The 44,894-nt window shown below is 60.9% G+C and carries 34 protein-coding genes, 1 tRNA gene and 1 pseudogene; 13 read left to right on the top strand and 23 right to left on the bottom strand.

Annotated features, from left to right (window positions below; genetic code table 11):
- Positions 1 to 138 precede the first annotated feature (138 nt).
- Positions 139 to 1,554 carry a GntR family transcriptional regulator MpaR gene (gene mapR, locus B2V21_RS13670; protein WP_286917126.1) on the bottom strand — a complete coding sequence of 472 codons (1,416 nt, stop codon included), beginning with the start codon at positions 1,552 to 1,554 and terminating at the stop codon, positions 139 to 141.
- A gap of 104 nt (positions 1,555 to 1,658) precedes the next feature.
- Entirely contained in the window at positions 1,659 to 1,823 is a 165-nt protein-coding gene (locus B2V21_RS13665; protein ID WP_177327955.1) for a hypothetical protein, read from the bottom strand.
- Between the two features lie 220 nt (positions 1,824 to 2,043).
- Here B2V21_RS13665 and B2V21_RS13660 point away from each other — a divergent pair, with 220 nt between their 5' ends.
- The 3 genes from B2V21_RS13660 (at position 2,044) to glgB (ending at position 9,729) form a co-directional block, all read left to right on the top strand.
- Complete coding sequence (locus tag B2V21_RS13660) at positions 2,044 to 4,071, top strand: alpha-1,4-glucan--maltose-1-phosphate maltosyltransferase (protein WP_286917125.1); 2,028 nt, start codon at positions 2,044 to 2,046, stop codon at positions 4,069 to 4,071.
- Positions 4,072 to 4,165: 94 nt separating this feature from the next.
- On the top strand, positions 4,166 to 7,489 hold the full coding sequence (treS, locus tag B2V21_RS13655; RefSeq protein WP_286917124.1) for a maltose alpha-D-glucosyltransferase: 3,324 nt from the start codon (positions 4,166 to 4,168) through the stop codon (positions 7,487 to 7,489).
- Positions 7,486 to 9,729 carry a 1,4-alpha-glucan branching protein GlgB gene (gene glgB, locus B2V21_RS13650; RefSeq protein ID WP_286917123.1) on the top strand — a complete coding sequence of 748 codons (2,244 nt, stop codon included), beginning with the start codon at positions 7,486 to 7,488 and terminating at the stop codon, positions 9,727 to 9,729. The genes treS and glgB overlap by 4 nt, the downstream gene beginning before the upstream one ends.
- Positions 9,730 to 9,827: 98 nt before the next feature.
- Here the strand turns inward: glgB and B2V21_RS13645 are convergent, their stop codons facing one another.
- Genes B2V21_RS13645 through glgX form a run of 4 tightly spaced genes read right to left on the bottom strand, consistent with a single transcriptional unit; the run spans position 9,828 to position 14,357 of the window.
- A complete protein-coding gene (locus B2V21_RS13645) occupies positions 9,828 to 10,436 on the bottom strand; it encodes a class I SAM-dependent methyltransferase (RefSeq protein ID WP_286917122.1) in 609 nt (202 codons plus the stop codon).
- Positions 10,433 to 11,191: a PIG-L deacetylase family protein gene (locus tag B2V21_RS13640; RefSeq protein WP_122742071.1), complete on the bottom strand. Its 759-nt coding sequence runs from the start codon at positions 11,189 to 11,191 to the stop codon at positions 10,433 to 10,435. Before B2V21_RS13640 ends, B2V21_RS13645 begins: the two co-directional genes overlap by 4 nt.
- Complete coding sequence (locus tag B2V21_RS13635; RefSeq protein ID WP_286917121.1) at positions 11,188 to 12,195, bottom strand: acyl-CoA dehydrogenase family protein; 1,008 nt, start codon at positions 12,193 to 12,195, stop codon at positions 11,188 to 11,190. The genes B2V21_RS13640 and B2V21_RS13635 overlap by 4 nt, the downstream gene beginning before the upstream one ends.
- Positions 12,192 to 14,357 carry a glycogen debranching protein GlgX gene (gene glgX / locus B2V21_RS13630; protein ID WP_286917120.1) on the bottom strand — a complete coding sequence of 722 codons (2,166 nt, stop codon included), beginning with the start codon at positions 14,355 to 14,357 and terminating at the stop codon, positions 12,192 to 12,194. Before glgX ends, B2V21_RS13635 begins: the two co-directional genes overlap by 4 nt.
- A gap of 231 nt (positions 14,358 to 14,588) precedes the next feature.
- On the opposite strand from glgX, the gene B2V21_RS13625 reads away from it, so the two are divergent.
- Complete coding sequence (locus B2V21_RS13625; protein ID WP_049859879.1) at positions 14,589 to 15,029, top strand: response regulator; 441 nt, start codon at positions 14,589 to 14,591, stop codon at positions 15,027 to 15,029.
- A complete protein-coding gene (locus tag B2V21_RS13620; protein ID WP_049859878.1) occupies positions 15,022 to 16,029 on the top strand; it encodes a sensor histidine kinase in 1,008 nt (335 codons plus the stop codon). The genes B2V21_RS13625 and B2V21_RS13620 overlap by 8 nt, the downstream gene beginning before the upstream one ends.
- Positions 16,030 to 16,064: 35 nt before the next feature.
- Here B2V21_RS13620 and B2V21_RS13615 read toward each other — a convergent pair whose 3' ends face one another.
- From B2V21_RS13615 to B2V21_RS13600, 4 genes are all read right to left on the bottom strand, one after another.
- Entirely contained in the window at positions 16,065 to 18,419 is a 2,355-nt protein-coding gene (locus tag B2V21_RS13615; RefSeq protein ID WP_286917119.1) for a DUF4214 domain-containing protein, read from the bottom strand.
- Positions 18,420 to 18,786: 367 nt separating this feature from the next.
- Positions 18,787 to 19,944: an FAD-dependent urate hydroxylase HpxO gene (hpxO, locus tag B2V21_RS13610; protein ID WP_286917118.1), complete on the bottom strand. Its 1,158-nt coding sequence runs from the start codon at positions 19,942 to 19,944 to the stop codon at positions 18,787 to 18,789.
- A 169-nt stretch (positions 19,945 to 20,113) separates the two neighbouring features.
- Positions 20,114 to 21,832, bottom strand: a complete 1,719-nt coding sequence (gene poxB, locus B2V21_RS13605) for a ubiquinone-dependent pyruvate dehydrogenase (protein WP_286917117.1) — start codon at positions 21,830 to 21,832, stop codon at positions 20,114 to 20,116.
- Positions 21,833 to 22,065: 233 nt separating this feature from the next.
- Entirely contained in the window at positions 22,066 to 22,476 is a 411-nt protein-coding gene (locus tag B2V21_RS13600) for a DUF3597 domain-containing protein (RefSeq protein ID WP_056842230.1), read from the bottom strand.
- Positions 22,477 to 22,728: 252 nt separating this feature from the next.
- On the opposite strand from B2V21_RS13600, the gene B2V21_RS13595 reads away from it, so the two are divergent.
- Positions 22,729 to 23,097, top strand: a complete 369-nt coding sequence (locus tag B2V21_RS13595) for a histone-like nucleoid-structuring protein, MvaT/MvaU family (RefSeq protein ID WP_049859873.1) — start codon at positions 22,729 to 22,731, stop codon at positions 23,095 to 23,097.
- An 85-nt stretch (positions 23,098 to 23,182) separates the two neighbouring features.
- Positions 23,183 to 23,509, top strand: a complete 327-nt coding sequence (locus B2V21_RS13590; protein ID WP_049859872.1) for a hypothetical protein — start codon at positions 23,183 to 23,185, stop codon at positions 23,507 to 23,509.
- Between the two features lie 55 nt (positions 23,510 to 23,564).
- Here B2V21_RS13590 and B2V21_RS13585 read toward each other — a convergent pair whose 3' ends face one another.
- From B2V21_RS13585 to B2V21_RS13570, 4 genes are all read right to left on the bottom strand, one after another.
- Entirely contained in the window at positions 23,565 to 25,796 is a 2,232-nt protein-coding gene (locus tag B2V21_RS13585; protein ID WP_286917116.1) for a xanthine dehydrogenase family protein molybdopterin-binding subunit, read from the bottom strand.
- On the bottom strand, positions 25,793 to 26,788 hold the full coding sequence (locus B2V21_RS13580) for an FAD binding domain-containing protein (protein WP_056842227.1): 996 nt from the start codon (positions 26,786 to 26,788) through the stop codon (positions 25,793 to 25,795). Before B2V21_RS13580 ends, B2V21_RS13585 begins: the two co-directional genes overlap by 4 nt.
- The gene (locus tag B2V21_RS13575; protein WP_236690495.1) at positions 26,788 to 27,363 is read right to left on the bottom strand and encodes a (2Fe-2S)-binding protein; all 576 of its coding nucleotides are present in this window, start codon (positions 27,361 to 27,363) and stop codon (positions 26,788 to 26,790) included. Before B2V21_RS13575 ends, B2V21_RS13580 begins: the two co-directional genes overlap by 1 nt.
- A 387-nt stretch (positions 27,364 to 27,750) precedes the next feature.
- Positions 27,751 to 28,680, bottom strand: coding sequence for an AraC family transcriptional regulator (locus B2V21_RS13570; RefSeq protein ID WP_286917115.1), 930 nt, complete (start codon positions 28,678 to 28,680; stop codon positions 27,751 to 27,753).
- Positions 28,681 to 28,907: 227 nt separating this feature from the next.
- Here B2V21_RS13570 and B2V21_RS13565 point away from each other — a divergent pair, with 227 nt between their 5' ends.
- Positions 28,908 to 30,056: an MFS transporter gene (locus tag B2V21_RS13565; RefSeq protein ID WP_286917114.1), complete on the top strand. Its 1,149-nt coding sequence runs from the start codon at positions 28,908 to 28,910 to the stop codon at positions 30,054 to 30,056.
- Here the strand turns inward: B2V21_RS13565 and B2V21_RS13560 are convergent.
- Positions 30,034 to 30,939, bottom strand: a complete 906-nt coding sequence (locus tag B2V21_RS13560) for a LysR family transcriptional regulator (protein WP_122743413.1) — start codon at positions 30,937 to 30,939, stop codon at positions 30,034 to 30,036. The two genes, B2V21_RS13565 and B2V21_RS13560, sit on opposite strands and share 23 nt — an antisense overlap.
- 99 nt (positions 30,940 to 31,038) lie before the next feature.
- Between B2V21_RS13560 and B2V21_RS13555 the strand changes: the two genes are divergently transcribed.
- Both B2V21_RS13555 and dctA read left to right on the top strand, forming a co-directional pair.
- Complete coding sequence (locus B2V21_RS13555) at positions 31,039 to 32,208, top strand: mandelate racemase/muconate lactonizing enzyme family protein (protein ID WP_049859865.1); 1,170 nt, start codon at positions 31,039 to 31,041, stop codon at positions 32,206 to 32,208.
- A 102-nt stretch (positions 32,209 to 32,310) separates the two neighbouring features.
- Entirely contained in the window at positions 32,311 to 33,618 is a 1,308-nt protein-coding gene (gene dctA / locus B2V21_RS13550; protein WP_056842223.1) for a C4-dicarboxylate transporter DctA, read from the top strand.
- 152 nt (positions 33,619 to 33,770) lie between these two features.
- On the opposite strand, the gene B2V21_RS13545 is transcribed toward dctA, so the two are convergent.
- Positions 33,771 to 33,847: transfer RNA gene (locus tag B2V21_RS13545), tRNA-Arg, on the bottom strand.
- Between the two features lie 299 nt (positions 33,848 to 34,146).
- Between B2V21_RS13545 and B2V21_RS13540 the strand changes: the two genes are divergently transcribed.
- The 3 genes from B2V21_RS13540 (at position 34,147) to B2V21_RS13535 (ending at position 35,280) form a co-directional block, all read left to right on the top strand.
- The gene (locus B2V21_RS13540; protein ID WP_282348561.1) at positions 34,147 to 34,374 is read left to right on the top strand and encodes a hypothetical protein; all 228 of its coding nucleotides are present in this window, start codon (positions 34,147 to 34,149) and stop codon (positions 34,372 to 34,374) included.
- 10 nt (positions 34,375 to 34,384) lie between these two features.
- A complete protein-coding gene (locus tag B2V21_RS21500; protein ID WP_056842221.1) occupies positions 34,385 to 34,570 on the top strand; it encodes a PA3371 family protein in 186 nt (61 codons plus the stop codon).
- Between the two features lie 383 nt (positions 34,571 to 34,953).
- Positions 34,954 to 35,280: an Arc family DNA-binding protein gene (locus tag B2V21_RS13535; RefSeq protein ID WP_043190613.1), complete on the top strand. Its 327-nt coding sequence runs from the start codon at positions 34,954 to 34,956 to the stop codon at positions 35,278 to 35,280.
- A 58-nt stretch (positions 35,281 to 35,338) separates the two neighbouring features.
- On the opposite strand, the gene brnQ is transcribed toward B2V21_RS13535, so the two are convergent.
- From brnQ to B2V21_RS13500, 7 genes and pseudogenes are all read right to left on the bottom strand, one after another.
- Positions 35,339 to 36,652 (bottom strand): branched-chain amino acid transport system II carrier protein, encoded by a 1,314-nt coding sequence (gene brnQ, locus B2V21_RS13530; RefSeq protein WP_286917113.1) that lies wholly within the window; start codon positions 36,650 to 36,652, stop codon positions 35,339 to 35,341.
- A 272-nt stretch (positions 36,653 to 36,924) separates the two neighbouring features.
- Complete coding sequence (gene mqo / locus B2V21_RS13525) at positions 36,925 to 38,577, bottom strand: malate dehydrogenase (quinone) (RefSeq protein ID WP_049859860.1); 1,653 nt, start codon at positions 38,575 to 38,577, stop codon at positions 36,925 to 36,927.
- 518 nt (positions 38,578 to 39,095) lie between these two features.
- A complete protein-coding gene (gene sucD / locus B2V21_RS13520) occupies positions 39,096 to 39,977 on the bottom strand; it encodes a succinate--CoA ligase subunit alpha (RefSeq protein WP_049859859.1) in 882 nt (293 codons plus the stop codon).
- Positions 39,977 to 41,143 carry an ADP-forming succinate--CoA ligase subunit beta gene (gene sucC, locus B2V21_RS13515; RefSeq protein WP_049859858.1) on the bottom strand — a complete coding sequence of 389 codons (1,167 nt, stop codon included), beginning with the start codon at positions 41,141 to 41,143 and terminating at the stop codon, positions 39,977 to 39,979. Before sucC ends, sucD begins: the two co-directional genes overlap by 1 nt.
- Before the next feature lie 177 nt (positions 41,144 to 41,320).
- On the bottom strand, positions 41,321 to 42,754 hold the full coding sequence (gene lpdA / locus B2V21_RS13510) for a dihydrolipoyl dehydrogenase (RefSeq protein WP_049859857.1): 1,434 nt from the start codon (positions 42,752 to 42,754) through the stop codon (positions 41,321 to 41,323).
- A gap of 100 nt (positions 42,755 to 42,854) precedes the next feature.
- On the bottom strand, positions 42,855 to 44,090 hold the full coding sequence (gene odhB / locus B2V21_RS13505) for a 2-oxoglutarate dehydrogenase complex dihydrolipoyllysine-residue succinyltransferase (RefSeq protein WP_049859856.1): 1,236 nt from the start codon (positions 44,088 to 44,090) through the stop codon (positions 42,855 to 42,857).
- A 42-nt stretch (positions 44,091 to 44,132) separates the two neighbouring features.
- Positions 44,133 to 44,894: pseudogene (locus B2V21_RS13500) on the bottom strand (2-oxoglutarate dehydrogenase E1 component); the annotation flags it as partial.

Below are 44,894 nucleotides of genomic sequence, written 5' to 3'. Positions count from 1 at the left end.
GCGTCGGCAGGCGACGCCCAGAATAAGGCCAAATCGAGAATCAAGTTGCCCATCCCGAATCCCCGCGAAATGTGTAACCACGTTGTGCGCGCCCCCTGTAGCAGCGGTGCAAGCCGCGTCGGCGGACGCCGCCGTGGGTCAGGCCAACTCCCGGACCAGGTTGCCCAGGGTCTGCATGGCCGCCAATTGCACCTTGTCCATCGGCGTGCCGTAATTCAGCCGGATGCAGTTGCCGAAACGGCCACTGGCCGAAAAGATCGGCCCCGGTGCGATGCTGATGCCTTGCGCCAGCGCGAGACGGAACAACTGCAGAGAGTCGACCCGCGGCGGCAGCTCGAGCCAGAGAAAATAACCGCCGTCGGGGCGACTTACTCGCGTCTCTTCGGGAAAGTACCGCGCGATCGCCGCCATCATCGCGTGCTGCTGACTTTGCAGCGCATCGCGCAACCGATGCAGATGGCGATCGTAACCACCGTGCTGCAGATAATCGGCGATCGCCGCCTGACCCGGTACCGACGCGCAGATCGAAGTCATGATCTTCAACCGCTCGACCTTCTGCGCAAAGCGTCCGGCGGCCACCCAGCCGATGCGGTAGCCCGGTGCCAGGCTCTTGGCGAACGAACCGCAATGCAGCACCCAGCCGTCGCGGTCATAGGCCTTGGCAGGGCGTGGCGCGTGCTGGCCGAAGTAAAGCTCGGCGTACACGTCGTCCTCGATCAAGGGCACCTGGTGCTGGTGCAACAACTCCACCAATTGACGCTTGCGTGCCTCGGGCATGCTCGCGCCGACCGGGTTCTGGAACGTTGGCATGCACCAGCAGGCCTTGATCGGCAGGCGTTGCAGGGCATTGGCCAGGGCATCCACATCGAGCCCCTCGCGCGGATGAGTGGGGATCTCCACGGCCTTGAGCTTGAGGCGCTCCAGCACTTGCAGGCAGGCATAGAAGGCCGGTGCCTCGATGGCCACCATGTCGCCCGGCTCGGTCACCGCCTGCAGGCACAGGTTCAATGCTTCCAGCGCGCCGTTGGTGATTAGCAACTCTTCGACCGGCAGGGTCATCCCGGCGATGTTGTAGCGCAAGGCGATCTGCCGGCGCAGTTCCGGACTGCCGGGGGACAGATCGGTCACCGTTTCGCGTGGATGCATGGCACGGCTGGTGCTGGCCAGGGAGCGGGACAGACGCGGCAGGGGAAACAGCTCTGGGCTGGGGAATGCCGAGCCCAGGGCGACCGTGTTCGGATCCTTGATCGAATCGAGGATGGAGAACACCAGTTCGCTGACGTCGACATCGGTCGACTCCGCCAGTGTCTGCGTTTCCACATGGGGTTCTTGCAGAGCACGCTCGGCCAGCGCATTGACGAAGTAACCCGAGCGGGGCCGGGCGCGGATCAGGCCTCGGCGTTCGAGCAGGTAGTAAGCCTGGAACACCGTCGAAGGACTTACGCCCTGGGTCTGGCTGGCATGACGCACTGAAGGTACGCGCTCATCGGGCTTGAGCACGCCGGTGCGGATCAGCTCGGCAATGTGGGCGGCAAATTTCTCGTAGCGTTTCATTACCGGCCTGGTGGTCTTGGGCAGGGCTGCACTATGCCACCTGGACGGCCCCGCGCACAGCCGACAGACGTGACGGGCACCGTCTGCCTGCTGTCCGCGATGTTTCAGCCTTGCAGAGGCACAGGGTCGGCCGGTGGGTCGCCAACCGGTGTGGGTGGTACCGTGGGTAGCACGGGCACGCCCTCGGGTTCGTCGCTTGGCGACGACGGTGGCAGGTTCGGCTGGTCGATGTTGGGATCGGGGGTTCCGGGTGGAAGTGGAAGGCTCATGGCGCTACCTCTGCAAAGTGAAGGACAAGGAGGAAGAGTAGTGCCTGCGGTGGACACCACGGCGCATCATTTGGCTCCCTGGCGAGGACGCTGAAGCTGCAAAAGCATATGAACTTTCCCACCCGGCCCGGCTCCGAACCTAAGCGATTGAAAAACCCGATTCACTTCACCGCTTGCACAAGCACAACAGCGTCCAGGCGACGCACAGGAGCAAGGCTCGATGACGGCTGATCAGACTATCCCGACGGACCAGAACGCGACCGATGCACAGACGCCAGACCATGTGCTGAGCCTGTCCCAGGCGCTGCTGCTGCCACGGATCGTGATCGAAGACACTCAGCCTGCCATCGACGGTGGGCAGTTCGCCGTCAAGGCCATCGTTGGCCAGACTGTTACGGTCAGCACCAAGGTCTATGCCGATGGCCACGACAAACTGGCCGTGGTTCTGCGCTGGCACGAGGCCGGCTCCGACACCTGGCACAGCACTAGCATGCGCGAACTGGGCAACGACAGCTGGGAAGCGGAACTGGTCATCGACAGCGTCGGCACCTATGCCTACTGTATCGATGCCTGGATCGACCAGTTCGCCAGCTACCGTTACGAGCTGGAAAAGAAATTCGCTGCCGGCGTCACCATCGAGCTCGAACTGGAAGAAGGTCGCCTGCACCTCGAACAAGCCGCCGCGCGCAGCCAGGACACCCTGGCTCGCCAGTTGCGTCAGCTTCACGATGAACTGCAGGGGCTGGATCAGGACGCCAAGGTTGCGCTGCTGTTGCAGCGTGATACCCAGGCGCTGATGTCCCTGGCCGATCATCGTGCCTTCCTGTGCACCAGCATCGAATTCCCCCTGGACGTGGAACGGGAACTGGCGCAGTTCGCCAGTTGGTACGAGCTGTTCCCGCGTTCGATCACCGACGACAAGGCGCGCCACGGCACCTTCAACGACGTGCACAGCCGTCTGCCGATGATTCGCGACATGAACTTCGACGTGCTGTATTTCCCGCCGATCCATCCGATCGGCCGTGCGCACCGCAAGGGCCCCAACAACTCCCTGACTGCAGGCCCGGACGATCCCGGCAGCCCGTACGCCATCGGCAGCGCCGAAGGCGGACACGAGGCCATTCACCCGCAATTGGGTACCCGCGAAGACTTCCGCGCACTGGTGGCCGCTGCTGCCGAGCACGGGCTGGAAATCGCCCTGGATTTCGCCATCCAGTGCTCGCAGGATCACCTCTGGCTCAAGGAGCATCCGGGCTGGTTCAGCTGGCGCCCGGATGGCACCATCCGCTACGCGGAAAATCCGCCGAAGAAATATCAGGACATCGTCAACGTCGACTTCTACGCGGCTGATGCCGTACCAGGTCTGTGGACCGAGCTGCGCGATGTGGTCTGGGGTTGGGTCGAGGAGGGCGTGAAGATCTTCCGCGTCGACAATCCGCACACCAAACCGCTGCCGTTCTGGCAATGGCTGATTGCCGATATCCGCAGCAAGGACCCAAGCGTGATGTTTCTGGCCGAGGCATTCACCAAGCCTGCGATGATGGCGCGCCTGGGCAAGGTCGGGTATTCCCAGAGCTACACCTACTTCACCTGGCGCAACACCAAGCCTGAGCTGACCACCTATTTCAACCAGTTGAACCAGGCACCCTGGGCTCACTGCTACCGGCCGAACTTCTTCGTCAATACGCCGGACATCAACCCGTTTTTCCTGCATGACAGCGGCCGCGCCGGGTTCCTCATCCGCGCCGCGCTGGCGACCATGGGCTCGGGCCTGTGGGGCATGTACTCGGGTTTCGAACTGTGTGAATCGGCGCCAATCCCCGGCAAGGAAGAGTACCTGGACTCGGAGAAATACGAGATCCGACCACGGGATTACACCGCGCCGGGCAACATCATTGCCGAGATTGCCCAGCTCAACCGTATCCGTCGTCAGAACCCGGCGCTGCAAACACATCTGGGCGTCGAGTTCTTTCAATGCTACAACGACAACATCCTGTATTTCGGCAAGCGCACGGCCGACCGCAGCAACTATGTACTGGTCGCGGTCAGCCTGGATCCGCACAACGTTCAGGAAGCCCATTTCGAGCTGCCGTTGTGGGAGCTGGGGCTGGACGACAATGCATCCACCAATGGCGAAGACCTGATGACCGGGCACCGCTGGACGTGGCATGGCAAGACCCAGTTCATGCGGATCGACCCCGGCTACCAGCCGTTCGGTATCTGGAGGCTCACGCGCGTCGAGGTGTGAATACTCGTCTCGCGCTGCACCCTCGCTGTACGTTGCACTCCTGGCCACACGTTGCAATCAATGTTGCCTAGCCGCACAAGACAGGGAAACAACAATGGCGAAAAAGCCTCGGTCGCAAGCGTTCATCGATGACCCGCTCTGGTACAAGGACGCGGTTATCTATCAGGTCCACGTCAAGTCGTTCTTCGACTCCGACAACGATGGCATCGGTGACTTTCCGGGGTTGATCGCCAAACTCGATTACATTGCCGATCTGGGCGTCAACACCATCTGGCTGTTGCCGTTCTACCCCTCGCCGCGTCGCGACGATGGCTATGACATTGCCGAGTACAAGGCCGTGCACCCGGACTACGGCACCCTGGCCGACGCCCGTCGCTTCATCAACGAGGCGCACAAGCGTGGCTTGCGAGTGATCACCGAACTGGTGATCAACCACACCTCCGACCAGCACCCCTGGTTCCAGCGTGCGCGCAAGGCCAAGAAGGGCTCCAAGGCGCGTGATTTCTATGTGTGGTCCGACAGTGACGAGAAATACGACGGCACGCGGATCATCTTTCTGGACACCGAAAAGTCCAACTGGACCTGGGATCCGGTGGCCGGTCAGTACTTCTGGCACCGGTTCTATTCCCATCAGCCCGACCTGAATTTCGACAATCCGCAGGTGATGAAAGCGGTCATCGATGTGATGCGCTACTGGTTGGACATGGGCATCGACGGCCTGCGCCTGGATGCCATTCCGTACCTGATCGAGCGTGACGGCACCAACAACGAGAACCTGGCCGAGACCCATCAGGTGCTCAAACAGATTCGTGCCGAGATCGATGCCAACTACCCCGATCGCATGCTGTTGGCCGAAGCCAATCAGTGGCCGGAAGATACCCAGCTATATTTCGGCGAGGCGAAGGGCGACGACGGCGACGAATGCCACATGGCCTTCCACTTCCCGCTGATGCCGCGCATGTACATGGCGCTGGCCCAGGAAGACCGGTTCCCGGTCACCGACATCCTGCGTCAGACCCCGGCGATCCCGGCCAATTGCCAATGGGCGATCTTTCTGCGCAACCACGATGAACTGACCCTGGAAATGGTCACCGATCGTGAACGTGACTACCTGTGGAACTACTACGCCGCCGACAGCCGGGCGCGGATCAATCTCGGCATTCGTCGTCGCCTGGCGCCGCTGCTGGAACGGGACCGCCGCCGCGTCGAGCTGCTCAACAGCCTGCTGTTGTCCATGCCCGGTACACCGACCCTGTATTACGGTGACGAAATCGGCATGGGCGACAACATCTACCTGGGCGATCGTGACGGCGTGCGCACGCCGATGCAGTGGTCGATCGACCGTAACGGCGGCTTCTCCCGCGCCGACCCGGCCAGCCTGGTATTGCCGCCGATCATGGATCCGCTGTATGGCTACCAGTCGGTCAACGTCGAGACCCAGGCCAACGATCCGCACTCGCTGCTCAACTGGACCCGGCGCATGCTCGCCGTGCGCCGCCAGCAGAAGGCATTCGGTCGGGGCAGTCTGACCATGCTCACGCCGACCAACCGACGCATTCTGGCCTACGTGCGCGAATACACAGGTAGCGATGGCAAGACCGAGATCGTGTTGTGTGTCGCCAACGTCTCGCGTGCCGCCCAAGCGGCTGAATTGGATCTGTCCCAGTACGCCGGCATGGTGCCGGTGGAAATGCTCGGTGGCAGCGCCTTCCCACCCATCGGTCAGCTGAATTTTCTGCTGACCTTGCCACCCTACGGCTTCTATTGGTTCCTGCTGGCCAGCGAAACCCAGATGCCGAGTTGGCACGTCGAACCGGCCCAAAGCATGCCTGACTTCCAGACCCTGGTGTTGAAACAACGGATGGAGGAGTTGCTCGACGAGCCGTCGCGCAGCACTCTGGAACACACGTCATTGATGCAGTACCTGCCCAAGCGCCGCTGGTTCGGTGGCAAGGACGTTGCCATCGACAACCTGCGCATCGCCTACGGCGTGCGCTTCGGCACCGCGCAGAATCCCGTGCTGTTCAGCGAGCTGGAAGTCACAGCCGGTGGGCAGACCAGCCGCTACCAGTTCCCGTTCGGCTTCATCCCCGAAGACCACAGCGGTTCGCCGCTGCCGTTGCAACTGGCGCTGTCGCGGGTTCGACGCGGCCGTGAAGTCGGCTTGATCACCGATGCGTTCGTGCTGGAAAGCTTCATCCATTCGGTGATCGAAGGGCTGCAGGTGCAGAAGACATTGTCCAGCGCCGAAGGCGAGATCCGCTTCCAGGCCACCGACCATCTGGCTGGGTTGAAGCTGGACCAGAGCTCGGTCATCCGCTACCTGTCGGCCGAGCAGTCCAACAGTTCGGTGGTGGTCGGCGGCAGCCTGGTGTTGAAGATGATTCGTCGCGTGAGTGGCGGCATTCACCCCGAGCTTGAGATGGGCGCTTACCTGACCGCTGCCGGCTACGCCAATATTTCGCCTCTGATGGGCTCGGTCAGCCGTGTGGATGCCAGCGGCACCCCGCACCTGTTGATGATTGCCCAGGGCTATCTGAACAATCAGGGCGACGCCTGGGAGTGGACACAGAACAACCTCGAACGCGCCATTCGCGATGAAATGGCCTTCGCCCATGCCGAGCAGGGCCAGCGCTACGACGCCTTGGGTGAACTGGCCGACTTTGCCGCCATGTTGGGCCAACGCCTGGGCGAGATGCACCTGGCCCTGGCCGCACCCGGTGCGCAGGCTGATTTCCTGGCCCGCGTGAGCACCGAGAAAGACGCTCAGAGCTGGACCGCGAGTATTTCCAGCCAAGTCGAACGGGCGCTGAACCTGCTCGAACAGCGTCGCGCCGATTTCGCCGAGCAGGATCAGGCCTTGGTGGCCGAACTGTTGAGCGAGCGCGAGACGCTGCTGGCCCATGTGCAGCAACTCAGCCAGCAGGCCATCGGTGGCTTGATCATGCGTGTGCATGGCGACCTGCACTTGGGTCAGATGCTGGTAGTGCAGGGCGATGCCTACCTGATCGACTTCGAAGGCGAGCCGGCTCGGCCCCTCGAAGAGCGTCGAGCCAAATACAGCCCTTACAAAGACGTCGGTGGTGTGTTGCGCTCCTTCGACTACGCGGCGGCCATGGCCGTGCGCAATGTGCAGAGCACGGACGCCTCCGACGAGGCGGCGCTGGCACGTCAGCGCGTGGCCAAGCGTTACCTGGCAGAAGCCCGTCAAGCCTTCATCGGCGCCTATGACCTGGCGACCCAGGCCGTGCCCCATCAGTGGCAGAACCCTGAGGGTGCCCGCGCTGCACTGGATTTGTTCAGCCTTGAAAAGGCTGCCTACGAGATCGCTTATGAAGCGGAGAATCGCCCGAGCTGGTTGGCCGTGCCCTTGCACGGACTGTTCGGGCTCTTGAGTACGAGGGAGAATAAGCAATGAGTGCGCACAGCGAACAGGGCAAGCGTGATGTTGGCGCGTTGCCGGCAAAAGCCGATATCGAGGCGCTGATCCGTGCCGATCATTCCGATCCGTTCTCGGTTCTGGGTGCCCACAGCGACGGTGGTACGGGTAGCTATATTCGTGCCTATCTGCCGACCGCATTGAGCGTACAGGTACTGGCCAAGGACGGTGGTCATCCGTTGACCACGCTCGACCAGGGCGATGTCCCTGGCCTGTTCACCGGCCACATCGAGCAAAGCCAGCCGTACCTGCTGCGCGTGCAGTGGGCCGGTGGTGTGCAGGTTAGTGAAGATCCCTACAGCTACGGCAACTTGCTGGGCGACATGGATATCTATCTGTTTGCCGAGGGCAAGCACCGCAACCTGGGCAGCGTATTCGGTGCGCAGTTCATCGAGATCGACGGTGTCCAGGGCACCCGCTTTGCCGTCTGGGCACCCAACGCCAAGCGCGTTTCGGTGGTCGGTGACTTCAACGTCTGGGATGGCCGTCGCCATCCGATGCGTCAGCGCTTTCCATCCGGGGTCTGGGAACTGTTCATCCCGGCGCTGCAACCGGGCGAACCGTACAAGTACGAAATTCTCGGGCAGCACGGCATCCTGCCGTTGAAGGCCGACCCCATTGCGCTGTGCACCGAGCTGCCGCCGTCGACCGCTTCGCGAGTGGCCAAGCCGATGCAGTTTGCCTGGGACGACGACGCCTGGCTCGACGCTCGTGGCGAACGCCACGCCATCGGTGCGCCACAGTCGATCTACGAGCTGCACGCCGGTTCGTGGATGTGCGAACTCGATGAAGCGGGTGAAGTGGTCCGTCCCTACAACTGGCACGAATTGGCCGAGCGCCTGATCCCCTACGTGCAGAAGATGGGGTTCACCCACATCGAACTGCTGCCGATCATGGAGCATCCGTTCGGTGGTTCGTGGGGCTACCAGCCGCTGTCGCAGTTCGCGCCGTCGGCTCGCTATGGCACACCGGAAGACTTCGCGGCATTCGTCAATGCCTGCCACAAAGCCGAAATCGGCGTGATCCTCGACTGGGTACCTGCGCATTTCCCGACCGACGAACACGGTCTGGCACGCTTCGATGGCACGGCGCTGTACGAGTACGACAACCCGCTGGAAGGCTTCCACCAGGATTGGAATACGCTGATCTATAACCTGGGCCGCACTGAAGTCCACGGTTTCATGATCGCGTCCGCGGTGCATTGGCTCAAGCACTTCCACATCGACGGCCTGCGTGTGGATGCCGTGGCGTCGATGCTGTACCGCGACTATTCACGCAAGGCCGGTGAGTGGATTCCCAATCAGTACGGCGGTCGGGAAAACCTGGAAACCATCGCTTTCCTGCGTCACCTCAACGACGTGGTGAAACAGGAAGCACCGGGCGCCATGGTGATTGCAGAAGAATCCACGGCATGGCCGGGTGTTACCCAGCCGACTCAAGAGGGTGGCCTGGGCTTCGACTACAAGTGGAACATGGGCTGGATGCACGACACGCTCAACTATATCCAGAACGACCCGATCCACCGGCCGCATCATCACAGCCAACTGAGCTTTGGTCTGGTGTATGCCTACTCCGAGCACTTCGTGCTGCCGATTTCCCATGACGAAGTGGTGCACGGCAAGCATTCGCTGATCGACAAGATGCCGGGCGACCGCTGGCAGCAATTCGCCAATCTGCGGGCCTACCTGACGTTCATGTGGACCCACCCCGGCAAGAAGCTGTTGTTCATGGGCTGCGAATTCGGCCAGTGGCGCGAGTGGAACCACGACCATCAGTTGGACTGGTACCTCACGCAGTATTCGGAGCACTCGGGTGTGCAGCAGTTGGTCGCCGACTTGAATCGGTTGTATCGCGAGGTCCCGGCTCTGCACCAGCAGGACTGCCAGCCTGAAGGCTTTCAGTGGATCATCGGTGATGACGCCACCAACAGCGTGTTTGCCTGGCTGCGCTGGAGCGCTAGCGGCGAGCCGGTACTGGTGGTCGCCAACTTCACCCCGGTGCCACGCGAGAGCTACACCGTGGGCATACCGTTCGGCGGTGAGTGGGAAGAGCTGCTCAACAGCGATGCGGAGCAATACGCCGGTTCCAACTATGGCAATGGCGGCAAGGTGTTTGCCAGCGAGGAGGGCAGCCATGGCCAGCCGCACTCGATCACCCTCAATCTGCCACCGCTGGGCGTGCTGATCCTGCGTCCTACCCGAGCCGATATCCAGGGTTGATGCCAACGAAAAGGGGCTTCTTCAAGAAGCTCCTTTTTTTATCGGCTGCACACGCGGCCTGCTGCGCTATCAAACCTGCGCTAACAAGTCTGTGCTAATCAGCGCAACCCCTCGTGCTGTGCCACGGTGGTCGGTTCCAGACTCCACAGTTCCAGCAGAAAGTCGCCTTCCTTGTGCTCTATCAGCCGATGCATACCGAGTTCGGCCTGCAGCTGGGCGTGTACCTGCTCGGCCGTCTGCGGGGCGCCTTCGATGGTTGCCAGCCAGTGGCAGGCCACCAGTTGGCCGCCGGGTTTGAGTGAGCGCCGAACCCGTTCGATGACCTGGCTGAAGTCGGTGCGATTCAGGTAGTAACCCAATTCGTTGAGCACGATCAGGTCGAAGCGTTCGCTTGGCCAGTCGGCGGGCAGGGCTGCTTGCCTGGCGTGGGCATGATCCAGCTCGTGCAAGCGCGCCTGGGTCAGGCCGACCGCACGGGCGTTCATGTCGCAGCTGAGCAGGTAGTCGCAGCGGGTCGACAGGGCCAGGCTGGTTTCTCCGTTGGCGCAGCCTGGCTCGAAGATGGCGCCATAGTGCTCCTGCGGCAGGCAGGCCAGCAGCAGGGCACGCTTGCGTCGTTCGTACCAGCGATGGCGCATCGCCCAGGGGTCGTCATTGCCATCATAGAGCTTGTCGAAATACTGGTTGTCGACGCTGTCTGCACTCATAGAAAGACGACCTCGAACGGCTGCAGCAGCCGCTCCAATACATAGGGTGGAAGAACCGGTGCCAGACCGATCTGCGGGTCGCCTTCCAGCTGGCTGGCAAAGGCGTGGGCGGCGTGGCTCTTGCGCGCCACCATGTTTTTGTCCAGCGGCAGCTTGCGCGCGCGTTCCCAAGGAATCCGGTCATCTTCGGGCTTCGCCCAATGCCAGGTCCAGATCGGCAGCTCGTGGTGAACCGCTCCGACCGCTGCTGCGGCCGTCGCGCCCGCGCGGCCACTGGCCTCGTGGTCGGTGTGGCCATCGTTGCACCAGGTGCTGAACACGACATCGTTGGGCTTGAGATAGCGTTGGATGAAGTCCGTGAGCCGTTGTTCGTCACGGGCCACACCGCTGTCGGCAAAACCGCCGCGGATCCACTGCAGGCTGTGCAGGGGCAAGCCCAGTCTGCGCAGCGCCTCGTTGCTCTCCTGCGGGCGTACGGCGCTCAGGCGTTCGGCCGTCCAGGTCTGCGATCCGGGGTGACTGGCGCTGCCGTCGGTGACGGAGATGATCAGGATCGGCCGTTCCAACTGCGCCAGCAATTGCAGCAGCCCGCCGCAGCCGAGCACTTCGTCGTCGGGGTGCGGGGCGATGATCACCGCTCGTGAACCGGCAGGAACCAGGGTCTGGGCATCGATCAGCGGCAATTCGGCCAGATGCCTGGAGCTGCGCCAGGCCTGCAGGGGCGTACCCTGGCCTACGATAGGGTTCTCTTTCATAAACTCCAGGTCCGCGTCGTGGGGGCGCCAAGCAATTGGCCAAGCGCGGCCAGGTCGCGTTCGGCATGGCTCTGTCGCAGGTACACCGGCAGATCGGCGATCAACCGGGCGAAATGAGGATCCTTGCAATACGGGCCGGCACCCATGGCCCGGCCAACGTGACTGATGACGGTTTCTGCGGTCTCTTCGGCCACCGCACGGCACAGCCGCGCCGAATGCTCGAAAGGGCCGTCGGGCTGTTGATCGGCTGCATTGGCTGCTTGGCGCAACACGGCGATGCAAGCGCCCAGCGCACGATCCACCGCGCCCAGGTGAGCCAAGGCGTGGGGATCGGGACGGGCGTGACAATGCTGGGCCAGGTGGCGTGCCAGTTCACGGGCAGCACCGAACCAGCACGCGGCGATACCGATCCCGCCCAGCCAGAACCCCGGTCGGCTCAGGTAGCCCCCAGCCGGTCCGACATACCAGCCTTCGGCATTTTCCAGCAGGATTTCGACGCTGCCGGTGTTGGCCATGCCTACCGCATGCCAGCCGTCGTCGGTGACGCACAGGTTGGGCTGATCCATCGGCACGGCGACCAACTGCTGCTGGCCGTCGTCATCCCAGGCGGTCAGCAGGCCATGAGTGACGACGCCGGCGCCAGAGCACCAGGCCTTGCGGCCACTGAGCACCGCACGATCGCCCTCGCGCCGGACCATCACCCGGGCCTGGGGCGGCTCCGATGCCCAGGTGCCCCAGATCGAGCCTTCCGGCACAGACTGTGCGCGTAGCTCCTGCATGATTGCCAGGGCGTCGGTATGCCCCTCATACAGCTTGCACAAGCCCAGGTCATGCCCGGCCACGGCGGCCAGGCATTGCCAACGTTGCAACGTGTCGCCACCGGCCGGCAGCGGCAGGCTGTCCAGGCCCAGGCTGCACAGGCGTCGCATTTCCTTGCCCAGCGCTGCGGTGTCGGCGTAGCCCTGTGGTGGGCGGGTCAGCGCTTCGATCAGGGTCGGCTTCATTCTTCGAGGTCCCGGTGCAGTTCGAACATCAGCATCGAGCGACCGGTTACCAGGAATTCGCTGCCGAACTCCAGACGCTCATGCTCGCCCAGCTCCGGGCGGTTGGTGTCGATGCGACAGTTCCAGTACTCGCCTTCCGGCACTTGAGGCAGGATGAAATTGACCACGTCGTGGTGAGCGTTGACGATCAGCAGCAAGGTGGCATCGGCCCCCGGCTTGCGAATGCCGCTGGGCTGCGCACGGCCATCGAGCATCATGCCCAGGCAGCGGCCGTTGGGGTCTTCCCATTGCTCGGCGGTCATTTCGTTGCCCAACGGGTCCAGCCAGGTGACGTCCTTGACGCCGATCGCTTCGTTGTATTCACCCACCAGGAAGCGGTTGCGACGCAGGATCGGGTAGCTGTTGCGCAGCTTCACCAGGCGCTTGACGAAGCGCAGCAGGCCTTTGCCTTCCTCGTCCAGTTCCCAGTTGATCCAGCCGATCTCGCTGTCCTGGCAATAGGCATTGTTGTTGCCGCCCTGGGTCCGCGAAAACTCGTCGCCGGCGACGATCATCGGTGTGCCCTGGGAGAACAGCAGGGTGGTGAAGAAGTTGCGCATCTGGCGCAGGCGCAGCTCGACGATTTCCGGGTCATCGCTGGGGCCTTCGACGCCGTGGTTCCAGGAGACGTTGTTGCTAGTGCCGTCCTGGTTGTCTTCCTCGTTCTCTTCGTTGTGCTTGTCGTTGTACGACACCAGATCGCGAAGGGTGAAGCCGTCGTGGGCGGTGATGAAATTCACCGAAGAATACGGGCGGCGGCCACGCTGGTTGAACATGTCGCCGGAGCCGGTCATTCGTGCGGCGAAGTCCGCAAGCTGGCCGTCGTCGCCTTTCCAGAACGCCCGCACGGTGTCGCGGAAGCGATCGTTCCATTCGGCCCAGCCGGGGGCGAAACCGCCCACCTGGTAGCCGCCGGGGCCGCAGTCCCACGGTTCGGCGATGAGCTTGACCGTGCGCAGCACCGGGTCCTGACGACAGGCAACGAGGAAGCTGTGGCGTTCGGAGAAACCGTCGTGGTAGCGCCCCAGAATGGTCGCCAGGTCGAAGCGGAAGCCGTCGACGTGCATCTCCGACGCCCAGTAGCGCAGCGAGTCGGTGACCATCTGCAGCACGCAGGGGTGGCTCAGGTCCAGGGTGTTGCCGGTGCCCGAGTCATTGATGTAATAGCGCTTGTTCTCCGGCATCAGGCGGTAGTAGGAGGCGTTGTCGATACCGCGCATCGACAGGGTCGGGCCTTGCTCGTTGCCTTCGGCGGTGTGGTTGTAGACCACGTCGAGAATCACTTCCAGGCCGGCCTTGTGGAAGCGCGAGACCATGACCTTGAACTCGCCGATCGACGAACCCGCCATGTAGCGCGCATGGGGCGCAAAGAAGCCCAGGGTGTTGTAGCCCCAGAAGTTGTGCAGGCCCTTTTCCAGCAGATGATTGTCATCCAGGAAATAATGGACTGGCATCAGCTCTACCGACGTCACACCCAGGGAACGGATGTATTCCACTACATCGTTTTCGTGGAAGGCAGCGAAGGTGCCGCGCTCGGTTTCACGCACCGAAGGATGACGCATGGTGAAGCCGCGTACATGGGTTTCGTAGAAAATGGTCTTTTCCCACGGCACGTTCGGCTTGGCCGTACTGCCCCAGGTGAAGGCCGGGTCGATCACTCGGCAGCGTGGCATGAACGGCGCGCTGTCGCGCTCGTCGAACGAAAGATCGCCGTCTTCGTGGCCGACGATATAGCCGAACAGTGCATCGTCCCACTTCAGCTCGCCGGAAATCTGCTTGGCATAGGGGTCGATCAGCAGCTTGTTGGCATTGAAACGGTGGCCGTTTGCAGGGTCATACGGACCGTGCACACGGTAGCCATACAGAGTGCCCGGGCGCGCATCGGGCAGATAGCCGTGCCAGATCTCGTTGGTGAATTCAGGCAACGCGATACGTTCGATCTCTTCCACGCCATCGGCGTCGAACAGGCACAGCTCGACTTTGGTAGCGTTGGCCGAAAAAATTGCAAAGTTGACGCCCGACCCATCCCAGGTCGCGCCCAATGGGTACGGCAAGCCCTCGCTCACACGGCTGGCGGGACGTTCCTGGCTCGACGCACTGTCATTCATTGATTGATCAGACATGATCAAACACTCCGGAAATAGGTTGAGCCTGAGCTCTTGGGTAGACGACCAAAACGGTCTATTGATAGAAGCGCGCGCCGCGCAACAGTTCAGGATATTTTTCAGCCTTGCGTTGTGCCTTTGGCTGCAAGCCACGATCTGCGATTGAACGCACGGATGCCACAGTGCTCTTAGAACAAGCTTTGCAAGAAGGAAGAGCGCAAGCGCCCTTGAAGACAATGAGTTGACCCAATGCGTATCCTGTTGATAGAAGACGATCCAATTTTGGCGCTGTTGGCCGAGATAGCGCTGGAGGAAGATGGCCACGAGATCATCGGCCCCGCGTATGACGTGGCCGGAGCGCTGTTGCTGGCGCAGACCCATGGCATCGACATTGCATTCGTCGACATCAACCTGGACGGTCATGACGAGGGCGTAGGCTTGGCGCAGACGCTCTACGAACAGTTCAATATCCATTCGCTGTTCGTCAGTGGCCAGATCGACGTGGCCAAGGCCAACAGCGGCTACGCGCTCGGGCTGTTGTCCAAGCCCTACAGCCCCAATGACCTGTCACGCAGCGCCCACATCGTGCATGCGCTGGTTCAAGGTGAACTGCCCTTGAACCGACCGCTGCCAGTGCCCTTGAAGCTCTTTACCGAATCGCGCGGCCTATATGGAAAGAAACATGAGTGAACCCACGGATGTCTTGCGCCCTGGAACAGGATTGGGTGAAACCGAGTTCCGCGAGTTGGCCGACAACGCGCCGGTCCTGATCTGGCGTGCCGGTGTCGACAAGCAGTGCGACTGGTTCAACAAACCCTGGCTCGACTTCACCGGCAAGACGCAGAAGCAGCTCTGCGGATACGGCTGGAGCGACGACGTGCATCCCGACGATCTGGATCTTTGCACCCGCAATTATGAACAGGCGTTCGATGCCCGAGTGTCCTTCAGCACGCCTTACCGCCTACGCCGACACGACGGCTGCTACCGCTGGTTCCTCGACCACGGCGCACCGTTCTACCGCCAGGGCGAATTCGCCGGTTACTTCGGCAGCTGCACCGACATCACCGCACAGAAAGAACTCGAGGCCCATCAGGACGTGCTGGTCTCCGAGCTCAATCACCGGGTCAAGAACAACCTGCAACTGATCATCGCCTTCTTGCAGATGTCCAAGCTACGCGCCCAGGGCGACGAAGCGCGGCAACTGCTCGAATCGGCCATTGCGCGCATTCAGGGCGTTGGTACGGTGCAGGCCGAATTGTATCGCAGCGCTTCGGGCACCGTAGACCTGGCCCATTACCTGCCGCACTTGATCAGGGCGTCGATCGAAGCCGAAGGCAATGACCGCATCCATTTCAGTGTTGACGCCGACAGCGCCTATGCGCCTTTCAAACTGGCATCGGACCTGGGCCTGATCGTCAATGAACTGGTCGCCAATGCGATCCGCCACGGCAGCCAGCCCACCACGCAGATCCAGTTTTCACTCAAGCGCCTGCCCAGCGGCGAGCTGCAACTCAAGGTACGCGACCGTGGCCAGGGCTTCACCGCAACCCAGCTCAGCGATGCCGGGGCCGCGGCGCCCAAGCTCAGTGGCCAGGGCCTGATCGGCGCACTGGCCAAACGCTGCGGCGCAGTCCTGCACCGCAGCAACGCGGGCGGCGCCGTGGTGACGTTGACCTTGCCGCATCCCTAGCCTGCGCCGTTGACCTCGTCGTGGTGTTTAGTGCTTCAAGCCCAATCAGCATGACCGACCAGGTGGATGAATCCGGCATCGCCTTGTGTCAGTCCAGCAGACTCCTCGGAGTTGGCGATAGTGAATGCGACCTGTCCACGGCTCGTACCTGCGTCCAGCAAGTTGACCCAATGGGCGAGACCTCCAGCGTCGCTGCCTCTGTCGAGGACATTGTGATACAGCTTTTCGACAAAGGCTGCATTGCTGGCATTGGGCAGGCTTTGGGAGAATTCGGCAGATTGCACAAAACCATCCGCAACCTGGGCACCGGCTCCGCCTGAGGCGCTCTGGGAAAGCCAGGACTTCAGGCCTTCGATGTCGGGGGCACGACCCAGAATGGTATACAGACGACCAATGCTTGCCTGCGCCGAGTCGAGAACGAACAGTTCGCGATCTGTGAAATCGAGAACATTGAAGCCATTCAGGTCGAAGTGCGCAGCAGCTCCCGTCGCACGACTGACCGATAGGGTGTCGTTGTCGAGCGCGCTGATCGTGTAGGCCGATGCAGCGTCGTTGAAAATAAAGGTGTCGATACCGGCCTTGCCAGCCAGGTGCGAAACCGCATGACTGTCGAGGATGACCTCCTGCTCACTGATCTGATCATCACCCGCCGTGCCGGTGGCAACCCCCTTACCCACTGCCATATCCAGAGTGTTCCAGGCGTTATGAGCCACGATCCTGATGAACCCCGTCTCGCCCTCGGAGAGGTCATGGCTCTCGCGCGAATTCAGGAAGCCATCAGCGACCGTTGCTCGACTCACACCCGCCTGCAGCAGAGCGTTCCAGGACGACACACCTGATGCTTCACCTGTGCGATGCAATACAGTCTGATAGAGATCAAGGACAAAATCCTTGTCACCCAGCAAGCTGTAGCGCTGCATCGCTTCGGTGGAATTCAGAAAGGCATCGCGAATCTCTGCATCCGAAGTGCCCATCGCCTGCTGCGTCAGCCAGTGATTCAAACCCTGATAATCGGGCGTCCGACCGAACAGTGAGTAGAGCCTGGCAACGTCGGCCTGATCCTCGGTGAGCGCGATGTGATGTGTATCCATCCCGAAACTCAACGAAACAGTGGCGTCACTCTCGGTGTTGAAGGCGCCATACCGGCTGCGAAAAGCCATGAGCAGCTCGTCAAGATTGGCAGTGCGGTCGCTGAAAGCCAGCTTTTCGACGCTTGAAAGTGTGTCCACATCGAACGTTTGCGCATCATGAACGCTGAGGGTGCCATCACTCACGAGCGCGGCATCGTAGGTTGCGAAGTAGCGCGCGCCCGTTTGGCCATACACAGCGGTGTCGATGCCGTTGCCGCCGTTGAGGATATCCGAGCCCGACCCACCCACCAGCCGATCGTCGCCATCGCCGCCCTGCAACTGGTCGTTGCCTGCGCCCCCATCGAGAACGTTGTCACCGGCATTGCCAATCAGCGTATCCGCGCCTGCACCGGTGATGGCGCTCTCGATCACCGTACCGCGCGCGATGGCGACATTCGATAAACCGCCGTATACGCTGGAAAACGCTTCACTTCTCAAATCGATCGTCTGAGCCCCGCCATAGGCGCTGACATCGATTCTGTCGTTGCCGCCTGAATCGTAGATCGTGCCCACCAGGCCAGGCACGAAGACGGTTCCGGCCTTGATGTCAGCGTTGTTCAAACGGTAGGTATCGTCACCCGTGCGGGTAGCGGCGGTGCCGTACAGCGACTGGATGGCGACGATATCCGCCAGCATCGGCGTGACGACATAGCCGAAAGAGGCATTGGAATAGGTATTCTCGTCCTGACTGAAATAGGACATCACCGAGTATTTCCAGCTGTCCTCTTGATAGAAGGCATTGTTGGGAAAGGACGCGCTGCCGTTGTAGTTGCCCGCATGGCCCAACCCCAGCGCGTGACCGATTTCATGAATGTAGGTTTGCACATAATACCAACCGTAATTCACCCAATCGGAAGCGATGTTGACGCTGCTGTCCGAGATGATGCTCCCTGCATAATTGGAATTGGCGTACGCGCCGCTTTTGTTTTCGCTGAAATTGATCGCACCAGCAGCGGTGGTTTCCACAAACTTGAGGCCACTGACGTTGGTCCAGGTCTGCAGCGCATATTTGGCAACAGTCTGAGCGTTTGCGCTCAAACGGGTCAGGTTGACGGTGAGCGAGTCACCAGCGTGGACATTGAAATGATGCTGGGAGCCGCCGTAAACGTCGCGCCAAAAGCCATCGGTCAGGTAGTTGGCCTGCTGGTCCAGCGTCAGGTGCTCAAGTTTAGCCTGGCTGATGGCTGTGTGTTTACTTACCTCTTGGCCGATCACTCCTTGGGCCCAGAGTTGGGTGAGTGAATCGCACATCGAACACATGTAGAAACTCCGGGGCGAGGCAGGCCTTGCCAAGTCAATGACACAAGAATCAGGTATGAATGGGTGATGAGTTCAAGCCGCTGAGCACGCTCTGAAAGCAGGCGTCATGACCTTCACGCACGTCCGACCCGCCTTGGTCTTGACGAGGGTGCTGCTCTTCGGGAAGGCACGGCAAGGCGCGGTCGAAGACCTTCAACGCCTATTCCTGACGACGTTATCGGCATGTTGTCCGGCGACTGAAGCGATTTTTCCAGGAGTCGACCAAATACATCTGGGAGAAGCTTGGGAAAGCGCTCTGGCGGGTCAGGCGCTGTCAGCAGGTTGGACTGGGAGCTGTCACGCCCCCTTTTCTGTGAGTGCTGCGGCCCTACAACGGGCTGCCTTCATCGGTCTTGATCAGCCCGGCCAGAATGTCGCTGCCATCGCTCTCTGCAAGCTGTGCATACCATTCCCGGGTTTCGTCAGGCATTTCGCCGTGGATGATTGCCGCCCGTTTGCGCGCCTTGGTCACCAGGCTAGCCACCCGATCAGCTCGCGCCGACTCATAGGCTGCCAGCGCAGCCGTCGGCGTGCGTTCGCGTTCGATGCAGCGGGCGAGCACCCAGGCATCCTCCATGGCCTGGCAACCGCCCTGCCCTATGTTCGGCGTCATGGCATGGGCCGCATCGCCCAGCAGGGCGACCCGTGTACTGACCAGATGGGGTACTCGCGCGGTGTCGTGGATTTCCACACGGGCCACGGCTGCGGGGTCCAGGCGCTGCAAAAGACGCTGAACCGGCTCGGGCCATTGCGCGAAATGCTGCTCCAGTTCCGCGCGATAGTGCTCACGAACGTTCGGTGTGCCGGCTGGCAACGGCACGTCGAAGAAGAAATACAGTTCATCGTTGCCCATGGGCATCAATGACACCCGCTTGTGCTCACCCACGTACTGAACCCATTCATCGGCAGGCGCCAGGTCCGGCGACGCCTTGATCCGGCCGTTCCAGTTGACGTAGCCACAATAGCGTCGGGGAACCGGCTCCCCGGCAATGGTATCGCGCAGCAACGAATGGGTACCGTTGGCAGCGATCAACAGATCGGCCGTTACCGTTTCACCCGTCGACAACCTGACCTGCACGTCCGTCTCGTTTTCCTCATAGTCCACGCACGCCACGCCTAGCGTCACGTTCTGCATCCCGACCGCTTCCAGCAAAATGTTTTGCAAACGCGCCCTGGCGATGGGAAACGCCCGGCGTCGAGCGTAGGTGTACAAGGGCTGCAGGTCGAACCGCGTGAGCAAGTGGTCCTGATGATCGCTGTAGCTCATGCTCTGCATGTGCCCGCCAGCCTGCTCGATGGAGTCGCCCAGGCCAAGCGCATCCAGCACGCGGACACCGTTGGGCCAGATGGAAATCGCTGCGCCGACGGGGGCGAGTTCTGCCGCACGCTCGTAGAGGTGCACCTGATGGCCGGCCTGCTGCAAGGCTGCAGCTGCGGTCAAGCCGCCCATGCCGGCGCCGGCAATGACGATGTTCAAGGATTCCATGGTCTCTCCGCTGAGATCGGGTTTGCCAATCACCGTGCAAAAAGCTGACCAAGTGATCAGGAACCGTCAATAGCGTAAATCACGCCTGCCGGTGCAGCGAAGGCGGCCCATGATCGGCGTCAAACCAGTGCGGCATTGTTGAATGCGCACCGGTTTGTAGCATCGAGACTCAACGCAAAAGGTTGTTCTTTGCCAGGTTCACCAGCTCCTTGGCGCGCCCGTCAAGCACCGCGCGCATCATGAACAAGCCAAAGCCCTTGACGTTGGCCGCGGTGATTTCCGGCGGCATGATCAGCTCCTGACGTTCGCTGACCACGTCCACCAGCACCGGTCCATCGTGCTCGAACGCTTCGACCAGGGCCGCGCGCAGATCCTGCGGCTTCTCCACGCGAATACCCTTGATGCCCATGCCTTGGGCGAACGTGGCGAAGTTGGGGTTCTTCAGCTCGCAGCCAACGTCCACCAGACCACTGGCCTTCATTTCCATCTCAACGAAGCCCAAGGTGCCATTGTTGAGCACGATCACCTTCACCGGCAGGTTGGCCTGGCTCAGGGTCAGGAAGTCCCCCATCATCATGCTGAAGCCGCCATCCCCGGACATCGACACCACCTGACGCTGCGGGTAAGCCGCCTGCGCACCGATGGCCTGCAACATGGCATTGGCCATCGAACCGTGGTTGAACGAGCCGATCAGACGGCGCTTGCCGTTCATCTTCAGGTAGCGCGCGGCCCAGGCCGTGGGCGTACCCACGTCGCAGGTGAACACAGCGTCCTCGGCTGCCAGCTCACTGACCAGTCGGCTGACGTATTGCGGATGGATGATGGTGCTGTTCGGACCGCTCTCGGCGAGGTCGTCGAGGCCCTTGCGCGCGCTGTCGTAGTCCGCCAGCGCCTTGTTCAAGTGCATGGTGTCCGTGCGCTCCTCCAGCCGTGGCAACAGTTGCTGCACGGTGTGCTTGATATCACCGATCAAGCCGATGGCCAGCGGGCAACGGTTGCCCAAGGCTTCAGGCTGCAGGTCGATCTGAGCGATGCGCGAATGTTCGGGAAAGAACTGCCGATAAGGGAAGTTGGTACCCAGCATCAACAGGGTGTCGCACTCTTTCATGGCATTGAAGCCGGAGGCGAAGCCGATCAAACCAGTCATGCCCACATCGTAGGGGTTGTCGTACTCCAGATGTTCCTTGCCACGCAGCGCATGCACGATCGGCGCCTTGAGTTGCTTGGCCAGGGCGACGACTTCCCTGTGGGCGCCTGCGCAGCCAGCACCGCACAGCAGCGTCACGCGCTTGCCGCCGTTGAGAAACTGGGCGAGTTCATCGATCTGGGCGGGCTCGGGCACCACGACCGGCTTCGGTGGTGCGATCCACTGGCTCACCGTAGCTTCAAGTGGGCTCAATGCCACGTCACCCGGAATCACCACCACCGCCACACCGCGGCGACTGATCGCCACGCGCATGGCGCGCTCGAGAATCTGCGGCAATTGCTCGGCACGCGACACCAGCTCGACATAGTGGCTGCAGTCCTTGAACAGTGATTCCGGGTGGGTCGCCTGAAAGTAGTCGATACCGATTTCACTGCTGGGGATGTGCGCCGCGATGGCCAGCACCGGCACACCGCTGCGGTGGCAATCGAACAGGCCATTGATCAAGTGCAGGTTGCCCGGGCCACAGCTGCCGGCACACACCGCCAGTTCACCGGTAAGGTGAGCTTCGCCACCGGCAGCGAACGCACCGGCTTCTTCGTTGCGCATGTGTATCCAGTCCAATCCGCCCAGACGACGCATCGAATCGGTAAAACCATTCAATGAATCGCCGACGACGCCATAGACGCGCTTGACGCCGGCTTGCTTGAGAGTATTGACCATGAAATCGGCTGCGGTAGGCATTCGGCGCTCCTTCGAAATATAAGTTCAAGGATCTGAGTGCCGGGCTGCCGACGGTGTTCCAACCGATTTATTAACAAAAAGATAGGTTGGGGGTTCGCTGATGTCTAAGCGCAGACCTTTAAGCTCGGCTTCTAAAGGGCAGCCGCGCTGAGCGAGAGAGGTGTTCAAATGCAAGAAGGCCCGACGGATGCCGGGCCTTCTTAATAAGCGTTAGCGAAAGCTTGAACGAACTATCAGTTCAGCAATTCCGCTGGCACGGTGCCGCCGTTTTCGGCGAGCTTTTTCATCACAGCCGAATGCAACCAGGTGTTCATGGCCGCGGAGTCATCGGTCGAACCGGTGTAGTGCAATTCTTCGGCAAGTTCCTTGCGAGCGGTCAGACTGCTGTCCAGACCCAGCAGTTTCAGCAAATCGACGATCGAAGTTCGCCAGTTCAGCGTCTCGCCGTGATTGGCGGCCAGCGCTTCGAGTTTTTGAGCGACATCCACCTGGGTAATCGGCGCAGCCGAAGGCTGGTTGGTCACGGTGGTGGTTGGCGAGGCACCTGGCGCCGGGGCGGCAGGGGTTTGCGTAGAAGCGTCTGCGTCCGGAACCGCGTGCTTGCCGATACCCAGTTTCTCGAGGATGCTGCTAAAAAAGCTCATTTCGTATCTCCAGATTTCTTGGCTGCTGCCGTGGATTCGACAGCCTACTTAAGACCTGACCCCCCGGGTTGCCGAAAAGTTTTATCGAATCGGCGACATTCCCCACACTCACCCTCCTAGAGAGGTGAATTAAAGTGTTAAAACACGTTATTTAGTTGTGGCGTGAATGCGCGTACTGCGCCAGAATCCTTCCTCGATACCTTTACCGTTCTTATCCACGATCCATACCACGATCCATGCCTGGGGATACCAATGTCCAAACTTGCTGAATACCGTCAACTCGAACGTCATCTGGCCGAACAACTTGCCGCACTCGAAGCCATGAAAGGCGACAAGGGTCTGGAACAGGAAATCGAGTTCGAAACCAAGTTGCGTGCGTTGTTGGGCGAATACAATAAAAGCCTCAAGGACATCGTTTCCATTCTCGATCCGCAGCATGGCGGCAAATCGACCAAGGCCCCTGCCGCACCCGAGAAGGCAACCCGCAAGCCGCGCTCCTTGAAGACCTACAAAAACCCGCATTCGGGTGAAGTCGTCGAAACCAAGGGCGGCAATCACAAGACGCTGAAAGAATGGAAAGCCGAATACGGTTCCGACACCGTCGAAAGCTGGTTGAGCTAAGCACACCCACCGGCAAGCGGGACCACGCGGCCCGCTTGCCGGACTGCCCCTTCCCTTCCGATACCCTCCCTTCCGAAGATTGCCGATGTATCCCACCACGCCCGATGGACGCTATTTCGTAGTACGCGGTCGACTCTGGCGCTGCAGCAATCCTGCCCTTCCCGAAAACGTGCGCCAGCATTGGGTCAACGCGCTGATGGATGCCCGGCGAGCCGTCAAGGCTGCCAAACACGCCGAAGATCCCCAGGCGCTGAAACAGGCGCGTGCGCAGGTCGACGCTGCCAAGCAGGCCTTGGGCGAACGGGGCGAAGTGTGGTGGACCGACGGCAGCGCCGACATGAATCGACGCATGGCGCGCAACACCGTTTATGCAGATTGGTACGCGGGGCTGGATGAGGCATCGCTGAAGTAGCGCGCCACGGCAAGGCTGGACCGCGCCGAGACTACCCCGGCGCGGCATACAGCGATCAAACGCTGACGGTGGGTACGCCATCCATCAGCTTTTCCAGGGTGATCGGCAAGTTGCGCACCCGCTTGCCCGTGGCATGGTAGACCGCATTGGCCACCGCCGCCGCCAGCCCGGTCACACCAATCTCACCGACCCCACGTGCACCGTACTCGTTGAGGTTGTAGTCCGGGTAATCGAGCAGAATCACATCGATCTCCGGCTGGTCGGCATGCACCGGCACTACATATTCGGCATAGTTGTTGTTCACCGGCATGCCATTGCGCTCGTCGTAGTCGGTGGACTCGAACAACGCCATGCCGATGGCCATGACGATCGCCCCTTCGACCTGATTACGCGCGGTCTTGCCGTTGATGACCTTGCCGACGTCGATGGCGCTGACCACACGAGACACCCACAGGCGCGAGATGCCCGGATCCCAGCGAACCTCGACGAAATGCGCGCCGAACGAACTGAAAGCGTGCTTCTTGGTGTCGGCCATGCCGGTATGGGCCTCACCCTCGGCACTGGCGATCTTGAGCTTCTTCAGCACTTCGGCGAATTCCAGGCTGGTCGAGCCATCCTGCAGACGACCGTTGCTCACCGTGATCGCTTCCGCCTTGGCATTGGGCAGCCCACCCTCCTCGGAAGCGGCAAAGCTCTTGAGTTGGGTAAGCGCTGCACGGGTGGCCTCGGCCACAGCGGGCAGTGCGCTGGCCGTCATCCAGGAGCCGCCGGAGACCGGCGCGGGTGGGTAGGACGAATTACCCAGCTCCACCGTGATCCTGTCCAAAGGCAGACCGGTAATGTCGCTGACGCACTGGGCAAGCACCGTGTAGGTACCGGTGCCGATGTCCTGGCCACCGCAATACACCACGGCACGGCCGTCGGCCGTCAGCGAAACCCGTGCTTCGCAGGGCGTGCGGAAGGCATCCCAGTTGCACTGTGCCATGCCGTAGCCGACGATTTCATGGCCATCGCGCATGCTGCCGATACCGGGCTTGCGATTGGCCCAGCCAAAACGCTCCGCACCTTGAGCCAAGGCTTCGCGCAAATGGTTGCCCGACCAGGGCAGGTTTTCCTGCTCGTTCTGCTCGGCCCAGTTCAACTGACGGAACGCCAGCGGGTCCATCTTGCAGCGCTCGGCCAGCTCGTCGATGGCCGACTCCAGCGCAAACAGACCGGGTGCTGCACCCGGCGCACGCATCGAGGTCGGTGCCCCGCGGTTGACCTGGACCGTGCCGTGGGTGACCTCGACATTGGCACACGAATACAGGCTGGCGCTCATGCCCCCGCAGTTTTCGACGTACTGGTCGCCGATGCCGGTGGTGTTGAGCGATTCATGCCGCAGCGACACCAGCTTGCCCTTGCCATCGGCGGCCAGGCGCATACGCTGCCGGGTTTCCGGACGATGGCCTACGGTGGTAAACATCTGCGCCCGTGGAATCACCAGCTGCACGGGGCGGCCAACGACTTTGGCAGCGGCGCAGGCCGCGACCGAGTGTGGCCAGATCCACAGCTTGCCGCCGAACCCCGAACCAATGAACGGCGCGCGAACTTCGACGCGCTCGGTCGGCAGGCCGAAAATCTGTGCCAGCGTGTTGCGATGGACCACTACCGACTGGGTCGATTCGTACACCACCAACTTGCCGTTGTCCCACATGGCCACGGTGGCGTGCATCTCCATCGGGTTGTGGGTTTCCACCGGCGTCGTGTAGGTGGCGTCGACCGTCTGTGCACCACCTTCGAACGCACCGGCCGGATCGCCGCGCTTGTGACCCTGCCCACCATCGGCAGCCGCCTTGCGCTTCAGACCCTGCTCCAGATTGGCTGCGGCGGCACTTTCGCTGTAGCTGACCTTGACCTTGTAGGCCGCCTCACGGGCGTGCTCGAACGTGTCGGCCACCACCAGTGCCACGAACTGCCCGGCATAGCGCACCACGTTGTCTTCGAAAGGCAGCCGTTTTTCGTCGGTACGCGAGCCCGACAGCACGCCGGCCAGGGAAAACGGCACGGGCGAGGTATGGAACGCCTGGGGAAAATTGCCGTGGTGCAGTATTTCCAGCACGCCGGGCGAGCGCCGTGCAGCATCGATGTCCAGGGACTTGATCGAGCCACTGGCTACGGTGCTGTAGACACCGTAGGCGAAAACCATGCCCTTGGGCTGATGGTCGGCCGCATAGTGCGCGGCACCGGTGACCTTCAGGCGACCGTCGACGCGGCGTGGGGATGCCCCCATGATTGACTCGCTCATGCGATGGCTCCTGTGCCCAGTGTGGTGAGGTTGCGCACGATGGCCTGCTGCCCCAGCGGGATCTTGTAGGCATTGTGGGCATACGGCTTGGCGCCTTGCAGGGCAATGGCTGCGGCCTTGGCAAAATTCTCCGGGGTCGCCGCCGCGCCACGCAGCGCACGCTCGGCTTCGAGCGCACGCCACGGCTTGGTGCCGACGCCGCCCAAGGCAATGCGCGCCTCACGGATGACCTGACCGTCCATCACCAGGATCACCGCGCTGGAGGCCAGAGCGAACTGGTAGGAAGCCCGATCACGCAGCTTCAGGTAGGCAGATTTGCCGCCCGCCAGAGGCGCGTTCAACGTGACGTGCGTGATCAATTCGTCAGGCTGCAGGGCGTGTTCTTTCCAGGGCGTCGCGCCAGGCAGCAGATGGAAGTCCTGGAAGTCGATTTCCCGTTTGCCGTTGGGGCCCTGCACCTGAACGGTGGCGCCGATCGCCGCCATGGCCACGCACATGTCCGACGGGTGGGTGGCAATGCACTGATCGCTGGTGCCCAGTACGGCGTGCACGCTGCGGTTGTGCCCGCCGATGGCAGCGCAGCCGGATCCGGGTGTACGTTTGTTGCAGGCAGAAACGCCGTCACGGAAGTAGTTGCAGCGCACCCGCTGCATGACGTTGCCGGCCGTGGTGGCCTTGTTGCGCAGTTGCGTGGTGGCTCCCGACAGCAGCGCCTGGGACAACACCGCGTAGTCGCTCTTGATGCGCGGATGATTGGCCAACCCGGTATTGGTGACCATGGCCCCGATGCGGGTGCGACCGTCACTCAAGGTCTCGACCTGATCCAGCGCCAGGGCATGCACATCGATCACTCGATCGGGCTGCATGATGTCGATCTTGACCAGATCGAGCAGCGTCGTGCCACCGGCCAGAAACGCCGTGGCTTCATTGCGGGCATGGGTGGCAACGGCCTGTTCGGGGCTGGTTGCGCGGGTGTATTCCAAGGCTCTCATCAGCTGGCTCCCTGTACTTTGCCACGGGCATCCTGCACGGCGGCGAGGATGTTCTTGTACGCGCCACACCGGCAGATGTTGCCGCTCATGGCTTCGCGCACGCTGGCGTCATCGGCACCGATGTTCGGGTCCTTGATGATCGCCGCGGCCGTCATCATCTGGCCCGAGGTGCAGTAACCGCACTGAAACGCGTCGTGGGCCCAGAAGGCTTCCTGAATGGGATGCAACTGACCATTGCGCTCCAGCCCCTCGATGGTGGTGATTTCGTCACCCTGATGCATGGCCGCCAGAGACAGGCAGCTGTTCACTGGCTGGCCATTGATGTGCAAAGTGCAAGCGCCGCACTGGCCATGGTCACAGCCCTTCTTGGTGCCGGTCAGCTGCAGGCGATCGCGCAGCACATCCAGCAGCACGGCATTGCCAGGCACATTGAGCGTGTGCGGCTGGCCGTTGACCTTGAGCGTGATCCGCTGCTCGCCCTTGGCCAGCGGCTTTTCGCTGTCATCGATGGGCGCCAGCTGCGCGGCCTGGGCCCAGACCGGCGCGGTCGCAGCCGCCATGCCCGATATGCCCATGGTCCGCAGAAAGTTGCGGCGCGACGGCGTGGTCAGCTCCTTGAACAGCTCGCCGGAGCCTTCGGGATCTGAGGAAGTTTTTTCGGTCGGATCGGTCATGTAGCGGTCCTCATCTATTTTTTTATGTCACGAATCACGGTCTTGCTGTGCCTAGTGCAGACATCTGAAGGGCACCATTGGTTGATGTCGTACGTCAGGTCGGTTCGCGGTTTGGTTTCAAAGCGTGTCGCACGTCACGCGCCACCGATGGGACTGTGTAAATCAGAGGCTCGCGAACGCAATCAGCACAAAGACTTTCAGTATGCATTCGCCCACAACCAGGCCCTTGCCCAATCGAAGCGCGTTCTTGCCTATTCCAATGAAAGAATCCAATGAAAGAAAGCCGGCCTAGCCCTCGCCACGCAGGACAGCGATGTCACGCTTGGGCGGCGCGCCGAACAGACGCCGGTATTCGCGACTGAACTGTGATGGACTCTCATAGCCGACCTTGAACGCCGCGCTGGATACGTCCTGATGTTCATTGAGCATCAAACGCTTGGCTTCGTTGAGACGGAGCCATTTTTGATACTGCAACGGACTCATCAAGGTGAGCTGCCGGAAGTGGTGATGAAAGGTCGGAGTGCTCATCTGAACCTTTGCCGCCAACTCGTCGACACGCAGTGGCGACGTATAGTTGAGTTTCAACCAATCGATGGCCCTGCCGATTCGATACCCCTGCCCATCCACCGAAGTGATCTGCCTGAGCCTTCCGGTCTGATCGCTCTGCAGCAGGCGGTAGTGGATTTCACGCTGTATCAACGGCGCCAGTACCGCAATGGATTCCGGCTCATCGAGCAACGCCAGCAAACGTTCCAGCGAACCGAGCATCTGCACGGTCACCGACCCGATACCCACGCCCCTGACCCTGCCCCTGACCCGGTTCCGATCGCGGGCCGGAGGCAGATCGCTCAACGCGATCAGCTCGGCGAGCATGCGCACATCGAGCCTCAACGTCAGCCCCAGGCAGGGCTTGTCGCGGCTTGCGACGAGCACTTCAGAGTTGGCCGGCAGATCCAGAGACGTGATCAAGAACCTCGACGTGCTGTATTCGTAGCCCTCCCCGCCCACCCACAGACGCTTCTCGCCCTGCGCCACCAGGATGATGCTTGGCTCCACCATGCAGGTCACCGGCGGTGCGGGATGATCACGTCTGAAAAGCCCGAGGCCGGGAATGTCCGTGGGGTAATCACCTGGGCTGGCGATGCGCGAACCGATCATGCGGGCCAGTCTTTCTGGCGCCGATACCGGCTGGAAAACTGTGTCGACTGTGTGGGTCATATGCACCTCGGGCTCCTGCAGTGACTTTAACCCGCGCTTGACTGTCCGTGCTGCCTCGCCCTGAACACTCATCGAATCAGGCAAGTAATCCAGTGAAATGCGCTACAGACCGTCTCATGAGCACAGGAGAATGCACATCCCAACACTCATTGGAGAGGCAACATCGGATGGAAAGGTCTCCGAAACCTGTTATTCAGTCCCCCCAATCCTGGGGTGCCGTATTCGCCATGTCACTGGCTGCCTTCGTACTGGTCGCCTCGGAATTCATGCCCGTCAGCCTGCTCACCCCCATTGCCTCGGACCTGCACATTACCGAGGGCCAGGCGGGTCAGGGCATTTCCGTATCGGGCCTGTTTGCCCTGCTCACCAGCCTCTTGATCGCATCGGTCGCCGCTCGAGTGGACCGCAGACCACTGCTGGTTGCCCTCACCGTGCTGATGATCGTCTCCGGCGCCGTGGTGGCGTTCGCGCCCAACTATTGGGTATTCATGATCGGCCGGGCCGTGATCGGCGTCGCGATTGGCGGATTCTGGTCCTTGTCGGCAGCCACCGCCATGCGCCTGGTCCCACAAGAGCAGATCACTCGGGCCATGGCCATCGTCAACGGTGGCAACGCACTGGCGACCGTAGTCGCGGCCCCTTTGGGCAGCTTTCTGGGAGCCCTGATCGGCTGGCGCGGCGCGTTCCTGTCGCTGCTCCCCATCGCCGTCGTGGCCTGTGCATGGCTGCTGGCGAGCCTTCCCTCCATGAAACCGCAAGGCGGATCGAGCGGCAGCAATGTGTTCCCCTTGCTGAAAACTGCACCCGTCGCCTTGGGTATGCTCGCGATCAGCGTGTTTTTCATGGGCCAGTTCATGCTGTTCACCTACCTGCGCCCGTTTCTGGAGACGGTCACGCACGTCAGCGTTTCCACTCTCTCATTGATGCTTCTGGGACTGGGGGTGGCCGGGCTGGCCGGAACGTTCCTGATCGAGGCCTTCCTGAAGCATGGGCTGCACCGCACGCTGATCGTCATTCCCCTGCTGATGTCAGCGGTGGCCTTGGCGCTGGTTGCCTTCGGCAGTTCACCAACGGTGACCGCTGTACTGCTCGGTTTTTGGGGGCTGGTGGCGACGGCCGCACCGGTGGGCTGGTGGACCTGGCTTGCGAAGACACTGCCGGACGATGCCGATGCCGGCGGCGGCCTGATGGTGGCGATCATCCAGTTGGCCATCGCCTCTGGCGCCATCTTCGGAGGGCTGATCTTCGACGCAAGCGGCTACCGTGCAACCTTCGAGTCCAGCGCAGCGTTGCTGGCAATGGCCGCGATTCTGGCGGCGATTGCAGGACGCGCCATATCCCGTGCATCGGCTTTCAGCCGCGCGGCAACGGACTAGGCGCCAGATCACTGCCCGCCCTTGCCCAGAACGCTTCGGCCGACTGGCCCAGATGGCCTTTTGGCCGAGTCAAATGAATCTCCAGCGGTATGTCCCAATCTTCGTCGAGTGCCCTGACCAGGCGTCCTTCCTGAACTTCCTGCTCCGTCAGGCTCTTGGGTAGCCAGGCGACGCCTTTGCTTTCCAGCGCCATCGACATCAGCACGGCCGCGAGATGGCTGCTGAACAGAGGCTGCAGATGCAGGTAGTCCTCCTTGCCCCGAAGGCGGTGAGCAACGATCCGCCCCAGACCTGATTGATGGGTATAGGCCAGGTAAGGAAGTGCCGCCGGCGACGTACCGACATGAACGCCGGCACTGGCGAGCGGTACCAGAACATCCTCACCCACCTTCTTGCTGACGAACTGGTCGGGAGCCAGCAGCGGAGGGACGTCGGGGTGACGATGGCAGAGCAGAAACTGAACCTGGCCGTGTATCAGCATCTGCTCGCAGACGGCCATGCTGTCGGAATGAAGCTGCACCGCTTCGATCGGCGCACCGGTTTCGGAACTGCGCAGCCACTTGGGGAAAAACGTGAACGACAGCGAATGGGTCGCAGCGAACTTGAGTGACCGGGCCGACACGCCCGCCACTTCCTGAGCCTCGTTGCGCAGCCGGTAAAGGTGCCGGGCCGCCTCCTGGGCGCCGGGTAGAATCTTGCGCCCTGCCTCCGTCAACGTCGCGCCATGGGGCGTGCGCACGAGCAATTCCACACCCATCCAGTTTTCCAGCGAACGGACCCTGCGGCTGAAAGCCGGCTGGGTGATGTGACGTGCTTCGGCGGCGCGCACGAAGCTGCCGTATTCGGCAAGCGCCGAAAGATCTTCAAGCCAGACGAGTTCCACAGGCCATGCCTTCTGTGCATAGGGTTCGGCATTAATAGCATTGGGCGGGTGACTGCGCAAAGCATAACGTGAGGCCACAACCAACAAGAGGAACCCTCCATGCGCATCGTGGACATTCGTGAAAAGACCGTCTCCATTGCCTCCCCCATTGCCAACGCCTACATCGACTTCTCCAAGATGACCTGCTCGGTGGTGGCCGTGATCACGGACGTGATTCGCGATGGCAAGCCGGTGATCGGCTATGGCTTCAACTCCAATGGTCGTTACGGTCAGGGCGCGCTGATGCGTGACCGCTTCCTGGCACGCATCGCCGAAGCCGATCCCGACACCCTGATCGATTCGGCAAACGACAACCTCGATCCGTTCGCCATCTGGAAAACCCTGATGACCAACGAAAAGCCGGGCGGTCATGGCGAGCGCTCGGTCGCCGTCGGCACCCTGGACATGGCGGTGTGGGATGCGGTCGCCAAGATCGAAGGCAAGCCGCTGTATCGCCTGCTGGCGGACCGCTACCGCAAAGGCGTCGCGGACGACAAGGTCTGGGTCTACGCGGCGGGTGGTTATTACTATCCCGGCAAGGACCAGACCAAGCTCAAGGCCGAGATGCAAAGCTACCTGGACCGCGGCTACGACGTCGTCAAGATGAAGATCGGTGCCGTACCGCTGGATGAAGACATCCGCCGTATCGAAGCCGTTCTCGAGGTGGTAGGCGATGGCCGTCGACTGGCCGTGGATGCCAACGGCCGCTTCGATTTGCAGACCGGCATCGCCTATGCCGAAGCGATCAAGCAGTACAACCTGTTCTGGTATGAGGAAGTCGGTGATCCGCTGGACTACGCCCTCCAGGCCGAACTGGCCAATCATTACGAACTGCCCATGGCCACCGGCGAGAACCTGTTTTCCCATCAGGACGCCCGCAACCTGCTGCGTCACGGTGGCATGCGCCCTGATCGCGACTACCTGCAGTTCGACTGCGCGCTGTCCTACGGGCTCGTGGAATACATGCGCACCCTGAAGGTTATGGAAGAGCTGGGCTGGTCTTCGCGTCGGGTGGTGCCGCACGGTGGCCACCAGATGTCACTGAACATCGCCGCCGGCCTGCACCTGGGCGGCAACGAATCCTACCCGGATGTGTTCCAGCCATTTGGCGGCTTCGCCGACGGCATCCAGGTCGAAAACGGTTATGTCGGCCTACCGGACATTCCGGGCGTCGGCTTCGAAGCCAAGTCGGCCCTGTACGCCGTCATGCGCGAACTGGGCGAAGGCTGACCGCCGCCCTTCTGCGGCCTGCCCAGAACAGGCCGCAGACGCCGGCGTCGGACACCGACGCCACGCCACACGCCCATCACAACAATAAAATGAGGTGCTCTCGTGGAAGTCTCCAGATCTCGCTGGTACGGCCAGCTGTATGTCCAAGTGTTGATCGGCATCGTCATCGGTGCCGCCATCGGCTATTTCGCCCCCAACATCGGCGCCAAGCTTCAACCCTTTGCCGATGGTTTCATCAAGCTGATCAAAATGCTTCTGGCACCCATCATTTTCGGTACCGTCGTCGTCGGCATCGCAAAAATGGGTAGCATCAAGGAGGTTGGCCGCATCGGCGTCAAAGCCCTGATCTACTTCGAGATCCTCTCGACCATTGCGTTGGTCGTAGGCTTGATCGTGGTCAATATCGTCAAGCCCGGCGTCGGCATGAACATCAACGTCAATGCACTCGACGCCAGTGCCATCAACAAATACAGCCAGGCGGCCAGCGAACAAGGCGGTACGGTCGAATTCTTCCTCAACATCATCCCGCACACCTTCGTCGGTGCGTTTTCCAACGGCGTGATGCTGCAGGTCATACTGCTGTCGGTACTGATGGGCATCGCGCTGGTTCAATTGGGCGAAGTCAGCAAGCCGCTGATCAATACCATCGATCTCTTCCTGCAAGGGCTGTTCAAGATCGTCGCCATGGTCATGCGCCTGGCGCCGCTCGGCGCAGGCGCCGGCATGGCGTTCACCATCGGCAAATACGGCATCGGTACCTTGCTGTCCCTCGGCCAGTTGCTGGTCGCGCTCTATATTACGACGCTGATATTCATCGTGGTCGTGCTGGGCGCGGTAGCCCGCTGGTCGGGGATGCCGTTGATGCAGTTTCTGCGCTACTTCAAGGACGAAATACTCATCACGTTGGGCACCTGCTCCACCGAAGCGGTATTGCCGCGCATGATGGTCAAGCTGGAGAAGCTGGGTTGCAGGAAATCGGTCGTGGGCATGGTCCTGCCTACCGGGTACACGTTCAACGCCGACGGCACTTGCATCTACCTGACCATGGCAGCGATCTTCATCGCCCAGGCGACCAATACCCCCCTGACGTTCGCCGACCAGATGATTCTGCTGGCCGTGTTCCTGCTGACATCCAAAGGCTCGGCGGGCGTGGCAGGTGCCGGGTTCGTCACGCTGGCGGCTACGCTGACCACCATTCACTCCATCCCTCTGGTCGGTCTGGTGCTGCTGCTGGGTATCGACCGGTTCCTCAACGAAGCCCGCGCGGTGACCAACCTGATCGGAAACGGCATCGGCACCATCGCGATTGCAAAGTGGGACAACTCGTTCGACGTCGAAACCTGCCAGCGTGAACTGGCAGCCATGAAAGACGAAAAGGCCGCGAAAAAAGCGCTGCTGGCGCAAAAGTGAGAGGCCGTGCTCGCTACGTCCGGGCATCACGACTCATGGCGCAGGACCGTTGAGTACACCGATTAAACGTTGTTACAACTCACTAGGCCATGACGGTCTGGTTCTTGGATGCCCTTAAAGGCTGACGACAGATAAACAATCGCGCGTAAAAATGGTGTCCCAGGCGGGGTTCGAACCTGCAACCTTCCCCTTAGGAGGGGGATGCTCTATCCAATTGAGCTACTGAGACACACAGCGGCGTACCGGGCGGCACGACGAACGGCATGCATGTTACCCAGCCAGGCCCGGTTTGTCATGCAGCATGGAAAGGATTTTGCCTTGTTGAGTCGTTCGAAAACCCAGCTTCGGCGTTCATGCATTTTGCAATACTCAACTGCACTCGGCAGTGCAGGATGCAATATCAAATTGCCCTGAGCATTGTGCATACCTCTGAAATCACTGGGTTTTTCCCAATCTCTGAAGTTGGCACGCCGCCTGCTATATTCGATGCTGAACCACGCTTCGACATTCAGGCTGCGGAGAATTTCAATGAACAGCGTACTCTTGATGCTCAACGCTATGACATTGGTCATCCTCATTGGCTTTCAGTTCCACAGCCAGACCACTGATCCTGCACTGGTCCATGTCGATGCCGCTCGCTTTATCCCCGCCCCCGTCGCTCGCGTTGCGTCTTCCAGTACCGAGGCGCCGCTCACGGCCGCCAAGGGGGTCAGCGAGCCCGCCACGACCCAGCGCACTGAACGCTATACCTTTTAAGGAGTTGCAGATGTCGAGATATGCCTTGGCATTCATGTTGATTGCCATAGCCTGTTGGACCAGCGCGTTCGCGTTCGGACAACACACGTCTGCTTTGGGGATCGCGTTGCAAGCCATGGGCGGTATCGCAAGTCTTGCGTTATTGCTGGCCCTGATCAAAGGTCGCAGGATCAAATTCGATCCCCTGTTACGCTAATCGCCTACAAGATCGACACCTGTCGACAATCAATGCTAGCAAATGGCCCAGATGTCACTATGCTACCCCCCAAGGTAGCTCGCGCGTGCTGTGCGCAGTATGCACAAAGCGGGTCAGAGCACCTCTTGAAGAGATCTCCACTCTGTATGTGAACGTGTCCTGACAGATGCGGCCAGCCTGCGCAAAATACAGTGCAGGAGGGGCTGGCGAAATGCCACGATTCGGATCATTATTTGTCACAGAATTGGCGTCAAAGCTATGTCGCATTAGTGCATCATAGCGCCGCATCGGCAGGCTGGAACAATTTGCCGATCGGCGTGTCCTAACCGACATCCTGCGGCCTACTTCAAGAACCGCTCCCCCTGAACTTATCGGTCATCACTATGCGCCCACTCAAACAGGCTGTTTACTCCAGCCGCACGGCTGACAAATTCGTAGTACGTCTTCCTGACGGGATGCGTGAGCAGATCGCTGAGGTGGCTCGTAACCATCACCGCAGCATGAACTCGGAGATCATTGCACGTCTGGAACAGAGCCTGATCCAGGAAGGTGCCTTGGGTGAAGAGTTGAGCATGAAGATGGACAGCCCGGAATTGTCCCTGCATGAGCGTGAGCTCCTGCAGCGCTTCCGTCAGCTGTCGCACCGACAGCAAAATGCACTGGTGTCCTTGATTGCCCATGACGTCGAGGCCGCAGCCGAAGCGTCATGAACACCGCCGCAAAAAAAAGCCAGCTCTAGAGCTGGCTTTTTTGTGGGTGACGAAAGGCTCAGGCCGCAGCGTGAACGCGCGCGCCCAGCACACGATCGATTACCACCGCCACGAGCAGCACAGCAACCGACGGCACCAGCCAGGCCAGACCTTGTTCACTCAGCGGAAGGTCGAGCAAGGATGCTGGCAACCACTGCGAAAGACCCGCCCCCTTGATCGCATCGATGAGGCCGAACAGCAACGAGACGAGCATCACCGGAGCAAGAATGCGCGATTGTGAATACCACAACCCGGCGCAGAAACTCAGCGCCACCAGCACGATGCAGGGCGGGTAGATGGCGGTCAGCACGGGGATGGAAAACGCGATCAGCTTGGTCAAGCCCAGGTTGGATACCAGCAGCGAGAACAGCGCCAGCAAGAGCACCAGCGTCTTGTAGGACAGTGGCAGGACTCGGCTGAAATACTCGGCGCAGGCGCAGGTCAGGCCAACAGCAGTCACCAGGCATGCCAGCGAGATCAGCACGGCCAGGAAACCACTGCCCAGCCCACCGAAGGTGTGCTGCACATAGGCATGCAGAACCGCAGCGCCGTTGGTAGCACCGGCCGCAACGGCGTGGCTGCCCGACCCAAGACGGAACAGACTGATGTACACCAGGGCCAGCCCTACTCCGGCAATCAGCCCGGCGATGATCGCATAGCGCGTGATCAGCTTGGGCGACTCGACCCCTCTGGAGCGAATGGCGTTGACGATGACGATGCCGAACACCAGCGCACCCAACGTATCCATGGTCAGGTAACCATTGATGAAGCCGAGTGAAAATGGCGCAGCGACATACTCGGGCACCGCATCACCGCTTGGACCTACCGGCAAGGCAAACGCAGCGATACCCAATACGGCCAGAGCAATGATTTTCAGCGGAGCCAGAAACCGTCCTACGGTATCGAGCAGGCGCCCGGGGTAGAGTGAAACGATATATACCAGCAGGAAGTACACCGCGCTGTAGAGAAACAGCGCTAGCGGCGTTTCACCGGTCAAGGGCGCCAGGCCTACGGCAAACGACACGGTGGCGGTGCGCGGCGTTGCGAACAACGGGCCCACCGCCAGATAGCACACGGCGGCCAACAGACCACCCGCCAGCTTGCCGATCGGGCTGCTAAGCGCATCCATCGAACCGCCGACCCTGGCCAGCGCCACCACGGTGATCACCGGCAGACCTACCGCCGTCACCAGGAAGCCCAATGCCGCCATCCAGACGTTCGGCCCCGCCTGCAGGCCGACGAAGGGTGGAAAGATGATATTGCCCGCGCCTACGAACAAGGCGAACGTCATGAAACCAAGCGCCAGAATATCCTGGCCTTTAAGCACTTTCATTGGAAGGAAACCACGTCAATAGATTGGAATTGAGAGAGGTTTTCCCCATGGATTGAGGGAAACACGGTCGACCGGATGAGGCCAGACTGAATGCGCAGGCGGCTGCCTTGTGGGCGGGCCCGGCAAAATGGCGCGTAGAGTAGCGAAATTCGACGCCCCTCGCACTGTTGCAGTGCGAAGTGTCCGCTGAGTGCACCTGAGTGTCGCATCGGTGCAAGACTCAGCGGAAACGATACAGCTTGTTCCAGAAGCCTCAGGCGTGAGGCCCGGACTTACAGCGCCATGTCGGCCGCTGGGTTGCTTTCAGCTTTCGGTGCCGTCTGGCCTTCGATCGGGTTGGCAGCGGCAGCGGCCTGGTCGATCACAGGAGGAGCAACGGCCAACTGCAGAATCTTCGCGGTGTAGTTCCACTCTTTCTGCACAGCTTCCGGCGAGTTGTTCAGCGCAGTACCGTAGCTAGGCACGATCTGGCGCAGCTTGGCTTGCCACTCGGGCGTCGCGACCTTGTCCTTGAACGCCTTTTCCAGCACGTTGATCATGATCGGTGCAGCCGTCGATGCGCCAGGCGATGCACCCAGCAAACCAGCAATGCTGCTGTCCTTGGAGACGACAATTTCAGTACCCAGTTTCAGCACGCCGCCCTTGTCTGCGTCACGCTTGATGATCTGCACGCGCTGGCCAGCCTGCCACAAGCGCCAGTCTTCTTTCTTGGCGTGCGGGAAGTACTGCTTCAAGGCTTCGAAGCGATCGTCGTCCGACAGCATGACCTGACCGGCCAGGTATTCGATCAGCGGGTACTGCTCGATGCCGACCTTGGTCATGGGCCATACGTTGTGCAGGTTGGTGCTGGTCAGCAGGTCCAGGTACGAACCGTTCTTCAGGAACTTGGTCGAGAAGGTGGCGAATGGGCCAAACAGAACCACACGCTTGCCGTCCAGGACACGGGTGTCCAGGTGCGGAACGGACATGGGCGGTGCACCGGTCGATGCGATGCCGTAGGCCTTGGCCATATGCTGCATGGCCACACTTGGGTTCTCGGTCACCAGGAACGAGCCGCCCACTGGGAACCCACCGTATTCCTTGGCTTCTGGAATACCCGAATCCTGCAGCAGATGCAGGGCAGCGCCACCGGCACCGATGAACACGAACTTGGCGTCGGTCTCGGTCTTGGTGCCGTCTTTCAGGTTCTTGTAGGTCACGCGCCACGAACCATCGTCATTGCGCTTGATGTCTTCAACTTCGCTGGACAGCTTCAGGTCGAAGCCTTTCTGGTCCTTCAGGTGACCGACGTACTGACGAGTAATCTCGCCGAAGTTCATGTCGGTACCCAGCGGGCTCCAGGTGACGGCCAGTTTCTGATTGGGGTCGCGACCCTCCATCATCAACGGTACCCACTTCTTGATCTGCTCGTGATCCTGGGAGAACTGCATGCCGGCGAACAGCGGGCTCGCCTTCAGCGCTTCATAGCGCTTCTTGAGGAACTCGATGTTGTTGTCGCCCCAGACGAAGCTCATGTGCGGCGTGGAGTTGATGAACGTGCGTGGGTTCTTCAACACCCCCACCGTCACCTGGTGAGCCCAGAACTGACGGGAAATCTGGAAGGCTTCGTTGATCTCGATCGCCTTGGCGATCTGGACCTTGCCGTCCTTGTCTTCCGGGGTGTAGTTCAGCTCGGCCAGGGCCGAGTGGCCGGTACCCGCGTTGTTCCATCCATTGGAGCTTTCTTCGGCGACAGCGTCCAGGCGCTCGACCATTTCCATCGACCAGCTCGGCTCGAGCTCGTTGAGCAGCACGCCCAGCGTGGCGCTCATGACACCGCCGCCGATCAGCAGGACGTCGACTTTCTTCGCTTCGGCCGCTTGTGCCGACACCATCCCGATGGACAGAGCCAGACCCAGCAGCGCTGTGTTCGCTTTCTTCAACATTCAGAAATTCCTAGGATAGAACGTCATCCATCCGTCGTCGCGACCCGGAACAGCCAGCATTCATTGGCAAATCCAGCGCACACGGGCATTCAGAGGGACTGACGGGCAGACATACAAGACCGTACGACAGTGCTCGGTCTCACTTTCATGTCTCTCCTGCGCTGACTTCTTCTTGTTGAATATTGTCTTCAGCTACTTGAGCGACGCTGAATCCTGCGGCTGCCGAAGCAGGGCCGTACAGAATTCCACCAACTTGATTTGAACCGCTTGATTCGACCCACTGACACAGACGTCAACCACGCTCGGAAGAGACGATTTAACGTTTCAGCGAGCTGCGACAATCTGGCGGGTCGACATAGTACATGAGGCTCGCTAACGCAACCATCCCAAAGTCGCAGAAAGCTTGTACTGCCCCTGCAACAATCGTCTCGATTCGTTGTCGCCGTGAACTTATCTTCCAGAAACACAAAAGCCACCCGAAGGTGGCTTTTGCGACTACACGTGCAGATAAGCGAAGCTTACTTGACCGCCCAGCCAGTCAGCTCGGCCAAGGCCTTGCCGATATCAGCCAGCGAACGCACGGTTTTCACACCAGCGTCCTGCAGGGCAGCAAACTTCTCGTCTGCAGTACCCTTGCCGCCCGAGATGATTGCACCGGCATGGCCCATGCGCTTGCCTGGAGGGGCAGTCACACCAGCGATGTAGGAAACGACCGGCTTGGTCACGTGTGCCTTGATGTAGGCAGCGGCTTCTTCTTCGGCCGAACCACCGATCTCGCCGATCATGACGATCGCTTCGGTCTGTGGGTCTTCCTGGAACAGCTTCAGGATGTCGATGAAGTTCGAGCCCGGGATCGGGTCACCACCGATACCGACGCAGGTCGACTGACCGAAACCGGCGTCGGTGGTCTGCTTGACGGCTTCATAGGTCAGGGTGCCGGAACGCGACACGATACCGACCTTGCCTGGCAAGTGGATGTGGCCTGGCATGATGCCGATCTTGCACTCGCCCGGAGTGATCACGCCTGGGCAGTTAGGGCCGATCAGGATGACACCCAGCTCGTCGCACTTGACCTTGGCTTCCAGCATGTCGATGGTCGGAATGCCTTCGGTGATGCAGACGATCAGCTTGATGCCGCCGAACGCCGCTTCAAGGATGGAATCCTTGCAGAAAGGAGCCGGTACGTAGATGACCGAGGCGGTAGCGCCTGTGGTTTCCACGGCTTCTTTCACGGTGTTGAACACAGGCAGGTTCAGGTGGGTGGTACCACCCTTGCCCGGAGTCACGCCGCCAACCATCTTGGTGCCGTAGGCGATGGCCTGTTCGGAGTGGAAAGTACCCTGCGAGCCGGTGAAGCCCTGGCAGATGACCTTGGTGTCTTTATTGATCAGGACGCTCATTACTTGCCCTCCGCAGCTTTGACAACTTGTTGAGCAGCGTCGGTCAGGCTGGTGGCTGCGATGATGTTTAGACCGCTTTCCGCCAGTACTTTAGCGCCCAGTTCAGCGTTGTTGCCTTCAAGGCGCACAACCACCGGGATTTTCACGCCGACTTCCTTCACCGCGCCAATGATGCCTTCGGCAATCATGTCGCAACGAACGATGCCGCCGAAGATGTTGACCAGTACGGCCGCGACATTGGTGTCGGACAGAATGATCTTGAACGCTTCGGTCACGCGTTCCTTGGTAGCACCGCCGCCAACGTCGAGGAAGTTGGCTGGCTTGCCGCCGTGCAGGTTGACGATGTCCATGGTACCCATGGCCAGGCCCGCACCGTTGACCATGCAGCCGATGTTGCCTTCCAGCGCCACGTAGTTCAGTTCGAACTTGGCAGCGTGCGCTTCACGCGGGTCGTCCTGCGAAGGATCGTGGAAACCCTTCAGCTTGGGCTGACGGTACATGGCGTTGGCGTCGATGTTGATCTTGGCATCGAGGCAATGCAGATCGCCGTCCGCCTTGATGACCAACGGGTTGACTTCCAGCAGGGCCAGGTCGTGGTCCTGGAACAGCTTGGCCAGGCCAACGAAGATCTTGGCGAACTGGGCAACCTGCTTGCCTTCCAGACCCAGCTGGAATGCCAGCTCGCGGCCCTGGAACGGCTGAGCGCCGACCAACGGATCGATGGTGGACTTGAGGATCTTCTCGGGGGTGTCGTGAGCGATCTTCTCGATGTCCACGCCACCTTCGGTGGAAGCCATGAACACGATGCGACGGCTGGAGCGGTCCACTACGGCGCCCAGATACAGCTCTTTGGCGATATCGGTGCAGGACTCGACCAGGATCTTGGTGACAGGCTGACCGTTGGCATCAGTCTGGTAAGTCACCAGACGCTTGCCCAGCCACTGCTGAGCGAAAGCCTTGGCGTCTTCCTTGCTGCGAACCAGCTTTACACCACCAGCTTTACCACGGCCACCGGCGTGGACCTGGGCCTTGACGACCCACTCGCTGCCGCCGATCTTGTCGCAGGCTTCTGCGGCTTCTTCGGGGGTGTCTACCGCGTAACCCTTGGATACTGGCAGGCCGTATTCAGCGAACAGCTGCTTACCCTGATACTCGTGAAGATTCATGCTTATTACCGTCTTCGTTAGGTACTGCGCTTTTCGGCGCTGCGCTTCGTGATTGAAGTGCCGCGCCACCTGTGACTGCTACTCGCCGGTTGACCGACGAGGCGAGTCCGGCGGACGTTCCGCGGCACCCCTGCGGACAGGGCATGCGACGGGCAATCCACCGTGGTTTCTTATTGTTTAACGCTTCTTGCGGTTGGCGATGTGGATGGCGCCGCCATTCACGGCCAGGGCCGCTTCGTGCAGGGCTTCCGACAGGGTCGGATGCGAGAAGACCATCATGCCCAGGTCTTCGGCACTGGTGCCGAATTCCATGGCGATGGCGCCCTGCTGAACCAGTTCTGCGGCGCTCGGGCCGATCACGTGTACACCCAGTACGCGGTCGGTCTTGGCATCGGCGATGACCTTGACGAAACCGCCGGTGTCGTTGGCTGCCATTGCACGACCGCTGGCCGCGAACGGGAAGCTGCCGACGTTGACTTCAACGCCTTCGGCCTTCAGCGCCTGCTCGGTCTTGCCGACCCATGCGATTTCCGGGTGGGTGTAGATGACCGATGGAATCAGATCGTAGTTCATCACGGCCTTGTGGCCCTTGATGCGCTCGACAACCATGATGCCTTCCTCTGACGCCTTGTGCGCCAGCATCAGACCACGGACCACGTCACCAATGGCATAGACGCCAGGGACGCTGGTCGCGCAATAGTCATCGACATAGATGAAGCCGCGCTCGTCGATGTCAACGCCGCTGTCCGAAGCCAGCAGGTCGGTGGTCACCGGACGACGGCCCACGGCGACGATCAGCTTGTCGAAAGTGATCGACTGCTCGCCATTGGCATCGGTGTACTTGACCACGACTTCTTCGCCCTGAACCTCGGAGCCGGTCACGCGAGCGCCGAGCTTGATGTCCAGGCCTTGCTTGGTCATGGTCTTCAGGGCTTCCTTGGACACCGCAGTGTCGGCAGCCATGAGGAACGTGTCCAGCGCTTCGAGCACGGTGACCTGGGCGCCAAGGCGCGACCATACCGAACCCAGTTCCAGACCGATCACGCCGGCACCGATAACGCCGAGACGCTTGGGTACCTGCTGGAATTCCAGCGCACCGGTGGAGTCGACGATGATCTTCTGGTCGACCGGCGCCGGTGGAATGTCGATCGGACGCGAGCCGGAAGCCAGAATGACGTTGTCGGCTTCGACGACTTCAACGCCGTTGGGGCCGGTCACTTCGACTTTCTTGCCAGCCAGCAGTTTGCCGTGGCCTTGCAGGACGGTCACACCGTTGGACTTGAACAGGCCGGCAACGCCGCCAGTCAGGTTCTTGACGATGTTGGACTTGCGACCAATCATCGCCGGGACGTCCATGGTCACGCCGGCATGGTTGATACCGTGGATGGCAAAGCCGTCCTGGGCTTCGTGGAATTTCCACGAGCTGTCCAGCAGTGCCTTGGACGGAATGCAACCCACGTTCAGGCAAGTACCGCCGAGGGCCAGCTTGCCCTCGCCGTCTTGATACTTCTCGATACAGGCAGTCTTGAGGCCCAGTTGTGCGGCCTTGATGGCAGCGACGTAGCCACCAGGGCCTGCGCCAATCACTACCACGTCGAATTTCTGAGTCATAAAACAATTCCTATTAGCGGCATGCTTGAAGCCCAGCCAACGGGACCCGGATCAAGCTGCGTGGGCTCGATGGCGGATCCCGCTACCTGTGGCTGCCTTGTCAGATATCCAGCAACAGACGAGCTGGATCTTCCAGCAGGTTCTTGATGGTCACCAGGAACGTCACGGCTTCCTTACCATCGATCAGGCGGTGGTCATAGGACAGCGCCAGGTACATCATCGGGCGGATGACCACTTGGCCGTTGATCGCCATGGGACGCTGCAGAATGTTGTGCATGCCCAGGATGGCCGCCTGCGGCGGGTTGACGATCGGGGTCGACATCATCGAACCGAAGGTACCACCGTTGGTGATGGTAAAGGTACCCCCGGTCATTTCGTCCATCGACAGCTTGCCGTCGCGCGCTTTCTTGCCGAAGGTGGCGATGCCGCCTTCGATCTCGGCCAGGCTCATGGCCTCGGCATTGCGCAGGACGGGAACCACCAGGCCACGGTCGCTGGACACCGCTACACCGACGTCGGCGTAGCCGTGGTAGACGATGTCGGAGCCGTCGATCGAGGCGTTGACAGCCGGGAAGCGCTTGAGTGCCTCGGTGGCTGCCTTGACGAAGAACGACATGAAGCCCAGGCGCACGCCGTTGTGCGACTTCTCGAACAGGTCCTTGTACTTGGAGCGCAAGGCCATGACTTCGGTCATGTCGACTTCGTTGAAGGTGGTCAGCATGGCCATGTTCGACTGGGCTTCGACCAGACGTTCAGCGACCTTGGCGCGCAGACGGGTCATAGGCACGCGCTTTTCGGTGCGGTCGCCGGTAGTCTGGACCACGGCGGCTGCAGCGGCAGGCATGGCAGGCTTGGCGGCCGGTGCCGATTTCTTGGCTTCGATGGCGGCGACCAGGTCTTCCTTGGTAACGCGACCGTCTTTGCCGGTGCCCTTGACGCTGTTCAGGTTGATGCCGTTTTCTTCGGCCAGCTTGCGTGCAGCGGGACCACCGATGGCGTCATCGTCGCCGGCCGCAGGCGCCGAGGCGGCCTGTGGTGCGGCGGCTTGAGGCGCGGCAGCGGCCTGAGGTGCAGCAGCAGGTGCAGCGGCGGCAGCACCGCCCTCCTCGATGGAGCCCAGGACTTCGTCCGACAGAACGGTGTCGCCTTCGTTCTTGACGATCGCGCCCAGGACGCCGTCGGCAGTGGCCAGTACTTCCAGGACGACCTTGTCGGTCTCGATGTCAACGATCAGGTCATCGCGCTTGACCGCATCGCCCGGCTGCTTGTGCCAGGTGGCAACGGTGCCGTCGGCGACCGATTCCGGGAATGTAGGGGCTTTGATCTCGATAGCCATTATCAGTAATTCCTTAAATTCGGTTTCAGGTGCGCGTTGGCATTAAACGGTGAAGGCATCTTGCAGCAATTTGGCTTGCTGCTCGGCATGCATCGAAGCGTAACCACAAGCCGGGGCAGCCGATGCGTCACGGCCGGCATACTCGAGGACCAGGGTCTTCTTGTGATTGCTCATGCTGCGGCGCAAGTGATGCTGACTGCTGTACCAGGCACCCTGGTTCATCGGCTCTTCCTGACACCAGACCACGTGCTCCAGATTGGTGTAGGCAGCGATCGCTTCCATCAAGTCGTCTTCAGGGAACGGATACAGCTGCTCGATACGCACGATGGCGACATCTTCGCGGCCTTCGGCGCGGCGCTTCTCCAGCAGGTCGTAGTAGACCTTGCCGCTGCACAGCACCAGACGCGTCACCTTGGCGGCGTCCAGGGTATCGATTTCCGGGATGACGGTCTGGAACGAACCTTCAGCCAGGTCTTCCAGGGTCGACACCGCGAGCTTGTGACGCAGCAGCGACTTGGGCGTGAGCACGATCAGCGGCTTGCGCAGCGGACGGATCACCTGACGACGCAGCAGATGGTAGATCTGCGCGGGCGTGGTGGGCACGCACACCTGAATGTTGTGCTCGGCGCACAGCTGCAGGTAACGCTCCAGACGCGCCGACGAGTGCTCCGGGCCCTGCCCTTCGTAGCCGTGCGGCAGCAGCATGGTCAGACCGCACAGACGGCCCCACTTGTGCTCACCGCTGGCGATGAAGTGGTCGATGACCACCTGGGAGCCGCTGGCGAAGTCGCCGAACTGCGCTTC

Origin of the sequence: Pseudomonas sp. UBA6276, from assembly GCF_002438365.1 — a bacterium.
Lineage (GTDB): Bacteria > Pseudomonadota > Gammaproteobacteria > Pseudomonadales > Pseudomonadaceae > Aquipseudomonas > Aquipseudomonas coleopterorum.
This window is presented reverse-complemented; position numbering and strand designations above follow the sequence as displayed.

Excerpts from the sequence above, each read along its gene's own strand:
- mapR (WP_286917126.1), bottom strand. The coding sequence starts at position 1,554 with ATGAAACGCTACGAGAAATTTGCCGCCCACATTGCCGAGCTGATCCGC.
- B2V21_RS13665 (WP_177327955.1), bottom strand. The coding sequence starts at position 1,823 with ATGAGCCTTCCACTTCCACCCGGAACCCCCGATCCCAACATCGACCAG.
- B2V21_RS13660 (WP_286917125.1), top strand. The coding sequence starts at position 2,044 with ATGACGGCTGATCAGACTATCCCGACGGACCAGAACGCGACCGATGCA.
- treS (WP_286917124.1), top strand. The coding sequence starts at position 4,166 with ATGGCGAAAAAGCCTCGGTCGCAAGCGTTCATCGATGACCCGCTCTGG.
- glgB (WP_286917123.1), top strand. The coding sequence starts at position 7,486 with ATGAGTGCGCACAGCGAACAGGGCAAGCGTGATGTTGGCGCGTTGCCG.
- B2V21_RS13645 (WP_286917122.1), bottom strand. The coding sequence starts at position 10,436 with ATGAGTGCAGACAGCGTCGACAACCAGTATTTCGACAAGCTCTATGAT.
- B2V21_RS13640 (WP_122742071.1), bottom strand. The coding sequence starts at position 11,191 with ATGAAAGAGAACCCTATCGTAGGCCAGGGTACGCCCCTGCAGGCCTGG.
- B2V21_RS13635 (WP_286917121.1), bottom strand. The coding sequence starts at position 12,195 with ATGAAGCCGACCCTGATCGAAGCGCTGACCCGCCCACCACAGGGCTAC.
- glgX (WP_286917120.1), bottom strand. The coding sequence starts at position 14,357 with ATGTCTGATCAATCAATGAATGACAGTGCGTCGAGCCAGGAACGTCCC.
- B2V21_RS13625 (WP_049859879.1), top strand. The coding sequence starts at position 14,589 with ATGCGTATCCTGTTGATAGAAGACGATCCAATTTTGGCGCTGTTGGCC.
- B2V21_RS13620 (WP_049859878.1), top strand. The coding sequence starts at position 15,022 with ATGAGTGAACCCACGGATGTCTTGCGCCCTGGAACAGGATTGGGTGAA.
- B2V21_RS13615 (WP_286917119.1), bottom strand. The coding sequence starts at position 18,419 with ATGTGTTCGATGTGCGATTCACTCACCCAACTCTGGGCCCAAGGAGTG.
- hpxO (WP_286917118.1), bottom strand. The coding sequence starts at position 19,944 with ATGGAATCCTTGAACATCGTCATTGCCGGCGCCGGCATGGGCGGCTTG.
- poxB (WP_286917117.1), bottom strand. The coding sequence starts at position 21,832 with ATGCCTACCGCAGCCGATTTCATGGTCAATACTCTCAAGCAAGCCGGC.
- B2V21_RS13600 (WP_056842230.1), bottom strand. The coding sequence starts at position 22,476 with ATGAGCTTTTTTAGCAGCATCCTCGAGAAACTGGGTATCGGCAAGCAC.
- B2V21_RS13595 (WP_049859873.1), top strand. The coding sequence starts at position 22,729 with ATGTCCAAACTTGCTGAATACCGTCAACTCGAACGTCATCTGGCCGAA.
- B2V21_RS13590 (WP_049859872.1), top strand. The coding sequence starts at position 23,183 with ATGTATCCCACCACGCCCGATGGACGCTATTTCGTAGTACGCGGTCGA.
- B2V21_RS13585 (WP_286917116.1), bottom strand. The coding sequence starts at position 25,796 with ATGAGCGAGTCAATCATGGGGGCATCCCCACGCCGCGTCGACGGTCGC.
- B2V21_RS13580 (WP_056842227.1), bottom strand. The coding sequence starts at position 26,788 with ATGAGAGCCTTGGAATACACCCGCGCAACCAGCCCCGAACAGGCCGTT.
- B2V21_RS13575 (WP_236690495.1), bottom strand. The coding sequence starts at position 27,363 with ATGGGCATATCGGGCATGGCGGCTGCGACCGCGCCGGTCTGGGCCCAG.
- B2V21_RS13570 (WP_286917115.1), bottom strand. The coding sequence starts at position 28,680 with ATGACCCACACAGTCGACACAGTTTTCCAGCCGGTATCGGCGCCAGAA.
- B2V21_RS13565 (WP_286917114.1), top strand. The coding sequence starts at position 28,908 with ATGTCACTGGCTGCCTTCGTACTGGTCGCCTCGGAATTCATGCCCGTC.
- B2V21_RS13555 (WP_049859865.1), top strand. The coding sequence starts at position 31,039 with ATGCGCATCGTGGACATTCGTGAAAAGACCGTCTCCATTGCCTCCCCC.
- B2V21_RS13540 (WP_282348561.1), top strand. The coding sequence starts at position 34,147 with ATGAACAGCGTACTCTTGATGCTCAACGCTATGACATTGGTCATCCTC.
- B2V21_RS21500 (WP_056842221.1), top strand. The coding sequence starts at position 34,385 with ATGTCGAGATATGCCTTGGCATTCATGTTGATTGCCATAGCCTGTTGG.
- B2V21_RS13535 (WP_043190613.1), top strand. The coding sequence starts at position 34,954 with ATGCGCCCACTCAAACAGGCTGTTTACTCCAGCCGCACGGCTGACAAA.
- brnQ (WP_286917113.1), bottom strand. The coding sequence starts at position 36,652 with ATGAAAGTGCTTAAAGGCCAGGATATTCTGGCGCTTGGTTTCATGACG.
- mqo (WP_049859860.1), bottom strand. The coding sequence starts at position 38,577 with ATGTTGAAGAAAGCGAACACAGCGCTGCTGGGTCTGGCTCTGTCCATC.
- sucD (WP_049859859.1), bottom strand. The coding sequence starts at position 39,977 with ATGAGCGTCCTGATCAATAAAGACACCAAGGTCATCTGCCAGGGCTTC.
- sucC (WP_049859858.1), bottom strand. The coding sequence starts at position 41,143 with ATGAATCTTCACGAGTATCAGGGTAAGCAGCTGTTCGCTGAATACGGC.
- lpdA (WP_049859857.1), bottom strand. The coding sequence starts at position 42,754 with ATGACTCAGAAATTCGACGTGGTAGTGATTGGCGCAGGCCCTGGTGGC.
- odhB (WP_049859856.1), bottom strand. The coding sequence starts at position 44,090 with ATGGCTATCGAGATCAAAGCCCCTACATTCCCGGAATCGGTCGCCGAC.